This is a genomic window from Pseudomonas sp. G7(2022), assembly GCF_052660475.1.
In genome coordinates this window covers 1,895,643-1,951,200 of the sequence record NZ_CP109659.1, presented here as the reverse complement: position 1 = coordinate 1,951,200, position 55,558 = coordinate 1,895,643, and the positions used below count along the sequence as shown (strand labels likewise).

The window sequence follows — 55,558 nt, the reverse complement described above, 5'->3', positions numbered from 1 at the left end:
TGCGCCCGCGCGACGAAATCCTTCACGCCATATTGATTGATGAACTGCAACGCGCCGCCCGTCCAGGCCGCGAAGCCGATGCCGAAGATCGAACCGACGTTGGCATCCGCCGTCGAAGTCAGCACGCCCTCCTCTACGCAACGCACAGTCTCGATGGCCTGCACGAACAGCAGTCGATCACGCACATCCTTGGGCGAAATCTGCCCGTCGGCTTTCTCGAAACGGGCTTTCAGTTCGGGCCACAGATGTTTCTGCCCACCCGCCGGGTACTCATAAAAACCGCCGCCCGCTGCCTTGCCCGGCCGCTTGTATTCGTTGAGCAGCAAGTCAATCACGGCGAACGCCGGGTGCTCAATCAGCGGTTTCCCTTCTGCTTGCAGGTCTTTGGCCGTTTGCTGACGGATATGGCTCATCAGGCTGAGGGAAACTTCGTCAGAGATCGCCAGCGGCCCGATGGGCATGCCGGCCTTGCGCGCTTCGGTCTCGATCATCGGCGCGCTGACGCCTTCACCGAGCATGGCGATGCCTTCGTTGGTGAAAGTGCCGAACACCCGCGAGGTAAAGAAGCCGCGACTGTCATTGACCACAATCGGCGTTTTCTTGATTTGCAGTACGAAATCGAACCCGCGTGCGAGGGTTTCGTCGCTGGTTTGCGCACCCTTGATGATTTCCACCAGTGGCATTTTTTCCACCGGGCTGAAGAAGTGCAGGCCGATGAACTTGCTCTGATCCGGCACCGCAGCCGCCAGCCCGGTGATGGGCAAGGTCGAAGTATTGGAGGCAATCACCGCGTCGGCGCCAGCCACCTGCTGCGCCGCCGCCGAGACTTTGGCCTTGAGTTGACGATCCTCGAACACCGCCTCGATGATCAGATCGCAACCCGCCAGATCGGCATCGCTTTCGGTCGGGTGGATACGCGCCAGCACCGCTTCACGCTGCTCCGAGGACATTTGCCCGCGAGCAACTTTCTTGTCCAGCAGTGCCGCCGAATGCGCCTTGCCCTTTTGCGCGGCGGCAAGGTTGATGTCCTTGAGCACCACGTCGATCCCGGCCACAGCGCTGACATAGGCGATTCCCGCCCCCATCATCCCGGCGCCGAGCACGCCCACACGCTTCGTCGCATAAGGTGCAAAACCCTGCGGACGCGAACCGCCGGCATTGATTTCATTGAGCTGGAACCAGAACGTGCCGATGAGGTTTTTCGAGATCTGGCCGGTGGTCAACTCAGTGAAGTAACGGGTTTCGATCAGGTGCGCGGTGTCGAAATCCACCTGCGCGCCTTCCACCGCCGCGCACAAAATCTTCTCCGGTGCCGGAAGAGTGCCTTGGGTTTTGGCGCGCAGGATCGACGGCGCAATCGCCAGCATCTGTGCAACCTTCGGGTTTGACGGCGTGCCGCCGGGAATCTGATAACCCTTCACATCCCAACGCTGCACGGCCGCAGGATTGGCCAGAATCCAGGCCCGGGCCTTGGCCAGCAGCTCATCGCGATCCGCTGCCAGCTCATCAATCAGCCCCGCCTGCAACGCCTGCTGCGGACGGACTTTCTTGCCTTCGAGCAGATATGGCAGGGCTTTTTCGATGCCGAGCATACGCACCATGCGCACCACTCCACCACCGCCCGGCAACAGGCCAAGGGTCACTTCCGGCAGGCCGAGTTGCACCGACGCATCGTCCAGCGCCACTCGATGGTGGCAGGCCAGGCAGATTTCCCAGCCGCCACCGAGCGCCGCGCCGTTGATCGCCGCGACCACCGGTTTGCCGAGGGTTTCCAGGGTGCGCAACTGGCTCTTCAGGGTCAGCACCATGTCGTAGAAAGCCTTGGCTTCAGGCTTGCCGACCTTGATCAGTTCATTCAGGTCGCCGCCGGCGAAAAAGGTTTTCTTGGCCGAAGTGATGATCACCCCGGCGATGTCATCTTTTTCCGCCTGCAAACGGGCGACGCTTTCAGCCATGGCCGCGCGGTACACCGCGTTCATGGTGTTGGCGCTCTGGCCTGGCATGTCGATGGTCAAGAGGACGATGCCGTCCTGACCTTTTTCGTAACGAATGGCTTGGGTCATGACAAGGTTCCTTGGGGTCAGAGGCGTTCGATGATGGTCGCGATGCCCATGCCGCCGCCGACGCACAGCGTCGCGAGGCCATAGCGCAGGCGCCGGGCTTCCAGTTCATCGAGCAAGGTGCCAAGAATTGCGCAACCGGTGGCGCCCAGCGGATGGCCCATCGCAATCGAGCCGCCGTTGACGTTGACCTTGTCCGGGTCGACGGCCATGTCCTTGATGAATTTGAGTACCACCGAGGCAAACGCCTCGTTGACCTCGAACAGATCAATGTCTTCGACCCGCAGCCCGGCTTTGGCCAGCGCCTTGCGAGTGGCCGGCGCCGGGCCGGTGAGCATGATGGTCGGGTCGGTGCTGGTGACCGCCGTGGCGACAATCCGCGCGCGGGGTTGCAGGCCCAGTGCCCGGCCCTTGGCCTCGGAGCCGATCAACATCAGCGCCGCACCGTCGACGATCCCCGAACTGTTGCCCGGCGTGTGCACATGGTTGATTCGCTCGACATGGCTGTAGACCCGCAGCGCCGTGGCGTCGAAGCCCATCTGGCCGATCATCTCGAAGCTCGGCTTGAGTTTGCCCAGACCTTCGAGGGTCGACTCGGCGCGAATGAACTCATCGTGATCGAGCAGGATGATGCCGTTCTGGTCCTGCACCGGTACCAACGACTTGTTGAACGATCCGTCGGCACGGGCACGGGCGGCTTTCTGTTGCGAGTGCAGCGCGTAGGCATCGACGTCCTGACGACTGAAGCCTTCAAGGGTGGCGATCAGGTCGGCACCGACACCTTGAGGGGTGAAATGGCTGTGCAGGTTGGTCTGCGGATCCAGCGCCCAGGCGCCGCCGTCGCTGCCCATCGGCACGCGGGACATGGATTCGACGCCGCCGACCACCACCAGGTCTTCGAACCCGGAGCGCACTTTCATTGCCCCCAGGTTTACCGCTTCCAGGCCCGAGGCGCAGAACCGGTTGATCTGCACGCCAGCGACACTGACGTCCCAATCGGCCACCTGCACGGCGGTCTTGGCGATGTCCGAACCTTGATCGCCAATCGGCGTGACACAGCCGAGCACCACGTCATCGACCTGGCTGGTGTCCAGCGCCGTGCGCGCCTGCAACGCGGTCAGCAGCCCGGCCACCAGGTTCACCGGTTTGACGCTGTGCAGCGAACCGTCGGTCTTGCCCCTGCCACGGGGCGTGCGTAACGCGTCGAAAATCAAAGCTTGGGTCATGACGTTCTCGAACCTGTGCGGTGAGTGAAATTCGTGCCTCCACTCTTGGCCGGGGGGCTTTCGGAATCAATGACCACAGCGCTCAATGACGTTGACGCGCACGCTCAGACGGACGGTCATTCCCGGCCAGGTTAACCGGTTCAGGTCGCCAAGCTGTCTAGCAAAAGGGCGGCAAAGGAGCTGGCAATGGGCCTCATGCCTTTTTAATCGCGTTCAGCAGCAAATACATATGAAATGGATCTAAGCCAAGCGTGACGCGGGCCCTAAGGTGAACATGTACGTCGTTGTCGTCGGGTTTTGCCGAGGCAGGCGTTCTTCAACAGGAAGTGCAGCGCTTGCCATCATGGACATGCAGGCAGGCATCAGGAAATAACAATAAAGGCGGTCAAGCCATGTTCAAACAACCGAAAGTTCGTCAAGCAGGGCTCATTCTTTTCGCCACGACGCTGCTGTTGATATTGCCGAATCTGACCAAGGTCATCGGCTGATTCAAGCGGCAGGTATTGCGTATCGCCACTGAAAATGTGACTGGCCCGCTACCCGGGCCAGCGTGGCTGTGCCAACCTTTACGCACTTCCACGACATGGACGGCGATCAATTGAAAACGCTCATTCTCTTTGGGGCCATGCTGCTGAGCCTGCCCCTGTCTGCCGCACAGCTGAATCTGGAGCTGGGCGCGAACAGCCGCACCTGGCAGACCGAGGAATTGCTCAAGCATCCTCAGGTACAAACCCTCACGATCAAGAATGATGTGTCCTACAAGAAGGACATGACCTATCGCGCCATACCCGTGGCCGCATTGCTGACCGGGATCAAACCGCAAGATCACCTGCAGGCGGTGGCACTGGACGGTTTCGCCGCCGAGCTGGCCGCTGCACCGCTGCTCAACACCAAAGGTTCCCGCGCCTGGCTGGCCATCGAAGACCCGGCCCACCCATGGCCGCTGCTGTCGGAAGGCAAGCACAGCGCCGGCCCGTTCTATCTGGTGTGGACCGATCCCCAGGCCGGCAAAATCAGCCCGGAACAATGGCCGTTCGAAGTCGCCAGCATCAAGCGTATGGCGCCGGTGGCCGAGCGCTTCCCTGCCCTGCTGCCGGATCCTGCGTTGAAGGCCGACGACCCGGTGAATCAGGGGTTTGCGCTATTCCAGAAGAACTGCCTGGCCTGCCATCGCCTGAATGGCGCGGGCGATGCGCAGTTCGGGCCTGACCTGAATATTCCCTACAACCCGACCGAGTATTTCGGCGCGGACTTCCTCAAGCGCTACATCCGCGATCCGCAGAGTTTGCGTCAGTGGCCGCAGGCGAAAATGCCGGGGTTTTCCGCCGAGGTGTTGCCGGATGCGGATCTGCAGAAACTGATCGGGTATTTGCAGCACATGGCCGGGCGCAAGGTTGCGCCCGCCCAGTAAGCCAGCTACGCCGTTTACTGCTGCTGCACCGAAATGATTGGCGCGGGTGTCGGCGACACCAGCACTTTCGCGTGCATCTGCTCTGACCCGCCGCCACGGCGCATGCCCCGCACCGGGCAGGCGTCGAGGTAATCCAGCCCCACCGCCAGTTTCAGGTGTCGCTCCGGCCGCGCCAGTTCATTGGTCACGTCAAAGCTGTACCAGGCGTCATCGATCCAGGCTTCGGCCCAGGCGTGACTGGCCAGATGCTCGCAATCCTCGCTGTACAGATAACCCGACACATAACGTGACGGCACGCCCAGGCTGCGCGCGCAAGCCAGAAACGCGTGGGCATGATCCTGGCAAACACCCGCCCGGCCGGCAAACGCCTCGGCGGCGCTGGTGTCGACTTCGGTAGAGCCGGGCTTGTAAGTCATGTGCTGGTTCAAACCGTGCATCAGGTCAATCAATGCGTTGCGGTCGCGTCGTTGCTTGCAGGATTTTTCGGCGAACGCCCGCAGTGCCTCGTCAGCCTCGGTCAGCCGGGTAAAACGCAGGAACGGCAATGCCGACTGGCTCTCATGCTCCGCCTCGCGCAACTCGTCGATATCGACCTGACCACGGGCGCCGATGATGATCGCTTCATGGGGCTCGTCCATGGTCAGCACATGCAGGATGTTGCCGAACGGATCGAGCTGGGCGCGTACCGGGCGCGGCAGGTCGAGCTGCCAGCTCAGCACATGCTGACGCTCGCTGTCGTGAGGTGTCAGGCGCAGGTACTGGATGCTCGCCCGCACCTGATCTTCGTAGTGATAGGTGGTCTCGTGGCTGATGGAAAGTCTCATGCGGCCTCCAGGTAGGAACTGTGAATGGCGTTGCCCAACTGGCGCACCAGCGGGATGAACTCGGTAAGCCAGGCGTGAAGCCCTTCCTCGAGGATTTCGTGGATACCGGTGTAGCGCAGGCGTGCGTCCATTTCCGCCGCCAGCCGTTGCGCAGGACGACCGTTGGCCCCCGGCAGTTGCGCGAGAATCTGGTCGATCTCTTCCGTGCAGGCCCGCAGCGAACGCGGCACGTCGGCGCGCAACAACAGCAGCTCGGCCACATGCCGGGCGCCGGGTGCGTCGCGGTAGATCTCGGTGTAAGCCTCGAACGATGACAAGGCTCGCAACAAGGCGCTCCACTGGTAATAGGCATGGGCGGTGCCGTCGCTGACAGCTTCCGCCTGATCGCCAGCCATTTCGTAACGGGCGTCCAGCAGGCGCAAGGTGTTGTCCGCCCGCTCGATGAAGGTGCCCAAGCGAATGAAACGAAACGCGTCATTGCGCATGATGGTGCCGTAGGACGCGCCCCGAAACAGGTGCGAACGCTCCTTGATCCACTCGCAGAAACGACTCATGCCATAACGGCTGAGGCCCTGATTGGCGATCCCGCGAATCTCCAGCCAGGTGGCGTTGATGTTCTCCCACATGTCGGCGGTGATTCGCCCGCGCACCGCGTGGGCGCTGGCTCGCGCCGCGCCGAGACAGCTGTAGATGCTCGCCGGATTAGCCGCGTCGAGGGCGAAGAAGTGCAGCAATCGCTCGGCATGCAATTCGCCGTGGCGTTCCAGGTAATCGTCCAGCGTGCCGGTGATCAGCAACGGCATCGCCAGTTCGTGCAGACCGTCGCCACGGCCGTCCTGCGGCATCAGCGACAGCGAATAGCTGACATCGAGCATCCGTGCGAGGTTTTCCGCCCGCTCCAGGTAACGCGACATCCAGTACAGATCCGAGGCAGTTCTACTTAACATGGCAGGCTTCCTTCAATCCTCGACCACCCAGGTGTCCTTGGTTCCGCCGCCCTGGGATGAATTCACCACCAGAGAGCCTTCACGCAGGGCGACACGGGTCAAACCGCCGGGTACGACCCGGGTTTCACGACCGGACAATACGAACGGGCGCAGGTCGATGTGGCGCGGCGCAATGCCGTTTTCGACAAAAGTCGGACAGGTCGACAGCGACAGCGTCGGTTGCGCGATGTACGCGTGGGGCTTGGCCTTGATCCGCTCGCGGAACGCATCGATTTCCGCAGTCGTCGCCGCCGGCCCCACGAGCATTCCGTAACCGCCGGAACCCTGGGTTTCCTTGACCACCAGATCCGGAAGATTGGCCAGCACATGGGAAAGTTCAGACGGGTTGCGGCATTGCCAGGTCGGCACGTTCTTCAGGATCGGCTCTTCGCCGAGGTAGAAACGGATCATCTCGGTGACGAACGGGTACACCGATTTGTCGTCCGCCACGCCGGTGCCGATGGCATTGGCCAGCACTACATTGCCGGAGCGATATGATGACAGCAGCCCTGGTACGCCGAGCATCGAATCCGGGCGGAAGGCCAGCGGGTCGAGGAACGCGTCGTCGAGCCGGCGGTAGATCACGTCCACCGCTTTCGGGCCGTCGGTGGTGCGCATGAAGACCTTGTCGTCGCGCACGAACAGATCGGCGCCTTCGACCAGTTCCACGCCCATTTCCCGGGCCAGGAACGCATGCTCGAAAAACGCACTGTTGAAGCGGCCCGGCGTCAGCACCACGACGCTCGGGTCGTCGATCGGGCTTGAGCTTTTCAGGGTGTCGAGCAGCAGGTTCGGGTAATGGTCGATCGGGGCGATGCGCTGGGCCGCGAACAGTTCAGGGAACAGGCGCATCATCATCTTGCGGTCTTCGAGCATGTAGCTCACGCCGCTGGGCGTACGCAGGTTGTCCTCGAGTACGTAATAGGTGCCGTCGCCGTCGCGCACCAGATCGACGCCGGAGATGTGCGAATAGATATCGCGGTGCAGATCCAGCCCCTGCATCGCCAACTGATATTGCTCGTTGGCCAGCACCTGCTCGGCGGGAATGATCCCGGCCTTGATGATGCGTTGCTCGTGGTAAAGGTCGGCGAGGAACATGTTCAACGCCTTGACCCGCTGAATACAGCCGCGCTCGACGATCCGCCATTCACTGGCCGGAATGCTGCGCGGAATGGTGTCGAAGGGAATCAGACGCTCTGTCCCTTGCTCGTCCCCGTAGAGCGTGAACGTGATACCGGCACGATGGAACAGCAGATCGGCCTCGCGTCGCCGCTGGGCCAGCAGCTCGTCAGGTGTCTCGGCCAGCCAGCGGGCAAACTCCCGGTAATGCGGGCGGATCTGGCCGCCGGCATCGTACATTTCATCAAAATAGGTGCGGATCATGCCGTACTCCTTGTCACCCCGGACATACAGGCCTTCGCAAGGCCCGTGCCATCGGCATAAACGCTTTGATTTCAATCGGTTGGATATTCACGCCACACGCACCGCACCATTCCTGTGCGGCAAATGCCCCAACCTGATCGCCCCCGCTTCATTGCGACGCAGTCCCGTCGCCTATCACCAGCATAGTCAGAGTTGATTTCACTGCCCGGCGCCGGCTGCGGATAATCCGCGCATCCGCTGCAAAAACGTCGCTGACGAAGTACGCAGCCTCACTGATCCGGCTTGCCTCGGCAGCCCTCCCGACCGTAACCCTGACCGGTTCCCTCTCCTTCCGGTCTTCCCTTTCAGCCACCCCCTCAGGTGGCTTTTTTTTGCGCCGGATTCTTGTTTCAGGGTTTTGCCATGGAGCGTTCAGGAGACAGAAACGACAACGGCCGACCCGAAGGTCAGCCGTTGCTCGACGTGTTGCGAGAGTGATCAGTTCAAACGGTGCCGGTTGCGGATCTCCTGTTTCACGCCCCAGCCTTCGATAATACCGCCCAAGGGCTCGACCACTGCCGAAAAGCCCTGCTCGAAATCGCCAATGTCGTCGTAGGTTGCGTACATCACCTTGCTCAATTCCAGGGACCACGCGCCGTCGTCGCGCGCACTGACCTGGGCATTGATGGATTCACCGCGAAACTTGCCTGCCGCCCTGCGCGCCCGCTCCTCGTCCGGGAAAATGGCGTAGAACTCGATGGGATGGAATCGGGAAAAATCGAAACCGCCTTCTTTCATGCGGCGCAGAACATTGCTGCTGATGTCTTCTTGATAGGCTGTGCTCATGAATCGTCCCCCTCGCATAGATGGATAGACTTTCCGTATTCCCGCCCCGGGCCTTTGGCCTAAGTACTTCGGCAACGTGGTTGCACGCGGGAAACAAGCATGTAGCTGACAAGACCAGACCTTAGCGATCCTTTCGCTGATCTCGCTTGCAGAGTAGCCCCAAGATAGAGCCGCTGCCAAGGCCTGGTGCGTTACAGACAAGAAGATTTTCAGATGGGAGTGATGCTGCGGATTTCTATGCTGTTCTGGGTTTTCAGGCTTTTGGCGCCTGCATCGGAGGTTCGCCCTTCCAGATCGTTCAGATCCAGTGCGGCCGCGACAGGGAGGAGTCGTTCCTTGATCAAACGGGCAGCCTCATCATCGCTGGGGCATTCCGCACGCTCGAAGACTTCATCGACAATTTCACCGTGATCATCCACGAAAGTGACTTTCCACTTTTGCATTGGAGCCTCCTCGAACAAACCCGCAAATGGGCTTACATCTATCTCGACTTTTGTCAGGAATGATCGTTCAAAAGGTTTACATCCGCCGAACATGAAAAAAAAGTTATCCCATGTGGGAGCGGGCTTGCTCGCGAAAGCGGACGACCAGTCAACTCTGCGTTGAATGATAAGACGCCTTCGCGAGCAAGCCCGCTCCCACAGGGGGTTTACAGTGCTTTTAGTCGTTGCTTGGCTTGTTTACCGCTTGCAGCACGTATTGCGGCAAGGCGAAGGCGCCGATGTGGATTTCCGGGTTGTAGTAACGGGTGACGATGCCGCTGCCGATGAAGCGCTGTTGCAGAACTTCGCGGCTCAGCTTGCGGTAGGCCGGGTTGGTCGAGCCCCAGGCGAAGGTCATCGAGCCGCCGATGTAGGTCGGCACGGCCGCCTGATAGAAGTGCCAGTCCGGGAACAGACTGCGCAGGCGACCGGCGGTGGTCTTCACTTCGTCGATCTGCATGAACGGCGTGCCGTTCTGGGTCACGAGGATGCCGCCCTCGTTAAGGCAGCGGTGGCACGCCTGGTAGAAGTTTTCCGAAAACAGTACTTCACCCGGGCCGATCGGGTCGGTGGAGTCGGAAATGATCACGTCGAACTTTTCAGTGGTGGTCGCGACGAAACGCATGCCGTCGTCGATCACCAGGTTCAGGCGTGGGTCGTCGTACGCGCCTTTGGAGTGGTTCGGCAGGAATTCCTTGCACATATCGACCACGGTGCCGTCGATCTCGACCATGGTGATGTGCTCGACGCTGGCGTGCTTGGTCACTTCGCGCAGCATGCCGCCGTCGCCACCGCCGATGATCAGCACGCGCTTGGCGGTGCCGTGGGCGAGGATCGGCACGTGCGTGAGCATTTCGTGATAGATGAACTCATCGGCCTCGGTGGTCTGAATCACGCCGTCCAGCGCCATCACCCGGCCCATGCGCGGGTTCTGGAAGATCACCAGGTGCTGGTGCTCGGTGCGCACTTCGTGCAGCAGTTTTTCCATGCGAAAACGCTGGCCGTAGCCTTCGTAGAGGGTTTCCAGGTATTCGCTGGTCTTGGTGACGGTCATGGTGAAGTGCTCCGATGAATGCGCGGGCGCCAATCGTCAGGTTCGATTGCCCGGGAAAGGCGCGCATTCTACGTTGCCGAAGATGACAGGTCGAACCTCAGTTCATCGGCCCCGCGCAATCCTTGGTGCGAACGGTCAGATCCGCACATTGCCCCGCGGCCCGGCAATCGCCCAGATGATCAGGCCCAGCACCGGCAGGAGGATGATCAACAGCACCCAGAGGATTTTCATCCCGGTCTCGGCGCCGCTCTTCAGCACGTTGATGATCGCCCAGATATCGAGGGCAAGAATGATCAGGCCGATCAGGCCGTTGAACGTGGAACCCATGGTGTCGCTCCAGAATAGTGGCATGCACTTTTAGGATAGACGGTCGCGCGCAGGGTTCCCTTTTATTGCGTTCAGACGTGCACGGCGACCTTCAGGGCTTCCAGCGACGGCGCAGCGGCGATGCCGACTTCGGCACACAGTTCCAGCACTCGCGGCACATCGTTGCCGTAGACCAGCACCACTTGCAGCTCGTCGTCGAGCAACTGGCTGAAGTTCATCAGCGTGTAGCCGCCGTTTTCCTTGTTCAGGCTGCTCATCTGCACCTGGATGCGGTTGAGCGCGGTCAGCGCTTCGGTCTTGGCCAGTTGCTTGGGCTTGAGGTTGAACTCGACGCCCGGGCCGAACGAAGCAACGATCTGCGCGAACAGATCAACATAGGTGTCGGCCTGGAACAGCACGGTCTCCGGCAGACTGCCGACCACCACCCACTCACCCAGCGGAATCGGGAAAGTGTCGTCGTAGTTGATGTCCGGGTTGGCGGTCAGAAAAGCGTCTGCATCGGCGTAGGCCTGTGCCGCTTCATCCGCGACTTTCAGAATCTCGTCTTCGCCCATGCAGCCGGAGCTGATTTTGCTGATGAGTTCGGCGAGTGCGGCTTTCATGGGGCGGATCCTGTGGCGAAGGGAATTTTGAGGGCGCGAAGGATAGCGCATTCTCGCCTTCGCCACAGAGCAGGTTCCGGCCAGCGGCTTCAGCCCAGCAGTTTTTCCAGCTGCGCGGTGGTGTCCACGGCGCCCATGGTCCGGGCGGCGTCCAGGGCGGTGACGCCATTGGCATCCGTGGCTTTCGGATCGGCGCCCTGGTCGATCAAGTAGTCGACGATTTCAACCCGGTTGAACATCGCCGCCATCATCAGCGCCGTGCGGCCATCGAAGGATGCGCCTTCAATCTGCGCCCCGCCCTCGACCAGAGCCTTGACCACGGCCAGATCCCCCTTGAACGCCGCGCCGGCAATCGGGCTCTGGCCGTTGCCATTGCGTTGCTCCGGGTCGGCCTTGTGCTTGAGCAGCACTTGCACCGCGTCCACATGGCCGTAGTAACTGGCGAGCATCAGCAAGGTGTCGCCCTTGCTGTTGGTCAGGTTCACCGGCAGACCGGCAGTAATCAGGCGATCCAGCATCACCGCATCGCCCTCGCGCGCCTTGTTGAATACCTGCTCGGTGAATTCGGCAGCTTCTTCGGGGGTCATCTGGCGGCTTTGGTCGGACATGGGGCAACTCCACTTTCGGTCAATCGGAAAGCCGATAGTTTCCCGAGCGCGGCGATAGCTGTCATCCCCTTTTTTCCAAGGCTGCCGATAGCCAATATCAATAGCGGTACTTGCCTGCCCGGATGTCGGCAAGGATTTCATCCGTGACCTGCACGTAGGTTTCGGTCCCTGGCAGCCAGGCATAAATCGGATCATCGCCCGTCAGGCCGGGATCGAAACCTTCGTTTTTCAAGCGCGTCTTCTGATATTTGAAGGTACCGGTGGTTTCCATCTTCACCTTGACCCGCAAGAACAACGGCACGGCATAGGCCGGCATGCGCTGGCGGGCGAAGGCCAGCAGTTCGGCGAAATCCAGGGTCGCCAGCGACTCGGCCGGGGTGATCGCCGCCATGCCGGCGCGGCCATTGGTGTTGGGGATTTCCACGCCATAGGCCACGGCTTCGGAGATGTGCGGATGCTGGAGCAGCAGGTTCTCGACCTCGGTGGTCGAGACGTTCTCGCCCTTCCAGCGGTAGGTATCACCGAGGCGATCGACAAACTGCGCATGACCGAAACCGATGTTGCGCAGCAGGTCGCCGGTGTTGAAGAAGCGATCCCCCTTGGCAAACACGTCCTGCAGCACGACCTTGGCGGTTTTTTGCGGATCGGTGTAGCCGTCCAGCGGCGCCTTGTCGTCGATCCGTGCCAGCAACAGACCCCGCTCGCCCCGATCGACCTTGCGCATGAAGCCGTCGGCACCGCGAATCGGTTCACCGCTGTCCTGGTCATAGGCGACCAGCTCCCAGGCCATCAGCGAGAAACCGATGGTGTTGTCAAAATTGAGGATGTTGGTGAAGCCGATATTGCCGTCGCTGGCCGCGTACAGTTCACAGATGTGATCCACCGCAAACCGGGTCTTGAACTCGGCCCACGCACCGGGCCGCAAACCGTTGCCGATCATCTTGCGCACGTCATGGCGGCTGTCGTCGCTGCTGACCGGCTGATCCACCAGATAGCGGCACAACTCACCGACGTAGCCGATGGTGGTTGCGCGGTAGCGACGCACGTCGTTCCAGAACTGCCGGGCGCTGAACTTGCGGCGAATCGCGAAGCCCGACGCGCCATTGACCGCCGATCCCCAGCACACGCAAAGCCCGGTGGCGTGATACAGCGGCAAAGTGCAATAGACGATGTCGTCCGGGCGCATGTCGAGGGCGATCATGCCGAAGCTTGCCGAACTGCGCATCCAGCGTCCGTGCTTGAACACCCCGGCCTTGGGCAAGCCGGTGGTGCCGGAGGTGTAGATGTAGAAGCACGGGTCATCGAAGAAGATCTGCCGGCTGCTGGCCGGGTTGTCGACAGGTGCGTCGGCGCTGGCACTGATCAGATTGGTGTAACCCTGCGGGGCGATGCCCGGGTGACTGAAAGTGTCCTGATCCGCCACGAACCAGGTGCGGACCGGCGCAATCGTCACTTGCTCGCGCACCGCCGCGAAGGCTGGCAGCAATTCTTCCCCGACGACGATCGCCACCGGCGCCACCAGATTGATGCTGTGGATCAGCGTGTCGCGGGTCTGCGACGTGTTGAGCAGCGCGCTGACGGCGCCGACCTTGGCCAGCGCCAGAATCGTCACCAGCAGTTCCGGGCGGTTTTCGATGAACACCGCCACCACATCGCCTTTGCCGATGCCCTGCCCGATCAGGTAGTGGGCGATGCGGTTGGCCCACTGGTTGACCTGTGAATAACTCAGCACCACCTCGCCCGACAGCAGCGCGGGGCCATCGGGATTGCGCAGGGTCGCTTGTTCGAATGTCCAGCCCAGGCCACAGGTTTGGGTCGGATCCTTGACGTTGGCCACCTTCATGCCTTTCACCACCCGAGGGATGGCTTTGGCGATCATCGGCAGTTTGCGGAGCATCATGCCCCAGGTAATCGTGTCGCTAGGCGCGTGGCGCATGGCAGCTCCCGTTCGACCTTGGCGTGCAGGCCGGATTTTTATTGTCGGGCAATCGGGTGAGACAACCGGCGCTTCTCGAGCGAGGGTCGAGGCCGAAAATACGTCAGGGCTTCTCGGGCTGTACACGCGGTTTTTGCAATGTTTTGTATCCGCCAATGCTACGAGGCGAAACGTGATTGCGGCCGGAGGGAATGGTTCCATCGGATCGACCATGATCCCGCAAAATGCAGGATGCACGATGGCCATTCATGCAGATTGCACGACACCCGAAATTAACGAAATTTATAACTTATTGATTTATATGGATTTTTAAAATCGAAAATACTGGCACAATCGCTGCAACTCCCTCCGCATGCTTGCCATTCAAGTGCATACGGAGCTGAAAGACATGAACCTGATCCAAGAAAAATTTACTTCCCTGTTCTCCAACTTCGCCGTCACTACTCAGCCACGTCCCGATGGCGGAATCCTGCTGACACTGAAGAGTGCCGACGGCAAAGTATTCAAGCGTGCGTTGACCTATCAGCAATTGCACACCGGCGATCAACTGTCGTGGGCGATCAGCGCGATTCGTCGTGATCTGGCGGAACAGGCCAGCGAGCTGCCGCAAATCGGCATGCTGCAAAGTCAGCAGCGTTTTGCCCTGCCGACCTATCACTCGATGTAATCCGGGCACCGCATAAACAAACAGGCCGTGGAGCTTTCGCTTCACGGCCTGTTTGTTTATGCGTCCATTGTGTGAATTCAGAACGCTTCCGGCTCAATCCCGGTAAAGCTGTCGACGGTCACATGCCCTGCCAGCTCCCCGCCCTCACGGGCCAGCCCGCAGGTTTGCAAACCGGCGGCCTGGGCGGCGTCGAGTTCCTGAACGATGTCGGACAGGAACAGGATCTCCTGCGGCTCGACCCCGATGGCTTGCTGGATATTGCTGTACGACTGCGCTTCGCGCTTGGGCCCCGACGTGGTGTCGAAGTAGCCGCTGAACAACGGTGTCAGATCCCCTGCTTCCGAGCAGCCGAAAATCAGCTTCTGCGCCTGGATCGAACCGGACGAATACACGAACAGTTGATACCCGGCCTGATGCCAGCGCTGGAGCGCTTCGACAGCGTCCGGGTAAACATGGCCCTTCAACTGCCCGGCCTGATAACCCTGTTCCCAGACCATGCCTTGCAACGCCTTCAGCGGCGTGGCCTTGCGATCCTCGGCAATCCAGCCCAGCAGAATGTCCACGACCCGTTCAACATCGGCCTGCGGTTCGTTGCTGTCACGGCGCACAGCGTCCAGTTGTCCGGCAACGTCTGCACGTGCGGCGTTCTGGCGAACGAAGTCCGGCAGGTGTCTGGCGGCATACGGAAACAGCACGTCGAACACAAAACTCACCGCGCTGGTGGTGCCTTCGATATCGGTGAGGATGACCTTGATCGACATCGCCTCAGTCCTCCAGACGCGGGAAGCGGCCGGCGATGTCTTCGCCGGTGAAGTTGGCAACCCAGCCTTCAGGGTTGTTGAACAGCCGGATCGCCACGAAATGCGGGTTCTCGCCCATGTCGAACCAGTGTTTGGTACCCGCGGGTACCGAAATCAGGTCGTTCTTCTCGCACAGCACGGCGTAGACGTAATCGTCGATGTGCAGGGTGAACAGGCCACGACCGGCGACGAAGAAACGCACTTCATCTTCGCCATGGCGATGTTCTTCAAGGAACTTGGCACGCAACTCGGCCTTTTGCGGGTGATCGCTGTTGAGGCTGACCACATCGACTGTGATGTAACCGCATTCGGTCATCAGCTTGTCGATCTGCTCTTTATAAGCACCGATCACTTCTTCCTGGCTGGCGCCGGGCTGGATCTTCGCGGCGGCTTGCCAACGGTCGAAGCGCACGCCCTGCTCGGCCAGGGTCGAGGCGATGTCTTCGAAATGGGTCAGCACCTTGTTCGGAATCTCGGGGCTGGAAACGTGATAGACGGACAGGCTGCTCATGGGGCATTCCTCGGTATCGGCCTTGCCGTCCGGTTCTTTCAGACCGGTCGGGCACTGCATTCATCAGGCAAATGGGCTGGTTCTGGTGAAGTCAGCCTTGGCGGTTCATGACGCTGCGGGTCTTCAACTCGCATTCAAACAGAAATTCAAAGGCCTCGATCTGGCGCAACGCGTCGCTCATCTGCGCGCCCCAGGTGTAGAGACCGTGGCCGCGTATCAGATAACCCACGCAATCGGGATGGGCGTCGAGCCAAGGCTGCACCTTGGCGGCGAGGCGAGCAATGTCCTGATCGTTGTCGAAGATCGGTACTCGCACCCGGGATTCGTGGGTCGAGATGCCGCTGAAGGCTTTCTGCAGTTCGTAGTCTTCGAACTCGATGAAGTCTTCGGGCGTCAGGCGCGACAGCACCGTGGCGTTTACCGAGTGGGTGTGCAGCACGGCACCGATCTCCGGGCGCCAGCTATACAGCTGGGTGTGCAGCAGGGTTTCGGCGGACGGTTTTTTGCCCGGTTCCAGACTGTTGCCGCAAAGATCGGTGGCCAGTACATCGTCCGGCCCCAACTGACCCTTGTGCTTGCCGGACACGGTCAACAGCGCTTCGCTCGGCGACAGGCGCGTCGAATAGTTGCTGCTGGTGGCCGGCGACCAGCCGCGACCATAAAGAAAACGCCCGGCATCGACGATTTGCTGGGCAAGCTGTTCACGGGTAAGGCTCATGGCCTGTCCTCTTGCATTCGAATGGCAATGATAACGGCAGCGGCGAGCGCTGCGAGACTGGCAATACTAAAGGTCAATGTCGCACCGAGGGCATTCCAGCTGTAGCCGGAATACAACGCGCCGAGCGCGCCGCCAGTGCCGGCCAGTGCGGCATACAACGCCTGGCCCTGCCCTTGCTGGCGCGCGCCGAAGCTACGCTGCACGAACGCGATGGCTGCGGCATGAAAGCTGCCGAACGTCGCGGCGTGCAGCACCTGGGCAAACAGCAGCACCCAGAGGAATTCGGCGAACGAACCTAGCAGCAACCAGCGCAGCGCCGCCAGCAGAAAACTTGCCATCAGCACCCGGCGAAGGGAAAAACGCGCAAGGATCCGGCTCATCGCCATGAACATCAGCACTTCCGCCACCACGCCAACGGCCCAGAGCATGCCGATCACGCCACGGCTGTAACCCAATCGCTCGAGGTGCAAGGTCAGAAAGGTGTAATACGGCCCGTGACTCATCTGCATCAGCGCCACGCAAGCGTAGAACGCCAGCACCCCGGGACTGCGCAACTGCTTGAGAAAACCCTCGCCCGTCGGCCGGTTGCCCTGAGGCGGCTGCGCATTCGGCACCCACAGACTGCTGAGCACGATGCCGGCCATGATCAGCACCAGCGCCGCCGGGTAAATGTCGAGGCTGAGCCATTCGAACAATCGCCCCAGCGCCACCACGGTGATGATAAAACCGATGGAACCCCACAGCCGAATCTGGCTGTAGCGGGAGGTCTGACCTTGCAGATGCGCCAGGGTGATGACTTCAAATTGCGGCAACACCGCGTGCCAGAAGAACGCATGCAACGCCATGACCATCGCCAGCCAGGCGTAAGTCTTGCTGACGAAAATCAGCGAGAAGGTCAGCAGCGTACACACCGCGCCGAAGCGCACGATGGCCAGTCGTCTGCCGCTGTAGTCGCCGAGCCAGCCCCAGATGTTCGGCGCCACGCAGCGCATCAGCATGGGGATCGCCACCAGCTCGCCGATGCGTGCGGCGCTGAATCCAAGGTGATCGAAGTACAACGCCAGAAACGGCGCCGTCGAGCCGAGCAAGGCGAAATAGAACAGATAGAAACTGGACAGCCGCCAGTACGGGAGCGCCGCCACGGTCAGACCGCGGCGGCTTCGAGATCACCCATCAAAGCTGACCCAGCACCGGGGTGCTGACGCGCACGTCGGCGTTCTGGCCACGGTGACGCAGCAGGTGATCCATCAGCACGATGGCCATCATCGCCTCGGCAATCGGCGTGGCGCGGATGCCGACGCATGGGTCGTGACGGCCCTTGGTAATCACGTCGACCGGGTTGCCGTCGATGTCGATCGAACGGCCCGGGGTGGTGATGCTCGAGGTCGGCTTCAAGGCCAGGTGCGCGACGATCGGCTGACCCGAAGAGATTCCGCCGAGAATGCCGCCAGCGTTGTTGCTGAGGAAACCTTCCGGGGTCAGTTCGTCACGGTGCTCGGTGCCGCGCTGGGCGACGCAGGCAAAACCGGCCCCGATCTCCACGCCTTTGACGGCGTTGATGCTCATCAGCGCGTGGGCCAGTTCGGCGTCGAGGCGGTCGAAGATCGGCTCGCCCAGACCCGGCATCACACCTTCGGCAACCACGGTGATCCTGGCCCCGACCGAGTCCTGATCGCGGCGCAATTGGTCCATGTAGGCTTCCAGTTCCGGCACTTTGTCCGGGTCCGGGCTGAAGAAGGCGTTCTGCTCGACCGACTCCCAGGTCTTGAACGGGATTTCGATCGGGCCGAGCTGGCTCATGTAGCCGCGAATGACGATGCCCTGGGTCGCCAGGTATTTCTTGGCAATCGCGCCGGCCGCCACGCGCATGGCCGTTTCCCGCGCCGAGCTGCGACCGCCGCCGCGGTAATCGCGCTCGCCGTATTTATGGTGGTAGGTGTAGTCGGCATGGGCCGGACGAAACAGATCCTTGATCGCCGAGTAGTCCTTTGACTTCTGGTCGGTGTTGCGGATCAACAGGCCGATGGAGCAGCCGGTGGTGCGGCCCTCGAACACGCCGGACAGGATTTCGACTTCATCCGCTTCCTGGCGCTGGGTGGTGTGGCGGCTGGTCCCCGGCTTGCGGCGATCGAGGTCGCGTTGCAGATCCTCAAGGGAAATCTCCAGGCCCGGCGGGCAGCCGTCGACAATGGCGACCAACGCCGGACCATGGCTTTCGCCCGCGGTGGTGACAGTGAACAACTTGCCGTAGGTATTGCCGGACATGCAGGACGCTCCGTGAAATCAAACCCAAATTCATGATGCGCGCCAGTATACGCAGGCTAACCGAGTAGTTCATCCTCGAACCTTGGCGGTGTTGGTGAGTCCAACCGGCACCTTTGCAAATGATGGCGTGATGATGCTGCGAGTTTTGATCTTGAGCCTTACCCTGTTTACTGGCTTTGTCCAGGCGACCGTCCTGCAACGTCCGGTGACTCTGGACACCGGCAGCGGAGAACTTTTCGGCTCCCTGTTGCTGCCAAAGTCTGACAATCCGGTGCCGGTTGTCCTCATTATTTCTGGCTCGGGTCCTACGGATCGTGACGGAAACAACCCCGACGGCGGGCGCAACGACAGCCTCAAACGGCTGGCCTGGGTGCTGGCCAAGCACAATATCGCCAGCGTACGTTTCGACAAGCGCGGGGTGGCCGCGAGCCTGGCCGCAACGCCGGATGAGCGCAATCTGTCGGTGGACGCCTATGTGGCGGACGCCGTGGCCTGGGGCCAGAAGCTCAAGGCTGACCCGCGTTTCGGCCCGTTGATCTTGCTCGGCCACAGCGAGGGAGCACTGATCGCCAGCCTGGCCGCACCGAAAGTCGACGCCGCCGCGGTCATTTCACTGTCCGGCACCGCCCGACCGATCGATCAGGTGTTGCGCCGGCAACTGGCACGCAGCCTGCCGCCATCTTTGATGCAGCGCAGTAATGAACTGCTCGACAGCCTCAAGGCCGGTCACACCGACGACAATGTCCCGCCGCCGTTGCAGGCGATTTTCCGCCCGAGCGTGCAACCGTATCTGATTTCGCTGTTCCGACAGGACCCTTCCGCCGCCTTCGCTCAACTGAAAATGCCGGCCTTGATTGTCCAGGGCAGCAACGACATTCAGGTTCAGGTCGATGACGCCAACCTGCTCAAGGCGGCAAAACCCGATGCGACGCTGGCGTTGATCGAGGGCATGAACCACGTGATGCGCATCGTGCCCAACGACGTGAAGCGGCAAATGGCCTCCTACAAGGATCCGAATTTGCCGCTGGCGGCGGAACTGGGCACCCGGATCCTCGAATTTATTGACGGACTTCGCACCCGTTAAGCGCTTTTCGCCCTCCAGTCTTGATGAAAACGGCCGATAAGCCTTTGTCGCCAGCGTACTGGCTGGCGGCAAGCAGCTTGGACAGGATCTCGCCGTTATGACCGATACCCAGACTTCACCCGACACCACCGCTGAAAAAGACGCACCGCCAGCGGTCGAGCTGCCATGGGCGGATGTCCACGTCGAGCACCACAAGATGCTCCGCCTGGCGCCGTTGCAGACCGACCGCAACACCGGCGGGCGGCCGTTGCGCTTTGTTGAATTCGGTTACGCCGAGCGCAACAGCAAAGAACACAGCCTGATGCGCATGTCGATCAAACTGCCAGCGCAGCGTGTGCGCAAGGAACAGAACCAGCTCGACGTGTGGGTCGACCACAAGACCAAACGCGTGCATTTCGGCCCGGACAGCGGTTTGCAGATAGAGCCGCTGAACCGTGGCATCGGCCGCTTCATGGCCGCCCAGGGCATCAACTGGGCGAAAAAGCGCTGGCCCACCTACACCGTCGACGGCATGGACTTGAACAACAAGGACGCGCTGAACGAAGACACTCGCCTGCGCCGCGATCACTTTCTGCGCGTGCATGGCTTTGACGTGGTTTACGCCGACGCCCAGCATTTGAAGGGCAGCGTCAAGGAAGTCCAGGTCGGTGACCTGCTGGGCGACTGGAACAGCGAAAAGCTGCAGATCGTCGAAATTCTTGAAGCTGCGCAGATGTTGCAACAGGCCGAGCAGAATCTGGCCGAGCAGGAAGTGAAGCTGAAGAAGCAGGAAGACAAGGTCAGCAAGTTCAAGCGCGAAGACGCCGGGCTGCGCTTCACCATTACTTGTCTGGTGGCGTTTGCGGTGTTTCAGGCCGGGTTGCTGATCTGGATTGCAACGCACCGCTGAGCCAATGACCGTTCCCACCGAGGTGGGAACGATCGGTTCAGGTCAGACGCGGGAAGCGAACAGTGCCTGATGATCGCGGCACTGTTCGGCGGTCAGCATGAACACGCCATGCCCGCCGCGCTGAAATTCCAGCCAGGCGAAATCGACTTCCGGGTACAGCGCTTCGACGTGTACCTGGCTGTTGCCCACCTCGACGATCAGCAAACCCTTCTCGGTGAGATGATCCGCCGCTTCGGCGAGCATCCGGCGCACCAGATTCAAACCATCATCGCCGCAGGCCAGGCCCAGCTCCGGCTCGTGCTGGTATTCGTCCGGCATGTCGGCGAAATCTTCCGCATCGACGTAGGGCGGGTTAGACACGATCAGGTCGAAACGTTGACCCGGCAGACCATCGAAACCATCGCCCTGCACGGTGAACACCCGCTCATCGACGCCATGGCGCTCGATGTTCTGGTTCGCCACTTCCAGCGCTTCGAACGACAGGTCCGCCAGTACCACTTCGGCGTTCTGGAACTCGTAAGCGCAGGCGATGCCGATGCAGCCGGAGCCGGTGCACAGGTCGAGAATTCGCGCCGGCTCGTCGCCGATCCATGGGGCAAAACGGTTTTCGATCAGCTCGCCAATCGGTGAACGCGGGATCAGCACGCGCTCGTCGACAATGAACGACATGCCGCAGAACCAGGCCTCGCCCAGCAGGTAGGCGGTCGGAATGCGCTCTTCGATGCGACGCTTGAGCAGGCGTTGCAGGTTGACCAGTTCATCGTCTTCCAGTGCGCAGTCCAGATAGCTGTCAGCGATTTCCCAAGGCAGATGCAAGGCACCGAGCACAAGTTGCCGGGCTTCGTCCCAGGCATTGTCGGTGCCATGGCCGAAAAACAGATCCTCCCCATGGAAGCGGCTGACGGCCCAACGGATGTGGTCGCGCAGGGTACGAAGTCGGGAAGTGATCACGGGGCAGAACTCCAGAAAAAACGACTGGCGATTCTACCAGCCAAAACGCGCCACGACGACGCAGGAAAAACTCCGGGGCGACGGTAGGACTCTTCCGATTTTCCCCTCGGCTATTGAACAGATCGTGTAACTTGACAAGGCTGCAGGCCAGCAACGACGGCGCCTACAACAGTAGCGATTCACAGAACCGCTCAGCCAGAGGACAATGTCGCAAAAGCCCCACCCCAAGGAGCCCCAGAATGTCCGTTCCAAAAACGATGTTTCAACTCAGCGGTCGCGGTTACGCAGCGGCCACGTTGAGCCATGCCACCGTGGTCATCATCGATGCCCAGAAAGAGTATCTCAGCGGCCCGCTGGCCCTGAGCGGCATGGACGCGGCTGTCGCGAACATCAAACAACTGGTTGCCGCCGCCCGCGCAGCCGGCCGGCCGATCGTGCACGTGCGCCACCTCGGCACCGTCGGCGGTCTGTTCGACCCGCAAGGCGAACGCGGCGAATTCATCCCCGGTCTGGAACCCCAGGGCGATGAAACCATCATCGGCAAACTGCTGCCGAGCGCTTTCCACGGCACCGAACTCTACGATCGTCTGCAAACCATCGGCTCGCTGGATCTGATCGTCTGCGGTTTCATGAGCCACTCCAGCGTCAGCACCACTGTGCGCGCGGCGAAAAACCTGGGCTTCCGCTGCACCCTCGTCGAAGACGCCTGCGCCACCCGCGATCTGCCGTTCAAGGGCCGTGTGCTCAGTGCCGCACAGGTTCAGGAGGCGGAAATGGCGATCATGGCCGACAACTTCGCCACCCTCGCGCTGACCAATGACCTGATCTGATCGACCGCCAATGAGCGGCTCTGCCCGCCGCTCATCCGCAAAAGCCTCGCATTTGCTTCAATTACCCTAGCCTCAGGAACAACCCGGTCAACTCCCGGTCGAAGGGCCGATACCCATTGAGGAAGGTCGGAATGAAGTTATCCGATGGATTTGACGCACGCCGCTTGCGGCCCAAAGGCCAAAGCAACTGGCGTTTTCGATTCGGCGCAGCGATCGCCGCCATTCTGGCGACGTTCGGCGTGCTGTTGGCGATGGCCGGGGTTGCCAGCCTGATCGGCCACCCGCCGGCACTCGGCGACTTGAATGCGACGCCGATGGGTTCGGCGATCATTCTGGCCGTCGGCCTGTTGTTCCTGTATTTCGGCGTGGCCCTGTGGCGTCGTTGCCGGCGTCGCGCCCGGCAATCTCGGGAATTGAACATGTCCCCGCACCTGATGAAAAAACACGACTGAATCGACGGCCTGGCTTTTTGCCGGGCCGTTTTGTGTCTGTTTGGGTAAACTGGCCGCCCTTCGCGGAGGCTGATTATGCAAGACGACGATTTTTCCCTGTTCAAAAGTGCGATCCAAGGCGTCAAGCCGATCAAGCACGACCGCGCCGACACCGGCAAACCCAAGGCTGACCGCGACCGGATCGCCAAGCTGCGCCAGTCCGCCACCGTGCGCACCGAAACCACTACTGTTGATGGTCTGTCCGATCAGTTCGTGATCGACGTCGGTCCCGAAGACGAACTGATGTGGGCCCGCGACGGCGTGCAGGAAAGCCAGATGCGCAAGCTCAAGGTCGGGCAGATCCCGTTCGAAGGCAGCCTCGACCTGCACGGCATGAGCGTCGAAAAGGCCCGGGAAACCCTATGGGCGTTTCTTGCCGAAGCGACCAGATTCGAAATCCGCTGCGTGCGCGTCACCCACGGCAAGGCTGTGCGACTCGACGGCAAGCGGCCAATGATCAAGAGCCACGTCAACACCTGGCTGCGCCAGCATGCGCAAGTGCTCGGTTTCTGCTCGTGCCAGGCGAAACACGGCGGGGCCGGCGCGGTCTACGTGATGCTCAAACGCACCATGATGGAAGGCCGCGACGAATAATCCCGTCACACCGAACTTGCAGGGGCGTGTCCGCCACCGTACCCTTGCCCTTTGCGAAAATCCCCACAGGTAGTTTCATGTCCCTGGAACAGAATTACACCGCGATTCTCGGCCAACTGGGCGAGGACGTCTCCCGCGAGGGCCTGCTCGACACGCCAAAGCGTGCCGCCAAAGCCATGCAGTACCTCTGCCGCGGTTATGAACAGACGCTCGAAGAGGTCACCAACGGTGCCCTGTTCAGCTCCGACAACAGCGAAATGGTGCTGGTCAAGGACATCGAGCTCTACTCGTTGTGCGAACACCACCTGCTGCCGTTCATCGGCAAGGCCCACGTCGCGTATATCCCGAGCGGCAAGGTGCTGGGCCTGTCGAAGGTCGCGCGGATCGTCGACATGTACGCCCGCCGCCTGCAGATCCAGGAAAACCTCAGCCGCCAGATCGCCGATGCGGTCCAGCAGGTCACCGGCGCGCTGGGCGTGGCCGTGGTGATCGAGGCCAAGCACATGTGCATGATGATGCGCGGTGTGGAGAAACAGAATTCGTCGATGATCACCTCGGTGATGCTCGGTGAGTTCCGCGAAAACGCGGCGACCCGCAGCGAGTTTCTCAGTCTGATCAAGTAATTTGCGACACAAAAAAACCGGCGTTGATCGCCGGTTTTTTTTCGTCCGTGAAAAATCGGGTAAGCTGCGCGCCTTCTTCAATGTCCCTGTGAGGCTTGTAACGTGTTCGTCAAAGCGCTTCGTGTCGGCCTCGGCCAACTGATCATCTTCGTTGACTTCCTGACCCGCCCGGGCAAGAAACAGCGCCCCGCCGCTGCCCAGGCCCAGGTCGACGCTGCCGCAAAAGACCTGACCCTGTATCAGTTCCACGCCTGCCCGTTCTGCGTGAAGACCCGCCGCAGCCTGCGCCGCCTGAATGTGCCGGTGGCGCTGAAGGATGCGAAAAACAACGAGCAGGATCGCCAGACCCTGCTGGAACAGGGCGGCAAGATCAAGGTGCCGTGCCTGCGCATCGAAGAGAACGGCCAGACCACCTGGATGTATGAGTCCAACACCATCATCGAATACCTGAACAAGCGGTTCGCCGCAGTCTGAACCCAAAAAAACCGGCCTGATGGCCGGTTTTTTCATGCCGCCTGCGCGGCCTGGGCCTGGCGCACCACCGCCGCCAGACGCTTGAGCCCTTCGTCCAGTCGTGCCGGATCGATGTGACTGAAGTTCAGGCGCAGATGACCGGGATTGCGATCCGGCTCGGGGAAGAACGGTTCGCCCGGCATGAACGCCACATCGTTGGCCAGTGCGGTGTTCAGCAGCGTGCGGGTGTCCAGCGGCTGTTTCAGGGTCAGCCAGAAAAACAGCCCGCCCTGCGGCGTGTTCCAGTCCGCCAGATCGGCGAAATGGATTTCCAGCGCCGCTTGAAAGGCATCTCTGCGCTGACGGTAAAAGCCGCGCAGTTCACTCAAGTGTTGCTGATATTTCTCGCTGCCGATCCACTGCAATGCCTGCCACTGACCAATGCGGTTGGTGTGCAGATCCGCCGACTGCTTGAGTTTGAGCAGATGCGGAAACAGATCCGGGCTCGCGATCAGGTAGCCGACGCGCAGACCCGGCAGCAGGGTTTTCGATACGGTGCCGGTGTAGATCCAGCTGGATTTCTTCAGACGTCCGGCAATCGGTTGGGCGCTGCCGCCGTCGAAGGTCAGTTCGCGGTAAGGCTCGTCTTCGATCAGGGTCACGCCGAACTCGTCGAGCAATGCCGCAACAGCTTCGCGCCTGGCTTCGCTGTAGCGCACGGCGGACGGGTTCTGGAAGGTCGGGATCAGGTAGATGAACGCTGGGCGGTGCTGCTCCAGACGCTGACGCAATTGCGCAAGGTTCGGACCGTCAGCCTCCATCGGCACGGTCAGGCAATCGGCGCCGAACAGCTGGAAGATCTGCAGGGCCGCCAGATAGGTCGGCGCTTCGAGCAGGATTTCCGTGCCCTTGTCGATGTACAACTTGGCCGCCAGATCGAGAGTTTGCTGGGAACCACTGACCACCAGCACCTGACTCGCCTCACATGGCAAACCCAGCGCCCTCGCCTCTGCCGCCAGGGCTTCGCGCAACGCAGGTTCTCCTTCGCTCATGCCGTATTGGCCCAGAGACAGCGGCATGTCGGTCCAGTCGACCTTCGGCAACATCGCTTCAGCCGGCAAACCGCCGGCGAAGGACATCACTTCCGGGCGCTGGGCCGCTGCAAGGATTTCACGGATCAGAGAACTTTTGAGACGCGAGACACGTTCGGAAAAAGCCATGGAAGTCACCGCTAGCAAGGCATGAGAAAAATGAGTCAAACTTGTTGACTGAAATTACGACACTCTCACTGGAAGCGTCAACATGCTTGACCTTAAAAACTGCAGCAGCCAACAGCAAGCCATGGAAGCGTTCTTCTTCGGCTATCAGGCGTTCACTGCCAAGGCCGACGAAATGCTCGAGCGTCGTGGCCTGTCCCGAGTGCATCAGCGCATCGTGTTTTTTATCGCCCGCTATCCCAATCTGAGCGTCAAGGAGCTGCTCGCGCTGCTCGGCGTGAGCAAACAGGCGCTGAACATGCCGTTGCGGCAATTGCAGGAAATGCACCTGGTGGACAGCGTGGCGTCCGAGACTGACAAGCGTAAGCGTCTGCTGGAACTGACTATCGAAGGTGCGAAGTTTGAACAGGCGCTGCGTCGCGAGCAGGTGAAATTACTTGAGCGGGTGTTTGCCGAGGCCGGCGAAACCGCGGTGAATGGCTGGCTGGCGGTGAATATGGCGCTGGGAAAAAACCAGACAACTCTCGACTGAACGCCCTGCCCTCTTCGCTGGCAAGCCAGCGAAGAGGGCCCCTGCAAGCGATATATCCCTATCGGCAAAACTTTCGTCAACAAAACCAAAAACATTATTTGCTTTATTTGTATACAAAAGCATAATCCACTGCGTGCGAGTTCCTGACTGCATGGTCAACAAATTCGCGTATGCCTCAAAGGGCCGCTGCCACCCCCTCATAGGGTCCGGCTCTGGAAATAACAATAAAACTCTTGAGGAGTACTCGCTGTGGAAAGCCGCAAATCCGAAGCATCGACGCTGGAACTCTCGCCGCCGTTACGCAATGGCCTGCTTGAGCGCCTCTTTAAACTCAGCTTGCATGGCACCACGGTGAAGACCGAGCTGATCGCCGGTCTGACAACCTTCATCACCATGGCCTACATCATTTTCGTCAACCCGAACATCATGGCCGATGCCGGGATCGATCACGGTGCAGCCTTCGTCGCCACCTGTATCGCCGCCGCGCTGGGTTGCCTGCTGATGGGTCTCTACGCCAACTGGCCGGTAGGCCTGGCGCCGGGCATGGGCCTCAACGCATTCTTCACCTACACCGTGGTCGGCACCATGGGTTACAACTGGGAAACCGCCCTCGGTGCGGTGTTCGTTTCGGGCGTGCTGTTCATGATCCTGACCTTTTCGCGGATTCGCGAATGGCTGCTTAACAGCATCCCGGTCAGCCTGCGCTTTGCGATGGGTGCCGGTGTTGGCCTGTTCCTCGGGCTGATCGGCCTGAAAACTGCTGGCATCGTCGTCGATAGCCCGGCCACCCTGATCAAACTCGGCTCGCTGCGTGAACCCGGCCCGCTGCTCGCCGCCATCTGCTTCCTGATGATCGCGATCCTCAGCTACCACAGGGTATTCGGCGCAATCCTCATCAGCATTATTACCGTGACCCTGGCCGGCTGGGGCCTGGGCATCGTGCACTACTCAGGCATCATGTCGACTCCGCCAAGCCTGGCGCCGACCTTCATGGCCATGAACGTTGCCGGCGTGTTCAACGTCAGCATGATCAGCGTGGTGCTCGCCTTCCTCTTTGTGCACATGTTCGACACCGCCGGCACCCTGATGGGCGTCGCCCAGCGTGCCAATCTAGTGGGGGCTGACGGCCGCATCGAAAACCTCTCTCGCGCCATGAAAGCAGACTCCGCCTCCAGCGTATTTGGTGCGGTCGTCGGTGTACCGCCGGTCACCAGCTACGTGGAAAGTGCCGCGGGTGTAGCCGCTGGTGGTCGGACTGGTCTTACCGCAGTGACCGTCGGTGTGCTATTTATAGCCGCGATGTTCTTCGCACCGCTGGCAGGCATGATTCCCGCCTATGCCACCGCTGGCGCGCTGATCTATGTAGCGATGCTGATGATGGGCGGCATGGCGCACATCGAATGGGACGAAGCGACCGACAGCATTCCGGCCATCGTTACCGCGATCATGATGCCACTGACCTTCTCGGTCGCCGACGGCATCGCGCTGGGCTTCATTACCTATGTCGCGCTGAAGGCCGGCACCGGTAAATACAAAGAGATTTCCGTCAGTCTGTGGGTGCTCTGCGCGATCTTCATCGCCAAGTTCATCTTCCTGTAAGCGACACGCGGTTCACGCTTCAAAACAGCCTCACCCTGCCGGGTGGGGCTTTTGCACATTCTTGATAACGATAAAAGGGAGAACGTGATGAGTCTGGAAACCTGGCTGCTGTTCAGCGGCGCTGCGCTGGTGGTGATCCTGATTCCGGGGCCACTGTCGTTGCTGATGATCAGCAACAGTCTGAATTACGGTCTGCGCCGCTCATACCCGGCCTTCCTGGGTGGCGTAAGCGCGTCGATATGCCTGCTCAGCGCTTCGGCCCTGGGACTGGGCGCCCTGTTGCTGGCATCGGAAAAACTCTTCAGCGCGCTGAAAATCGTCGGTGCGCTGTATCTGTTCTACCTCGCCTGGCAGAGCTGGCAGCAATCGCGTCAACCATCAGTCGGGGCCCAGGTTCCACACTCAGCGCCGGCTCCGCGCTTTCGCGCACTGTTCGGGCGAGCCTTTGTACTGGGCGCCAGCAATCCAAAAGATATCCTGTTCTTCGCCGCGTTTCTGCCGCAGTTCCTCAGCACCGAACAACCGTTTGTGCCACAACTGCTGGTGATGATTGTGACCTGGACGCTGCTCGACCTGCTCTGCAAGCTGACCTACGGCCTCGGCGCCCACGGTGCGGCACGCTACCTGCGCAGCGGCAAGGGCCAGAGCTGGTTCAACCGTATCAGTGCCGGATTGTTTGGTGGCGCAGGTGCGGCCTCATTGCTGAGCAGTCACTAAGTTCGTCGAGAACGGGTGATGCCCGGCAACATTTCACCTCACGAATAGATATATGTACCGCACTTCGCAGCGTTGATTCACCGAACATCCGGCCTCTTCTGGCCAGACCAACGTGAATCGACCTTGCGAGTGAAATACCCATGAGCCCCAAACGCCCGATAAAACCCGGTGCATCAACCACCTCCCCCGACACGCCCTTCAACCTTCCCGACGTCGGGCCTCCGGCACTCCACAGGCTGCCGCTGAACATCGCTCCCCATGGCGAAGAGCGAGTACCTGTCGATCCCCCCGGGACCGCTGTTCAATCATCTTCCTCCCGACCTGTACCTTTGGAGATCGTCGACCTTCCGGCCGAGACCCACATCACCCCTGTCGTGGTCCATGCACCGATCGAACACTATTTTCTCCCCCCCAATCAGCTATCCAGGCTTCCGGCGCCGAATGAGCTTTCCGGCATTCGGGAACTCGGGACGCAAAGGCATTTCGTGGATCTTCAGGAAGGGGGGACCGTGTTGCTGGGCATTGATGCGGAGAATCATTTCCGGGCCAGATTGAACAGCGACTACAGACCTTCCGGTCCACGAGTCGAACGGGTGGAAGGCACCCTCACCTGGCGCGTGAAACCCATCGACGAGGGCGCCAGCGGCAGCGATTCCAGATTAACGCTCAAGCGGCTGCGAAGCACGGATGATGATCCGCAAGAGGTTGTCGCGCCCAAACGTTCTTCCACCTCGACGGGTAATGAATGGTCCGACCCCTGGAAAAAATGGGATGCGCCACCCCGGGATACATCCATCGGCGGCATTGAAGTCGATGGCATCCGGTTTCTGCTTGTGCCGCACGGTAGCGACCCGGATCACCCGATCGTTTACATCAAGAATCCGGAACACTGGATGTATGACTTCGACTACATGGAACGCATCCTCGGCACCGACCTGATGCAGCAACCCAGAGGTGCGATCCGTGTTCCGCCCGCCAATCAGTGGGAGGTCGATCCGAACCTGCCCTTTCAACACCCGCTGACGCAGTACATCGCCACTTATTTTCCGCTGTTGTCGTATACCTCGGTGAACAAGGTGGCCAGACATCAATTCGGCCTGGCCAACGATGGGGATATGGCAACCGGCGTGGGTTTGACTCGCCTCAGGCAAACGTTCAACGATTGGAAACGCGGTAACAGCACGCCCCATCCGTCACTGGCCGATCCATTACTGATGCTGCCGACGCTGGCAACATCCAGCGCTATGCCAGGGCTCGGCCGCACCCTGGAATTGCCAACCCTGACCCCGGAAGGCCCTCTGCAGCGGCTTGACTTCGCCCTGACAAGGCAAGAGTGGGATTATTTCAAAGCGACGCAGTCAGGCGTTGACCTCAAGCGGCTCATGGCCAATATCCTGAATCGCCAGGGCTATGATGTCTTCACGCCAACGCCTTCAACTTCCTTTCCAGCCTTGGTATTTCGCCGGGAGAATCATCCCTTTGTCTTTTTCATCAGCCTGCATCGCGTCAGGGGCAAGAAAATTCATCAACCTCTGAATTCCGCTCCTGATGCCAGCGAAGCCCGGTTGAACACCCAGGTCGGATACCCGGCTTTGCAGGAAATGCTCCAGGCACACGCTGAAAACAGACTGGTGTGGCTCAAGGGTGGCTCTCAGATTCATGCTTCGCAACCGGACAGCATTTTCATCGTCAGGGATGATGAGTCGAGGCTCGGAACGCTTGCCGACCTGTAATCAGGGATGCTTTTGGCAAGACGAAAAAAAGCCCGCAGTGTGAGCGGGCGAAAGACCAAAGAAGCTATATGCGCAGTCGCTTCCCGGCAGGGGCAGCAGCTTGGGGGTCAGCTGCCCCGGTAGGTGGAATAGCTGTAAGGCGAGATCAGCAACGGTACGTGGTAGTGATCCTGTTCGGCAGAGATGCCGAACCGCAGCACCACCACGTCCAGGAATGCCGGCTCCGGCAACTGGACGCCACGGGCGCGGTAGTAATCGCCGGCGTGGAACTGGACCTGATAGACACCGGTACGGTAGTCATCGCCTTGCAGCAGCGGCGCGTCGACCCGGCCATCGCTGTTGGTAAGCGCACTGGCAACCAATTCCAGGTGCGAACCTTCAACGCGGTACAGCTCGATCTTGATCGAGCTGCCCGGGCAACCGTGTGCAGCGTCCAAAACGTGTGTTGTCAAACGTCCCATTGATTCTGCGCGCCTGCCTGCGTGGAGCAGTCAGACTTCGCGCCTCCCGAAGTCAGTTGAAAAGGAGACCGCACCGTTTCGGAGCACGAAAAGCTGCGGCGAGCGATTGATTAAGACACTTTTCAAAAAAATTGTACACAATAAAAACGACATTTTTCCTTCCACCGCCGCCATCCTTGAATTTCCCGGTGGTTTGCCCTTCAACCTTGCATTCATTGAACCCTCCATCCACTAGCTGACTGGTCAGGCAGGTTTCTTGCAGGTTCACGCCATTAACAGCAAAAGATGACGGCCGGTGAAAAATGCGAAAATTCAGGCTTACAAATTGAGAATAAAGTTGTATACAATCAGCCCATCGCTGTGACGCCAGCCTGCCATCCAAACTTCAGGGCGCCACACAATCTGTCAACGAATAAGAAGGAAGACTGCAGTGAGCGCTGACTACCCACGCGACCTGATCGGTTACGGCAGTAACCCTCCTCACCCACACTGGCCGGGCAATGCCCGGATCGCCCTGTCGTTCGTACTCAATTACGAAGAAGGCGGCGAGCGCAACATCCTGCACGGCGACAAAGAATCGGAAGCCTTCCTCTCGGAAATGGTCGCCGCCCAGCCTCTGCAAGGCGCGCGCAACATGAGCATGGAATCGCTTTACGAGTATGGCAGCCGTGCCGGCGTCTGGCGGATTCTGAAACTGTTCAAGGAATTCGACATTCCGCTGACCATCTTCGCCGTGGCCATGGCCGCCCAGCGCCACCCGGACGTGATCCGCGCGATGGTCGAGGCCGGTCACGAGATCTGCAGCCACGGCTACCGCTGGATCGACTACCAGTACATGGACGAAGCGCAGGAACGCGAGCACATGCTCGAAGCGATCCGCATCCTCACCGAACTCACCGGCGAGCGCCCGCTGGGCTGGTACACCGGTCGCACCGGCCCGAACACCCGTCGTCTGGTGATGGAAGAAGGCGGTTTCCTCTACGACTGCGACACCTACGACGACGACCTGCCCTACTGGGAACCGAACAACCCGACCGGCAAGCCGCACCTGGTGATTCCTTACACCCTGGACACCAACGACATGCGCTTCACCCAGGTCCAGGGTTTCAACAAGGGCGACGACTTCTTCGAATACCTCAAAGATGCGTTCGACGTGCTCTACGCCGAAGGCGCCGAAGCACCGAAGATGCTGTCGATCGGCCTGCACTGCCGCCTGATCGGCCGTCCGGCGCGCCTGGCGTCGCTCAAGCGCTTTATCGAATACGCTAAAAGTCATGAGCAGGTGTGGTTCAGCCGCCGCGTCGACATCGCACGTCACTGGCACGAAACCCACCCGTACCAAGGGGCTGCCAAATGAGCACCTTTCAAACCCTGCAACCGTCGACCCTGAGCCGCGACGCCTTCGTCAAAGCTTTCGCCGACATCTACGAACATTCGCCATGGGTGGCCGAGAAGGCCTTCGACCTGGGCCAGGACGCCTCGATCGATCAGATCGAAACCCTGCACCAGCGCATGAGCGACATCCTGTTGAGCGCCGATCACGCCAGTCAGCTGGCACTGATCAACGCTCACCCGGACCTGGCCGGCAAAGCTGCCGTCCAGGGCGAGTTGACCGAAGCCAGCACCCATGAACAGGCTGGCGCCGGTATTCACCAATGCACGGCCGAAGAGTTCCAGCGCTTCACCGAGCTGAACGACGCCTACAAGGCCAAGTTCAAGTTTCCCTTCATCATGGCGGTAAAAGGCAGCAACCGGCATCAGATCCTCGCGGCGTTCGAAACGCGCATTCACAACCCGGTCGACACCGAGTTCAAATGTGCGCTGGCGGAGATCAACAAGATCGCCCTGTTCCGATTACTGACTCTCTAGCGAGCCTGGCCCGAGAAACCTCTAGAACGCTTGTGTTTCCCAGGGCCCTGCAAGCATCCCAAGCCACTTATTTAAAGGCAGACAAGAAGAATGAAAGCTTACGCCGTACCTTTCGAGAAGTTCGTCAACCTGGCCGATGCCCGTCTGGGCACCAAAATCATCTCGGTCACCGATGACTGGTTTGCAGACGCCAATCGTCTGTTTCAGCCGACCCCGGCCGTGTGGAAGGAGGGCGTGTTCGATGACAACGGCAAGTGGATGGACGGCTGGGAATCGCGCCGCAAGCGCTTCGAAGGCTACGACAGCGCGGTGATCCGCCTGGGCGTACCGGGTTCGATCAAAGGCGTGGACATCGACACTTCATTCTTCACCGGCAACTTCCCGCCATCGGCCTCGCTGGAAGCCTGCTTCCTGGCGTCGGGCGAGCCGGACGAAAACACCCAGTGGACTGAAGTGCTGTCGGCCGTCGAGCTGCAAGGCAACAGCCACCACTACCACGAAATCAACAACGACAAGGCGTTCAGCCACCTGCGCTTCAACATCTACCCGGATGGCGGCGTTGCCCGTCTGCGCGTGTACGGCATTCCGTTCCGCGACTGGTCGGCAGTTGGCGACAACGAGCAAGTCGACCTGGCTGCAGCCCTCAACGGTGGCCGCGCCCTCGCCTGCTCCGACGAACACTTCGGCCGCATGAGCAACATCCTCAACCCGGGCCGTGGCATCAACATGGGCGACGGCTGGGAAACCGCACGTCGTCGCACGCCAGGCAATGACTGGGTGATCGTCGCACTGGGCCACCCGGGCGAGATCGAAAAAATCATCGTCGACACCCTGCACTTCAAGGGCAACTACCCGGACACCTGCTCGATCCAGGGCGCGTTCGTCAAGGGCGGCACCGACAGCCAGATCGAAACCCAGTCGCTGTTCTGGCGCGAACTGCTGCCGAGCCAGAAGCTGGAAATGCACGCCGAACACACCTTCGTCGAGCAGATCAAGGCGCTGGGCCCGATCACCCACATCCGTCTGAACGTGTTCCCGGATGGTGGTGTGAGCCGCCTGCGCGTATTGGGCAAGGTCGCTAAATAAGCGCTGAACCCGATCGCCAGCAGGCTGGCTCCCACAAGGGAATGTATCCCAGATGTGGGAGCTGGCCTGCCAGCGATAGCAACAGAACCAACAACACAGAATTCGGATAAGAAGAACAGCATGCGCACACTGACGATTGAACCGCTGACCAAAGAAGCCTTCGCCCCTTTCGGTGACGTAATCGAAACCGACGGCAGCGATCACTTCATGATCAACAACGGTTCGACCATGCGCTTCCACAAACTGGCGACGGTCGAAACCGCGACGCCTGAGGACAACGCGATCATCAGCATCTTCCGCGCCGACGCGCAGGACATGCCGCTGACCGTCAGCATGCTGGAACGCCATCCGCTGGGCAGCCAGGCTTTCATTCCGCTGCTCGGCAACCCCTTTCTGATCGTGGTCGCGCCACTTGGCGATGTACCTGTATCAGGCTTGGTCCGCGCCTTCGTCACCAACGGCAGGCAGGGCATCAATTACCATCGCGGCGTCTGGCACCACCCGGTGCTGACGATCGAAAAGCGGGATGACTTCCTGGTGGTTGATCGCAGTGGCACAGGCAACAACTGCGATGAGCATTTTTTCAAAGAGGATGAGCGTTTGATCCTCGCCCCCCACCAATAAGAGAAGGTCTGATCACTCGACAACAAGAGTGACAGGCGAGAGGTAAAGACTGTGGAAGCACATCTGTTGGAATGGCTGAACCTGAGCGTGCGCTGGGTTCACATGATCACTGGCGTGGCCTGGATCGGCGCGTCGTTCTACTTCGTCTGGCTGGAGAACAACCTCAACCGCGTCAACCCGAAAACCGGTCTTGCCGGTGATCTGTGGGCGATCCACGGCGGCGGTATCTATCACCTGGAAAAATACAAACTGGCCCCTCCGTCGATGCCGGAGAACCTGCACTGGTTCAAATGGGAAGCCTATTTCACCTGGATGTCGGGGATCGCGCTCCTTTGCGTGGTGTTCTACTCCAACCCCGTGCTCTACCTCGTGGCACCCGGCAGCGGCCTGACCGGCCCTGAAGGCGTGGCTATCGGCATCGGTTCGCTGATCGCCGGCTGGTTCATCTACGACTTCCTCTGCGATTCGCCCCTCGGCAAGAAACCCGCCCTGCTCGGCTTCATCCTGTTCGTGCTGATCATCGGCGCGGCGTATGGCTTCAGCAAGGTGTTCAGCGGTCGTGGTGCGTACCTGCACGTCGGCGCGATCATCGGCACCATCATGGTCGGCAACGTGTTCCGCATCATCATGCCGGCCCAGCGCGCACTGGTGGCCGCGATTGCCGAGAACCGCACGCCGGATCCGGCGCTGCCGGCCAAAGGCCTGCTGCGTTCGCGTCACAACAACTACTTCACCCTGCCGGTGCTGTTCATCATGATCAGCAACCACTTCCCGAGCACTTACGGCAGCCAGTACAACTGGCTGATCCTGGCCGGGATCGCCGTGTTGGCGGTGTTGGTGCGTCACTACTTCAACACCCGTCACGACAGCCACAAGTTTGCCTGGACCCTGCCGGTGGCAGCGGTGGGCATGATCAGTCTGGCGTACGTCACCGGCCCGGCGCCGATGTCGACCGCTCCGGACGTGGCCAAGGCGCCTGCGAAAATCGAGTACCAGCCGTTGCCGGAAACGGCGCTGGGTGGTGGCGCGAAACCGGCTGAAGCTGCACAACCGGCAGCCTCTGCCGCCCCTGCTGCCGCTCCGGCTCAGGCGTCCAACACCGGTCCTGCGTTCGACAAGGTGCACAACGTGATCCAGGAACGCTGCGCGGTCTGCCATTCGGCCAAACCGACCAGCCCGCTGTTCAGCGCGGCACCGGCCGGTGTGATGTTCGACACCCCCGAGCAGATCCGCCAGAACGCGGCGCGGATCCAGGCGCAAGCCATCACCACGCAGATCATGCCACTGGGCAACATCACGCAGATGACCCAGCAGGAACGTGACCTGATCGGTGCATGGATCGCCCAGGGAGCCCGGACCAACTAAGCAATAAAAGCATCGCGGGCAAGCCCGCTCCCACAGGGATTCACACAATCCCGTGGGAGCTGGCTTGCCTGCGATTAGCCGCAACGCGGTTTACCTGATGCAAAAGGACAGCTGTGAGCAACCCGGCAGCTGTTCAATCACAAGAATAAAAAAGATCCGAGGTGTTGCATGTCCGAGCTGTCCAAAGCGCGCATCCCCGACGCACCCGCCATTCAGCGTTTGCCCCTTTTGCAACTGATCCTGGTCGGTTTGCAACATGTACTGCTGATGTACGGCGGCGCCATCGCGGTACCGCTGATCATTGGACAGGCCGCTGGCCTGAGTCGTGAAGAAATCGCCTTCCTGATCAACGCCGACCTGCTGGTCGCCGGCATCGCCACCATTGTGCAGTCCCTGGGGATCGGCCCGATGGGCATTCGCATGCCGGTGATGATGGGCGCCAGTTTCGCCGCCGTCGGCAGCATGGTCGCCATGGCCGGCATGCCCGGCATCGGTCTGCAGGGAATCTTCGGCGCCACCATCGCCGCCGGGTTCTTCGGCATGATCATCGCGCCGTTCATGTCCAAAGTTGTGCGCTTCTTCCCGCCCCTGGTGACCGGCACGGTCATCACCTCGATCGGTTTGTCACTGTTCCCCGTGGCCGTGAACTGGGCCGGTGGCGGCGCTGGCGCCGCTCAATTCGGTTCACCGATTTACCTGGCCATCGCCGCACTGGTGCTGGCCACCATTCTGTTGATCCACCGCTTCATGCGCGGTTTCTGGGTCAATATTTCCGTGCTGATCGGCATGTGCCTGGGCTACGTGCTCTGCGGCGCCATCGGCATGGTCGACCTGAGCGGCATGGCCAGTGCGCCATGGGTTCAGTTCGTCACCCCGCTGCATTTCGGCATGCCGAAGTTCGAACTGGCACCGATCCTGTCGATGTGCCTGGTGGTGGTGATCATCTTTGTCGAGTCCACCGGGATGTTCCTCGCGCTGGGCAAGATCACCGGCCAGGAAGTCTGTCCGCGCATGCTGCGCCGGGGCTTGCTGTGTGATGCCGGCGCGTCGTTCTTCGCCGGATTCTTCAACACCTTCACCCACTCCTCCTTCGCGCAGAACATTGGCTTGGTGCAGATGACCGGTGTGCGCTGCCGTTCGGTGACCATCGTCGCCGGCGGTTTGCTGATCGTCCTGAGCCTGCTGCCGAAAGCGGCGTTCCTGGTGGCGTCGATTCCACCGGCAGTACTCGGCGGTGCGGCGATTGCGATGTTCGGCATGGTCGCGGCTACCGGTATCAAGATCCTGCAGGAAGCCGACATTGGTGACCGTCGCAATCAATTGCTGGTAGCCGTGAGCATCGGCATGGGCCTGATCCCGGTAGTGCGTCCGGAGTTCTTCGCCCACCTGCCGTTGTGGATGAGTCCGATCACCCACAGCGGGATCGCCATGGCCACCCTCAGCGCTCTGACGCTGAACCTGTTGTTCAACATTCTCGGCGGCACCGAACGCGCCGCGATCAACGACTGCCACGCACACCAACATTAACAGCGACACAAAAATCCCCTTGTGGGAGCGGGCTTGCTCGCGAAAGGGTCATGTCAGTCACCATCACTGTTGAATGAGCCTCCGCTTTCGCGAGCAAGCCCGCTCCCACAGGGTAAGCAACGCCCTGCCTCAAACAATAAAAACAAGAGGGAGCAACAGATGATCCGGACTCAAACCAACGTGTTGTTGAGCGGCGGCCTGCTGGCCGCCTCGCAAGCCATGGCCGGCGATTTATTGCTGTGGCAGACGAACAGCCTGAGCTACCTCTACGGCAAGAACTTCGCGATCAACCCGTCGATCCAGCAGACGGTGACGTTCGAGCACGCCGACAAGTGGAAGTACGGCGACAACTTCCTGTTCGTCGACAAGATCTTCTACAACGACCAGGAAGACCGCAACAAAGGCCCCCACGCCTTCTACGGCGAATTCAGCCCGCGCCTGTCGTTCGGCAAGATCTTCGACAAGAAGCTGGAGTTCGGCCCGATCAAGGACCTGCTGCTGGCGATGACCTACGAATACGGCGAAGGCGAGAGCGAGGCCTATCTGATCGGCCCCGGTTTCGACCTGAAAGTGCCGGGCTTCAACTATTTCACCCTGAATTTCTACCGCCGCCAGACCGAAGGCCCGCGCCCGGGCGATGGTGTCTGGCAGATCACCCCGGGCTGGTCCTACAGCATTCCCGTGGGCAATTCCGATTTGTTGATCGATGGCTACCTCGACTGGGTGGTCGACAACGACAAGAACTCGCGCGGCACCTATCACGCCAACCTGCACATCAACCCACAGATCAAATACGACCTGGGCAAAGCCCTCGGCTGGAGCCAGAAGCAGGTGTACGTCGGCACCGAATACAGCTACTGGAAGAACAAATACGGCGTCGAAAGCACCCACCGTTTAGACACCAACCAAAACACCGCCAGCCTGCTGGTGAAGGTGCACTTCTAAAATGACCCGCAACCGTGCCCCCTACCTGTCGTCGGTGCTCTGTTGCGGGGCACTTGAGACCTGGCCGTTGAGTCAGTATTCTCCGCGGCCTCCTGAATTCGGTCTAAAAAAAAGCCCGGATTTAATTCCTGACCAACGAGCCAACTTATCCCGGCCGCAGTCAGTACCGAGGCATCCCGAAAACACGCTCAGTCGACTGTTTTTCAGCAGCCGACGGGCGTTTTTTTGCTTTTCGAAAAGCCTTGGCTCAGCTCTTGCTAACAGCATTAAAGCTGACCGGATGGATGATTTTTGCAACAACGAAAAAAGGCGCCACACCAGAGCGCCGACTCAAAAAAATAAACGTGGAACACCTACTTTGGGAGCAACCGAATGAAACGTATGAGCACCAGCCTGATGCTTGCGGGAACCATGCTGGCGGGGGGCCAGGCCATGGCCGACGGCCTGCTGCAATGGCAGAACAACAGCCTGACCTACCTCTATGGCAAGGATTTCCAGGTCAACCCGCGCATTCAGCAGACCGTCACCTTCGAACACGCCGATGCCTGGAAGTACGGCGACAACTTCCTGTTCGTCGACAAGATCTTCTACAACGGCAAGGATGACGGCGGTGTCGGCTCGAACACTTACTACGGCGAAATCAGCCCGCGTCTGTCGTTCGGCAAGATATTCGACCAGAAACTGGCTTTCGGTCCGGTCACCGACGTGTTGCTGGCCATGACTTACGAGTTCGGTGAGGGTGATACCGAGTCGTACCTGATCGGTCCAGGCTTTGACCTGGCGATCCCGGGCTTCGACTACTTCCAGCTGAACTTCTATCAGCGCCACACCGAAGGCTCCCGCGCCGGAGACAACGTCTGGCAGATCACCCCGGTCTGGTCCTATACGATTCCGGTCGGCGACTCGAACATCCTGATCGACGGGTTCATGGACTGGGTGGTCGACAACGACTCCAACTCCAAAGGCGATTACCACGCCAACCTGCACTTCAACCCACAGGTCAAATACGACCTGGGCAAGGCGCTGAGCATTGGCGAGAAGCAGTTGTATGTGGGTGTTGAGTACGACTACTGGTCGGACAAGTACGGGATCAAGGACAGCCAGTATTTCAAGACCGATCAGAGCACCACGAGCTTCCTGGTGAAGTTCCACTTCTGATCCTGGTGTCAATGGCGTCTGAAGGGACGCCTTCGCGAGCAAGCCCGCTCCCACATTGGTTTGTGAACGACACAAAACCAATGTGGGAGCGGGCTTGCTCGCGAATGGCCGGCACCACAAATCTCAAGCGGGAGCCAACGCCGCGGTTATCCCCAAAAACCGGCACAGCTCATCGCGCTTGGCCAAGGCATCGCGTCGCCCAAGGTCGATCAGTTCGCTGCAATACCCGGCCTCGAACAGCAAGTAACTCAATACCCCTGCCCCACTGGTCTTGGTCGCCCCCGGACCGCGCAAGAACAGCCGCAACGCCGCTGGCAGCTCCTGTCGATGCCGCGCCGCGATTTCATCGATCGGCTGGCTCGGCGAAATCACCAGAACGTCCACCGGCGCTACGCCCAGCGCGCGGGTCGGCGTTCCGTCGGGCATCAGGTGACTGAACTGGTTCAGACGCTGAAGCAGCTCGATATCGCTTTCCAGGCTGTCAATGAAGGTACTGTTGAGCATGTGCCCGCCGATCTGCGCCAGTGTCGGCTGCTTTCCCGTGTAAGTGCGCTCAAGCGGATGTGCCGGATCGAACCCCCGAGGGTTGCCGCTGACGCCCACCACCAGCACCCGGCTCGCACCCAGATGCAGTGCCGGGCTGATCGGCGCCGATTGCCGCACCGCGCCATCGCCGAAATATTCATCGCCAATCTTCACTGGCGCGAACAACAGCGGGATCGCCGAACTGGCCAGCAAGTGTTCCACCGACAACTGCGTCGGCACACCGATGCGCCGGTGACGCAGCCAGGAATCGATGGTCCCGCCGCCCTGATAGAAGGTCACCGCCTGCCCCGACTCGTAGCCGAACGCTGTTACCGCCACCGCGTGCAATTGCTTGCGCGCGATGGACTCGGCGATGCCGGGCATGTGCAGTTTTTCATTGAGCAGATGGCGCAGCGGCGAACTGTTGAGCAGTGCTACCGGCACTTGCCTGCCCATGCCCAACAGGCTGTGGCTGACAAAACGACTGGCCTGGTGGATCACCCCCGGCCAGTCGCTGCGCAACACGCGATGGCTGCGAAAGCCTTGCCAGAACAGCGTCAGACGCTCGATGGCCGCGCGAAAATCGGTCGCACCGCTGGCCAGGCTGACCGCGTTGATCGCCCCGGCCGATGTGCCGACGATCACCGGGAACGGATTGTCCGCGCCCAGCGGCAGCAGTTCGGCAATTGCCGCCAGCACCCCCACCTGATACGCCGCCCGAGCCCCGCCGCCGGAAAGAATCAAACCTGTGACCGGTTCAGCTGGGCTCATCGCAACGCTCCGTGGTGCTTATGGGATGGGGTGAATCAACGACGTTTGGCGTACAGCTTAGGCTCGCCCGGCGGACGGCTCTTGAAACGCCGGTGCGCCCACAGGTATTGCTCCGGGCAATCGCGTAGCACACCTTCCACCCACTGGTTGATGCGGATGCAGTCGGCTTCTTCGGTTTCGCCCGGAAACCCTTCCAGCGGCGGATGGATCACCAGACGATAGCCGCTGCCGTCCGCCAGACGCTCCTGGGTGAACGGCACCACCAGGGCCTTGCCCAGCCGGGCGAACTTGCTGGTGGCGGTGACGGTTGCGGCCTGAATGCCGAACAACGGCACGAAGATGCTTTGCTTGGCGCCGTAGTCCTGATCCGGCGCGTACCAGATCGCACGCCCGGAACGCAGCAGCTTGAGCATGCCGCGGACATCGTCGCGCTCCACCGCCAGCGAATCGAGATTGTGCCGCTCACGGCCCTGACGCTGAACGAAGTCGAACAACGGGTTCTTGTGCTCGCGGTACATACCATCGATGGTGTGCTGCTGGCCGAGCAGCGCCGCGCCGATTTCCAGTGTCGTGAAATGCACTGCCATCAGAATCACGCCCTTGCCTTCGCGCTGGGCCTTTTGCAGGTGCTCGAGGCCTTCGACATGGGCCAGTTTCGCCAGACGCTGACGGGACCACCACCAGCTCATCGCCATTTCAAAGAACGCGATGCCGGTGGAGGCGAAGTTTTCCTTGAGCAGGCGTTTGCGCTCGGCGGCGGATTTTTCCGGGAAACACAGTTCCAGATTGCGCTTGGCGATACGCCGCCGGTCGCTTGCGAAGCGATACATCAGGGCACCGAGAAAACGACCGATGGCCAGCAATGCCGGATAGGGCAACTGCACCGTCAGCCACAACAGCCCCAGGCCGCACCAGAGCGGCCAGAAGCGTGGAGCAAGAAATGCTTTTCGAAAACGCGGGCGATCCATTAAAGCTTCCGTAAATAAGTGGCCGCGCATTCTACATCGTTCAGCCCGGCTTGCGGCTGGCGGGCGTTCTCGTTATAAGTCTCGGCACTTTTAGTGACAAGCCGTTGTATGCCGACATGAGCCAAAACGAATCGCCAGACCAAGATCCCGTGTTCCAGCTGAAGGGCAGCATGCTCGCCATTACCGTGCTGGAATTGGCCCGCAACGACCTCGACAGCCTCGATCGGCAACTGGCCGCCAAAGTCGCCCAGGCACCGAATTTCTTCAGCAACGCACCGCTGGTTCTGGCGCTGGACAAACTGCCGCCAAGTGAAGGCGCTGTCGACCTGCCGGGACTGATGCGCGTGTGCCGCCAGCACGGCCTGCGCACCCTGGCGATCCGCGCCAGCCGCATCGAAGACATCGCCGCCGCCATCGCCATCGACATCCCGGTACTGCCGCCGTCCGGCGCCCGTGAGCGACCGCTGGAAACCGCTGAGCCTGTTGCTCCGAAGAAGCCGGAAAAGCCGCCGGAGCCGACCGTCAAACCGACCCGCATCATCACTACGCCAGTACGTGGTGGCCAACAGATCTATGCCCAAGGTGGCGATCTGGTGGTGGTGTCGTCGGTCAGCCCGGGGGCGGAACTTCTCGCCGATGGCAACATCCATGTATACGGCCCGATGCGCGGTCGTGCGCTGGCCGGGGTCAAGGGCGACACCAAGGCGCGGATTTTCTGTCAGCAATTGAGCGCTGAACTGATCTCCATCGCAGGCCACTACAAGGTTTCCGAGGACCTGCGTCGCGATCCGATGTGGGGTTCGGGTGTACAGGTCAGCCTGTCGGGCGACGTGTTGAACATCATTCGGCTTTAACGGATACTGCCGCATTTTCCAAGCATCTCTAAAACGTAGCGAAAACGGCTCAAACGAAGTAGGAAAAAGGCCAAAAGCCAAATTCCAGCCAAGGCTGTCCGACTGCAGTAGTTTTCAAGAGATGTTTTTCAGGGGCTGAACAGTCCTTCTTCCTTAGGGGTGAAACACCTTGGCCAAGATTCTCGTGGTTACATCCGGCAAGGGTGGTGTGGGTAAGACCACCACCAGCGCCGCTATCGGTACCGGCCTCGCTCTGCGCGGCCACAAAACAGTGATCGTCGACTTCGACGTGGGCTTGCGAAACCTTGACCTGATCATGGGTTGCGAGCGCCGCGTGGTGTATGACTTCGTCAACGTGGTCAACGGCGAAGCCAACCTGCAGCAGGCCCTGATCAAAGACAAGCGCCTGGAAAACCTCTATGTGCTGGCCGCCAGCCAGACCCGCGACAAAGACGCGCTGACCGTCGAAGGCGTGGAAAAAGTCCTGATGGAGCTCAAGGAACAATTCGAGTTCGTGGTCTGCGACTCCCCGGCGGGCATCGAGAAAGGCGCCCACCTGGCCATGTACTTCGCTGACGAAGCGATCGTCGTGACCAACCCGGAAGTGTCTTCGGTACGTGACTCGGACCGCATGCTCGGCCTGCTGGCCAGCAAATCCCGTCGCGCCGAACGTGGCGAAGACCCGATCAAGGAACACCTGCTGATCACCCGCTACCACCCGGAGCGCGTTGAAAAGGGCGAAATGCTCGGCGTCGAAGACGTCAAGGAAATCCTCTCGGTGACCCTGCTGGGCGTGATCCCGGAATCCCAGGCGGTGCTCAAGGCTTCCAACCAGGGCGTCCCGGTCATCCTCGACGACCAGAGCGATGCCGGCCAGGCCTACAGCGATACCGTCGACCGCCTGCTGGGCAAAGACAAAGCACACCGGTTCCTCGATGTCGAGAAGAAGGGATTCTTCGAGCGCCTGTTTGGAGGTAGGTAATGAACCTTTTTGACTTCTTTCGTGCCAACAAAAAGCCAAGCACTGCCTCGGTAGCGAAAGAGCGTCTACAGATCATCGTGGCGCATGAGCGCGGCCAGCGCAGCACGCCGGATTACCTGCCAGCCTTGCAGAAGGAACTGGTGGACGTGATCCGCAAGTACGTCAACATCGGCAACGACGACGTACATGTTGCACTGGAAAGCCAGGGCAGTTGCTCGATTCTGGAACTCAACATCACCCTGCCAGATCGCTGAGTCGATCCGGCAGGAACGACAACGGCTCAGGGCCCTTCCGACACCGGAAGGGCCCTGAGCCGCCGTTGGCATTTGTTACGAGGCTGTTTTAATGCCGCTGTCCAACATCCGCATCATCCATCAGGACGCCGCCGTGCTGGTGGTCGACAAACCGACCCTGCTGCTCTCGGTGCCCGGACGCGCCGACGACAACAAGGACTGCCTGATCACCCGCCTGCAGGAAAACGGCTACCCGGAAGCACGCATCGTCCATCGTCTGGACTGGGAAACGTCGGGTATCATCCTGCTGGCCCGCGACGCGGACACCCACCGCGAACTGTCGCGGCAGTTTCACGACCGCGAAACCGAAAAGGCCTACACCGCCCTGGCCTGGGGTCAGCCGGAACTGGACAGCGGCAGCATCGATCTGCCGTTGCGCTACGACCCGCCGACCAAACCGCGCCACGTGGTCGATCACGAACATGGCAAACACGCCCTGACCTTCTGGCGCGTGCTGGAGCGTTGCGGCGACTGGTGCCGCGTCGAACTGACGCCAATCACCGGCCGTTCGCACCAGTTGCGCGTGCACATGCTGTCCATCGGTCATCCACTGCTCGGCGACGGGCTCTACGCTCACCCCCAAGCCCTCGCGGCCTGGCCACGCCTGTGCCTGCACGCCAGCATGCTCAGCTTCACCCACCCACAGTCCGGCGAACGCTTGCGCTTCGAATGCCCGGCTCCGTTTTAAGCACTGCCTGACTGGCAGTCGCCTGTTTTAAAGGATTTTGTTCCGGATGAGTTGTACTGATTCCCTGGCAACACCCGTCAAGAAGACCCGTCACCAACTGCTTTACCTGATTTACGGCAACCAGGATGTTTACCGGCGCGAAGCCAAGTTCAGCATCCTGACCGCCCTCTCCCAGGCCAGGACCGGCAAACGCCCGGCGATCAGGATCCTCACTGACCGGCCGCAGGACTATGAAGGCTGGCCGGTCGATACCGTGCTGCTCGACGAACCGACACTGACTCGCTGGCAGGGCCACAACGGCTATCACCACCGACGCAAGGCCTGCGCCATCGCCGCCGGCCTGCAACTGGCCGAAAAGACCTTGTTCGTCGACACCGACACCCTGTTCACCAGCGACCCCAATCGCCTGTTCCCGCACATCACTGCGCAGCAGTCGGTGATGGATCGCTTCGAATACGACTGGAAAGATGTCTTCGAGCGCGACGACTACCTGAAGCTCGGTCGCGATCTCGGTGCCCATGGCATCACCCCGGAAAACGGCTTCAAGCTCTACAACAGCGGGCTGTGTGGCGTGACCGACAGCGACGGGGCATTGTTCGAGCAGTCGATCCGCCTGATCGACGAATGGACGGCAGACGGTTTCCAGATCCATACCATCGAACAAGTCGCGCTGTCGTTCGCCATGCGCAAACGGCCGGTGGTCGAGGCCCGCAAATACGTCTATCACTACTTCGCGGAAAAACGCTTTTTCCACGCGATGCAGGCGTTCTTCTTTGCCCAGCACGGCGAGCAGTTCAGTCAGCGGCTGGTGGATCTGTGCAAGGACGTGCCGCGGGTCAAGCCGTTCCCGTCCGCGTGGCAGCGTCTGAAAATCAAATGGAAGCTGCGCAACCAGAGCGGCACCCTGCGCAAGGTCGGTCGCGATCTGCTGTACGGCAGCGCAGCACCGGATCATCCGTACTACACCGCCTGCCGCCATGAATGGTGGGAATGTGCCTCGCGGGAGATTCTTCGCTGGGACAAGAGCCGTCAGAAAAAGCTCCTGAACCAGAGCAACTGGCCGCAACAACTGCCCCGCCCTGAAAAGCCTGAAGACGAAAAAGTCATCATGAGCTACCTGAAAAAACGCGTGGCCACCGCTCGCTGACGCGAGCGGCACATGTCATGTCCCAAGCATCAGGCCGATGCGTTAAACTCCCGCCCATTGCTGTCTGGAGCTTCTTATGCGCGAAGAGTTGAACCAAGGCCTGATCGACTTCCTCAAGGCCTCCCCTACCCCGTTCCACGCCACCGCCAGCCTTGTTCAACGCCTGGAGGCCGCCGGTTATGTACGCCTCGACGAGCGTGAGACCTGGCACACCGAAGCCAATGGCCGTTACTACGTCACCCGTAACGACTCCTCGATCGTCGCGATCAAGATGGGCCGCAACTCCCCGCTGCACGACGGCATCCGTCTGGTCGGCGCCCACACCGACAGCCCGTGCCTGCGGGTCAAGCCGCAACCTGAACTGCAACGTCAGGGTTTCTGGCAACTCGGTGTCGAAGTCTACGGCGGCGCGCTGCTGGCGCCGTGGTTCGACCGCGACCTGTCTCTGGCCGGTCGCGTCACCTTCCGTCGCGACGGCAAGGTCGAGAGCCAATTGATCGACTTCAAGGCCCCGATCGCGATCATTCCCAACCTGGCGATTCACCTCAACCGTGAAGCCAACCAGGGCTGGGCCATTAACGCCCAGACCGAACTGCCGCCGATTCTCGCGCAGTTCGCCGGTGACGAACGTGTGGACTTTCGCGCAGTGCTCACCGATCAACTGGCCCGCGAACACGGGTTGAATGCCGACGTAGTGCTCGATTACGAGCTGAGTTTCTACGACACCCAGAGCGCAGCGGTCATCGGCCTGCACGGTGATTTCATCGCTGGCGCCCGACTCGACAACTTGTTGTCCTGCTATGCCGGTCTGCAAGCCCTGCTGACCGCCGACACCGAAGAAACCTGCGTGCTGGTGTGCAACGATCACGAAGAAGTCGGCTCCTGCTCCGCCTGCGGCGCCGACGGCCCGATGCTGGAACAGACCCTGCGCCGTCTGCTGCCGGAAGGTGACGAGTTCGTTCGCACCATTCAGAAATCCCTGCTGGTCTCGGCCGACAACGCCCACGGCGTACACCCGAACTACGCCGAGAAACACGACGCCAACCACGGCCCGAAACTCAACGCCGGCCCGGTGATCAAGGTCAACAGCAACCAGCGCTACGCCACCAACAGCGAAACCGCCGGTTTCTTCCGTCACCTGTGCATGGCCGAAGAAGTGCCGGTACAAAGCTTCGTGGTGCGCAGCGACATGGGCTGCGGCTCGACCATCGGCCCGATCACCGCCAGTCATCTGGGCGTGCGCACCGTCGACATCGGCCTGCCGACCTTCGCCATGCACTCGATCCGCGAACTGTGCGGCAGCCATGACCTGGCCCATCTGGTGAAAGTGCTGAGCGCCTTCTACGCCAGTCGAGAACTGCCGTAACCAACGGGAGATCGCAGCCTCACGCTGCGATCTCCTGCCCTGCGAAACCGGCTCATTTCTGATACACATCACCACCGGTCGGCAAAAAGCGACCTAGACTTAAATCATCCTCTTCGACAAGGCTGTCGCCATGATCTCGATGTCTGCGTTCCACTCCATGCTCATTCCGATCCTGTCCGGAATGATTCTGCTGGCGATCGGTTTCAACTTCCGCGACAAGAACGCCGGAGTATTCGCCATGTGGATCGGCATGCTGATGATCCTGGCCACCGTGGTCTACAAGATCCTGGCCAAACTCAACGAATAAATCCGCGCCCGGCTCGCATTGATTCTGGCGGACTCGTACACTCGCCCGATCCGCCCCTTGCGAGGTTGACCGCCTAGTGTTCGCTCGTTTCTTTGCCCTGCCCTGCCTCTTCCTTGTCTGCCTGATGACGCTCCTGCCGTCGGCGCCTGCCCAGGCGGTGAGTCTGCCCGGCCTGCTCAATGGTTCGAACAAGGCGCAACCTGAAGCCCAGGAACCGCTTGGCCAATCCCTCGACGAAGTCATCAAGTCCCTGGAAAACGATCAGCAGCGCAGCCAATTGCTGAGCGACCTGAAAAAACTGCGCGACGCCACGAAAAAAGCCCAGGCCACCCCGGAAGAAGGCGTGCTGGGCCTGATCGGCGGCACCCTGGCCAATTTCGAAAAACAGTTCACCGGCAGCGACAGCCCGCTCAATCGCTGGTCCACCGAATTCGAACTGGCCAAGGATGAACTGTCCGCACTGATGATGCCGGCCAGTGAATGGCTGCCGATCATCTTCGGCTTCGCCGTGATCCTGATGGTCTGGAGCCTGCTGGCCGCCGCGCTGATCTGGCTCGGTCACCGGGTGCGCATGCGTTTCGGCCTGACCGAAGAACTGCCGCAACACCCCCGGGCCCTCGACATGCTGCGCTTCGCCCTGCGCAAGCTCGGGCCCTGGATGATCGCGCTGGTCATCACGGTTTACATGAGCTACGCATTGCCATCGTCCCTGGGCAAAAGCCTGGCGATGGTCCTGGCCTACGCACTGGTGGTCGGCACCTGTTTCTCGGCGATCTGCGTGATCGCCTTTTCCGTACTCGACGGCCCGCACCGCCACCGCGCGTTGTACATACTGCGCCATCAGGCGTTCCGCCCGCTGTGGCTGATCGGTAGCTTCGCCGCATTCGGCGAAGCACTGAACGATCCGCGCCTGGTGGCGGGTCTGGGTGTACACCTGGCTCACACCGCCGCCACCGTCACCAATGTGCTGGCGGCGCTCTCGACCGGCCTGTTCATCCTGCGCTTTCGCCGCCCCATCGCCCACCTGATCCGCAACCAGCCCCTGTCCCGCCGCCTGACCCGCCGCGCCCTCAGCGACACCATCGAAATCCTCGGCACTTTCTGGTACGTGCCGGCGCTGGTGTTGGTGGGCATTTCCCTGTTCGCCACCTTCGTCTCCGCCGGCGACACCAGCACGGCCTTGCGCCAGTCGCTGATCTGCACCGTGCTGCTGGTGTTGTGCATGGTGATCAACGGCCTCGTCCGCCGCCACGCCCTCAAACCCCAACGCGGGCCGAAACGCCACGCGCTGTATTCCGAGCGCCTGAAAAGCTTCTTCTACACCCTCGCCCATTTACTGGTGTGGCTGGCCTTCATCGAACTGGGCCTGAGGGTCTGGGGCATGTCGTTGATCGGCTTCACCGAAGGCGAAGGCCACGACATCAGCGTAAAACTGTTCAGTCTGATCGGCACACTGATCTTCGCCTGGCTGATCTGGATCCTCAGCGACACCGCCGTCCACCACGCCCTCACCCGCTCACGCAAAGGCCTGGCCAACGCCCGCGCGCAAACCATGATGCCGCTGATCCGCAACGTGCTGTTCGTGGCGATCTTCATCATCGCCCTGATCGTCGCGCTGGCGAACATGGGTATGAACGTCACGCCCCTGCTGGCCGGTGCCGGCGTGATCGGCCTGGCCATCGGCTTCGGCGCCCAGTCGCTGGTGGCCGACCTGATCACCGGCCTGTTCATCATCATCGAAGACTCCCTGGCCATCGACGACTACGTCGACGTCGGCGGGCACCTGGGCACCGTCGAAGGCCTGACCATCCGCACCGTACGCCTGCGGGACATCGACGGCATCGTCCACACCATCCCGTTCAGCGAAATCAAAAGCATCAAAAACTACTCCCGGGAATTCGGCTACGCGATCTTCCGCGTGGCCGTGCCGTTCAACATGAACATCGACGAAGCCATCAAACTGATGCGCGAAGTCGGCCAGAAAATGCGCACCGACCCGCTGCAGCGACGCAACATCTGGTCGCCACTGGAGATCCAGGGCGTGGAAAGTTTTGAATCGGGAAACGCGATATTGCGCGCACGGTTCAAGACCGCACCGATCAAACAGTGGGAAGTTTCACGGGCGTTCAATCTGTCGCTGAAACGGCATCTGGATGAGGCCGGGCTGGATCTGGCGACACCGAGGATGAATGTTCAGGTGATTACCGCAGGCGGTGGTGGCCAGACTCAGGAATAGGCCAACCTCCACGCCTCCCCCGACTCAAAACGATGAGCGTTAGCTCAAGTACCGCTTTTGACGTTCCGGCCCCATCGGAAGGCTGAGTGGAGGGATTCATCCGGGGGTGGGAGCGCAGCGACCGTGCGGCGCAGCCGCATGCATCGAGAGGAGGTGCAGCGAAGCAAACCGTAGGCGATGCCCCCGGATGAATCCCGGAGCGAAGGAACACCGAGCCTAGGCGAGGTGCCGAACGCCGGGGCCTAGACCTTTTGGTTACTTTTGGGGCGTTTGCCAAAAGTGACCCGCCGTAAGGGCGGAACCATAAGCCGCAGCACCCGAAAAAAACGGATATTCACACAGAGCGATCAAACAACATCAACCCCAACATGAATCGCATCATGCCGCCAAAACTCCAGATCACAATCAATCAACCGCCCAGCCTGATCATAATTGACCCGGGCAATCCTCAACCCCGGACTCCCCACCGAAACCCGTAAGGCCGCCGCCGCATCCACCGACAACGACGTAGGCACAATCTCGAACCGCACCCGCCCATAGTGCAAATCGTAATGCCGCGCATAAAGCTCGGTAATCGACTGATTCAAATCAAACTCCAGAATCCCCGGGAAAAACTGCGGATTCAGATAATGCTCCACATACAACACCAGCCGCCCATCGATCCGCCGCGACCGGCAAATCTGAATCACGCTCGACAACGCCGGCAACTGTAACCACGCACAGACCGCCGCTGACGCCGGTTGCAGCCGCGCCGAAATCACCTCGGTCGACGGCACCCGCCCCTGCGCACTGACCATCGCGTGAAAGTGACTGCGCTGCATCAGGTTGTAGGCCAGACGCGGCGGCGACACGAACCAGCCCCGACGTTCCTCGCGATAAATCTGGCCTTGCGCCTCCAGTTGCAACAACGCTTCACGCACCGTAATCCGCGTCGTGCCGAACAACTCGCTGAGCTTGCGCTCCGCCGGCAGCTTGCTCCCCGCCGCGAGCAAGCCATGGTCGAGTTGTTCCTGAAGGATCTGGCCAATGGCTGTCACCGCTTTTGTTGCCTCATCGCGCATCAACGTTACCTATCTGGACTAGACCAGCACTGTTTCGGGGCAAAAACCGCACAGCTATTGCGCCGTTTGGTCGTGTTGCAAGCCTAGGCAGTGCAGATGACCGAGAGATGACAAAACTACCGAACGGTCGCCCTGACAACTTGCAATACATCGGCCAAGTCCCTTGCCCACCGGGACTTTGCGGGTGGTCTACGCTTACCGGGCAGCCGTCGATACCGGCGGAATAAAACGCGGATCGGGTATCCGCCGACATCAAAGTGTCATCCAGCCCCCCTACATTGGCTCAGGTATTGCTGACCTAGACCAACACAAACCGCAATCGCAGCGTTGAACACGACCAAGGAGCTTCGGAATGAAACAGCTTTTCCTGGCAACACTGTTAGGCTCGACCATTGCCATGTGCACCGCCGCCATGGCGGCTGACGATCTGAAAACCCTCGAAGCCGCTGCGAAAGCGGAAGGCGCCGTCAACAGCGTCGGCATGCCCGATGACTGGGCCAACTGGAAAGGCACCTGGGAAGACCTGGCCAAGAAATACGGCCTGAAACACATCGATACCGATATGAGTTCGGCCCAGGAAATCGCCAAGTTCGCGGCTGAAAAAGATAACGCCACTGCCGACATCGGCGACGTCGGCGCGGCTTTCGGCCCGATTGCAGTCAAGCAAGGCGTGGTGCAGCCGTACAAGCCGACCACCTGGGACCAAGTGCCGGACTGGGCCAAGGACAAGGACGGCAACTGGGCACTGGCCTACACCGGCACCATCGCCTTCATCGTCAACAAGAAACTGCTGCACGGCTCCGAAGTGCCGACCAAATGGGCTGACCTCAAGGGCGGCAAGTACAAGGTCTCCATCGGTGACGTGAGCACTGCCGCGCAAGCTGCCAACGGCGTACTCGCCGCTGCGCTGGCCAACGGCGGCGACGAGAAAAATCTCCAGCCTGCCCTGCTGCTGTTCGCAGACATCGCCAAGCAGGGTCGCCTGTCGATGGCCAACCCGACCATCGCCACCATGGAAAAAGGCGAGATCGAAGTCGGCGTGGTCTGGGATTTCAACGGCCTGAGCTACAAGGCCAAGATGGCCAACCCGGATGACTACGTGGTGCTGATCCCGTCCGACGGCTCGGTGATTTCCGGCTACACCACCATCATCAACAAATACGCGAAGAACCCGAACGCCGCCAAGCTGACCCGCGAATACATCTTCAGCGACGCCGGCCAGACCAACCTCGCCCGCGGCAACGCCCGCCCGATCCGCGCCGAGCACCTGACATTGCCGGAAGACGTGAAAGCCAAGCTGCTGCCGAACGAGCAGTACAAGAAGGTCACGCCGATCAAGGACGCCGATGCGTGGGAAAAAACCTCCAAGGCCCTGCCGCAGGAGTGGAACGAAAAAGTCATCGTAGAAATGAAGTAAAGCGGCTGATCACCCTTTTGTGATCTGTTGAAGATCCAAATGTGGGAGCGGGCTTGCTCGCGAAGGCGTCTTGTCAGTCGACATCAATGTTGAATGATCTACCGCTTTCGCGAGCAAGCCCGCTCCCACAAGGGATTGAGTTGATTTCGAGATATTTGAACTTCGCGGAGTTTTTGCCCCTATGAAGCAAACCGTCATCCTTGTCGTGCTCGACGGCCTCAACTACGAGGTCGCGTGTCACGCCATGGGGCATCTGCAGGCTTACGTTGGCGCAGGACGCGCCGCGCTCTACCAGTTGGAGTGCGAGCTGCCGGCCCTGTCCCGACCGCTTTACGAATGCATCCTCACGGGCGTACCGCCGATCGACAGCGGCATCGTCCACAACAACGTCTCGCGCCTGTCCAGTCAGCGCAGCATCTATCACTACGCCCGCGATGCCGGTCTGAAAACCGCTGCCGCGGCTTACCACTGGGTCAGCGAGCTGTACAACCGCTCGCCGTTCGTGGCCGCCAGAGATCGTCATACCGACGACCCGGCGCTACCGATCCAGCACGGCCACTTCTACTGGAACGATCACTATCCGGACTCGCACCTGTTCGCCGACGCCGAAAACCTGCGCCTGCGCCATGCTCCGGACTTTCTGCTGATCCATCCGATGAACATCGACGACGCCGGGCACAAGCACGGCCTCGACACCCCGCAATACCGCAACAGTGCCCGCAGCGCCGACATCATCCTCGCCGACTACCTGCAAGGCTGGCTCGACGCCGGCTGCCAGGTGCTGGTGACCGCCGACCATGGCATGAACAACGACCGCTCGCACAACGGCCTGCTGCCGGAAGAACGCCAGGTACCGCTGTTCGTGTTCGGTGATGCCTTCAGCCTGAACAGCGAAGCTTCACCGAAGCAGACCGACATCTGCGGCACGGTCTGCGAGCTGCTCGGCGTACCTCACGACAAACCTGTGTGCCGGGAGTTGCTCAAGTGAACTCAATGATTCGCGGCAAATGGCTGGCCGCCCTGTGCCTGGTGCCTTTCGCGCTGTTCTTTATCGTGTTCGAAATTGCCCCGCTGATCTGGGTGATGATCAACAGCCTGCAATCGGAAGAATTCGGCTGGGGATTCGCCAACTTCAGCAAGATCTTCAATTCGAAGTTCTATCTGCAGGCGATCCAGTACAGCCTCGAAATCAGCTTCTGGTCGAGCGTATTCGGCATCATCATCGCGGTGCTGGGCGCCTACTCCCTGCGCCGGGTCGATTCGAAGCTGCGCAACTTCGTCAACGCCTTCGCCAACATGACCAGCAATTTCGCCGGCGTGCCTCTGGCCTTTGCGTTCATCATCCTGCTCGGCTTCAACGGCAGCATCACGATCATGCTGAAGCAGGCCGGAATCATTCAGGATTTCAACCTGTACTCGAAAACCGGGCTGATCATCCTTTACACCTACTTCCAGATTCCCCTCGGCGTGCTGCTGCTGTACCCGGCATTCGACGCCCTGCGTGAAGACTGGCGGGAATCCGCAGCGCTGCTCGGCGCCGACGGCTGGCAGTTCTGGCGTCACATCGGCCTGCCGGTGCTGACCCCGGCCCTGCTCGGCACCTTCGTGATCCTGCTGGCCAACGCCCTCGGCGCCTACGCCACTGTCTACGCGCTGACCACCGGCAACTTCAACGTGCTGCCGATCCGGATCGCAGCGATGGTGTCGGGCGACATTTCCCTCGATCCGAACCTGGCCAGCGCCCTGGCCGTGGTGCTGGTGGCGCTGATGACCCTGGTGACCGTCGTGCATCAACTGCTGTTGAAGAGGAGCTACCATGTCTCGCGCTGAATCCGGCCCGGCCGGCGTCTACCACCGCGTCGTGGTCTATCTGCTGTTTGCCATTCTGCTGCTGCCGTTGCTGGGCACCTTGATCTACTCGATCGCCAGCAGTTGGTCGGCCACCATCCTGCCCAGCGGCTTCACCTTCAAGTGGTACATCCAGTTGTGGAGCGACCCGCGCTTCCTGCATGCCTTCGGCCAGTCGCTGCTGGTGTGCGTCGGGGCGTTGATTCTGTCGGTGGTGCTGATCCTGCCGCTGCTGTTCGTGGTGCATTACCACTTTCCGAAACTCGATGCGCTGATGAACATCCTGATCCTGCTGCCTTTCGCGGTGCCGCCGGTGGTGTCGTCGGTGGGGCTGTTACAGCTCTACGGTTCCGGGCCGTTCGCGATGGTCGGCACACCCTGGATCCTTATCGGTTGCTACTTCACCGTGGCGTTGCCGTTCATGTACCGGGCGATCACCAACAACCTGCAAGCGATCAACCTGCGCGACCTGATGGACGCCGCCCAACTGCTCGGCGCCAGTACCTTTCAGGCAGCATTCCTGGTGGTGTTGCCGAACTTGCGCAAGGGCCTGATGGTCGCGTTGCTGTTGTCGTTCTCGTTCCTGTTCGGTGAGTTCGTGTTCGCCAATATCCTGGTCGGCACCCGTTACGAAACCCTGCAGGTCTACCTCAACAACATGCGCAACAGCAGCGGTCACTTCACCAGTGCCTTGGTGATTTCCTACTTCTTTTTCGTGCTGGTCCTGACCTGGGTCGCCAACATCTTGAACAAGGACAAAAGCGAATGAGCTATGTCAGCGTCCAACACCTTCAGAAAAACTACGCCGGCACCACGGTGTTCAGCGACATCAACTGCGAAATCCGGAAAGGTGAATTCGTCACCCTGCTCGGCCCGTCCGGTTGCGGCAAATCCACCCTGTTGCGTTGCATCGCCGGCCTGACGCCGGTGGATGGCGGCAAGATACTGCTCGATGGCGTCGACATCGTGCCGCTCACCCCGCAAAAGCGCGGGATCGGCATGGTGTTCCAGAGCTATGCGCTGTTTCCCAACATGACCGTGGAGCAGAACGTCGCCTTTGGTCTGCGCATGCAGAAGATCAACCCGGACGACAGCCACAAGCGCGTCGCCGAAGCATTGAAACTGGTTGAACTTAATGACTTCGCCAGTCGTTATCCGCATCAACTCTCCGGTGGTCAGTGCCAACGTGTCGCCCTCGCCCGCTCGCTGGTGACGCGTCCGCGCCTGTTGCTGCTGGATGAGCCGCTGTCGGCTCTTGATGCGCGGATTCGCAAACATCTGCGTGAACAGATCCGTCAGATCCAGCGTGAACTCGGCCTGACCACGATTTTCGTCACACACGATCAGGAAGAAGCACTGACCATGTCTGACCGGATTTTCCTGATGAACCAGGGAAAAATCGTACAAAGCGGCGATGCCGAAACCCTCTACACAGCACCGGTCGACGTGTTTGCCGCCGGCTTCATCGGCAACTACAACCTGCTCGATGCCGAGAGTGCCTCGAAGCTGTTGCAGCGGCCGGTCAACCATCGCATCGCGATTCGTCCGGAGGCCATCGAACTGAGCCTGAACGGCGAACTCGATGCACAGATTCGCAGCCACAGCCTGCTGGGCAACGTGATCCGCTACCGCGTCGAAGCCCGGGGCGTGGAACTGGTGGTG

At 60.4% G+C, this 55,558-nt stretch carries 59 protein-coding genes (2 of these 59 only partly in view); 36 read left to right on the top strand and 23 right to left on the bottom strand.

All coding sequences use genetic code 11. The annotated features are described in order from the left end of the window. Positions 1-2,063, bottom strand: partial view of a 3-hydroxyacyl-CoA dehydrogenase NAD-binding domain-containing protein gene (locus NE357_RS08900; RefSeq protein WP_169429536.1) — the 5' portion only. It extends 82 nt beyond the left edge of the window; 2,063 of the gene's 2,145 nt are visible here — the first part of the coding sequence; it begins with the start codon at positions 2,061-2,063; its stop codon lies off the left edge, out of view. A 17-nt stretch (positions 2,064-2,080) separates the two neighbouring features. Next, complete coding sequence (locus tag NE357_RS08895) at positions 2,081-3,286, bottom strand: acetyl-CoA C-acetyltransferase (protein WP_169429535.1); 1,206 nt, start codon at positions 3,284-3,286, stop codon at positions 2,081-2,083. Between the two features lie 583 nt (positions 3,287-3,869). On the opposite strand from NE357_RS08895, the gene NE357_RS08890 reads away from it, so the two are divergent. Then, complete coding sequence (locus NE357_RS08890) at positions 3,870-4,697, top strand: c-type cytochrome (RefSeq protein ID WP_169432610.1); 828 nt, start codon at positions 3,870-3,872, stop codon at positions 4,695-4,697. Between the two features lie 14 nt (positions 4,698-4,711). Here the strand turns inward: NE357_RS08890 and NE357_RS08885 are convergent, their stop codons facing one another. From NE357_RS08885 to NE357_RS08840, 10 genes are all read right to left on the bottom strand, one after another. After that, on the bottom strand, positions 4,712-5,521 hold the full coding sequence (locus NE357_RS08885; RefSeq protein WP_085710657.1) for a transglutaminase family protein: 810 nt from the start codon (positions 5,519-5,521) through the stop codon (positions 4,712-4,714). Beyond that, positions 5,518-6,468, bottom strand: a complete 951-nt coding sequence (locus NE357_RS08880; RefSeq protein WP_096822958.1) for an alpha-E domain-containing protein — start codon at positions 6,466-6,468, stop codon at positions 5,518-5,520. The genes NE357_RS08885 and NE357_RS08880 overlap by 4 nt, the downstream gene beginning before the upstream one ends. A gap of 12 nt (positions 6,469-6,480) precedes the next feature. After that, positions 6,481-7,890 carry a circularly permuted type 2 ATP-grasp protein gene (locus NE357_RS08875; RefSeq protein ID WP_169429534.1) on the bottom strand — a complete coding sequence of 470 codons (1,410 nt, stop codon included), beginning with the start codon at positions 7,888-7,890 and terminating at the stop codon, positions 6,481-6,483. 477 nt (positions 7,891-8,367) lie between these two features. Continuing rightward, positions 8,368-8,715, bottom strand: a complete 348-nt coding sequence (locus NE357_RS08870; RefSeq protein WP_169429533.1) for a ribonuclease E inhibitor RraB — start codon at positions 8,713-8,715, stop codon at positions 8,368-8,370. 209 nt (positions 8,716-8,924) lie between these two features. Continuing rightward, the gene (locus tag NE357_RS08865; RefSeq protein ID WP_085710655.1) at positions 8,925-9,158 is read right to left on the bottom strand and encodes a hypothetical protein; all 234 of its coding nucleotides are present in this window, start codon (positions 9,156-9,158) and stop codon (positions 8,925-8,927) included. Between the two features lie 217 nt (positions 9,159-9,375). Further along, on the bottom strand, positions 9,376-10,251 hold the full coding sequence (gene speE / locus NE357_RS08860; RefSeq protein ID WP_085608797.1) for a polyamine aminopropyltransferase: 876 nt from the start codon (positions 10,249-10,251) through the stop codon (positions 9,376-9,378). 135 nt (positions 10,252-10,386) lie between these two features. Next, positions 10,387-10,578, bottom strand: coding sequence for a PLDc N-terminal domain-containing protein (locus NE357_RS08855; protein ID WP_003223221.1), 192 nt, complete (start codon positions 10,576-10,578; stop codon positions 10,387-10,389). A 71-nt stretch (positions 10,579-10,649) separates the two neighbouring features. Then, positions 10,650-11,180 carry a hypothetical protein gene (locus tag NE357_RS08850; protein ID WP_011333215.1) on the bottom strand — a complete coding sequence of 177 codons (531 nt, stop codon included), beginning with the start codon at positions 11,178-11,180 and terminating at the stop codon, positions 10,650-10,652. An 89-nt stretch (positions 11,181-11,269) separates the two neighbouring features. Continuing rightward, the gene (locus NE357_RS08845; protein WP_169429532.1) at positions 11,270-11,788 is read right to left on the bottom strand and encodes an ankyrin repeat domain-containing protein; all 519 of its coding nucleotides are present in this window, start codon (positions 11,786-11,788) and stop codon (positions 11,270-11,272) included. A gap of 97 nt (positions 11,789-11,885) precedes the next feature. Next, positions 11,886-13,724 (bottom strand): long-chain-acyl-CoA synthetase, encoded by a 1,839-nt coding sequence (locus tag NE357_RS08840; RefSeq protein WP_169429531.1) that lies wholly within the window; start codon positions 13,722-13,724, stop codon positions 11,886-11,888. On the opposite strand from NE357_RS08840, the gene NE357_RS08835 reads away from it, so the two are divergent. Next, positions 13,723-14,037 (top strand): hypothetical protein, encoded by a 315-nt coding sequence (locus NE357_RS08835; RefSeq protein ID WP_169429530.1) that lies wholly within the window; start codon positions 13,723-13,725, stop codon positions 14,035-14,037. The genes NE357_RS08840 and NE357_RS08835 overlap by 2 nt on opposite strands. Positions 14,038-14,112: 75 nt before the next feature. Further along, positions 14,113-14,391 carry a DUF3509 domain-containing protein gene (locus NE357_RS08830; protein WP_039769924.1) on the top strand — a complete coding sequence of 93 codons (279 nt, stop codon included), beginning with the start codon at positions 14,113-14,115 and terminating at the stop codon, positions 14,389-14,391. Positions 14,392-14,468: 77 nt separating this feature from the next. Here the strand turns inward: NE357_RS08830 and mtnC are convergent, their stop codons facing one another. The 5 genes from mtnC to aroC all read right to left on the bottom strand — a co-directional run bounded on the left by mtnC (position 14,469) and on the right by aroC (position 18,685). After that, entirely contained in the window at positions 14,469-15,152 is a 684-nt protein-coding gene (gene mtnC, locus NE357_RS08825) for an acireductone synthase (protein WP_169429529.1), read from the bottom strand. Between the two features lie 4 nt (positions 15,153-15,156). Next, a complete protein-coding gene (locus NE357_RS08820) occupies positions 15,157-15,702 on the bottom strand; it encodes a 1,2-dihydroxy-3-keto-5-methylthiopentene dioxygenase (protein WP_169429528.1) in 546 nt (181 codons plus the stop codon). 91 nt (positions 15,703-15,793) lie between these two features. Then, the gene (locus NE357_RS08815) at positions 15,794-16,420 is read right to left on the bottom strand and encodes a methylthioribulose 1-phosphate dehydratase (RefSeq protein ID WP_169429527.1); all 627 of its coding nucleotides are present in this window, start codon (positions 16,418-16,420) and stop codon (positions 15,794-15,796) included. Continuing rightward, positions 16,417-17,562, bottom strand: a complete 1,146-nt coding sequence (locus NE357_RS08810) for an MFS transporter (RefSeq protein WP_169429526.1) — start codon at positions 17,560-17,562, stop codon at positions 16,417-16,419. Before NE357_RS08810 ends, NE357_RS08815 begins: the two co-directional genes overlap by 4 nt. A 31-nt stretch (positions 17,563-17,593) precedes the next feature. Continuing rightward, entirely contained in the window at positions 17,594-18,685 is a 1,092-nt protein-coding gene (gene aroC, locus NE357_RS08805) for a chorismate synthase (RefSeq protein ID WP_169429525.1), read from the bottom strand. A 130-nt stretch (positions 18,686-18,815) separates the two neighbouring features. Here aroC and NE357_RS08800 point away from each other — a divergent pair, with 130 nt between their 5' ends. Beyond that, positions 18,816-19,769: an alpha/beta hydrolase gene (locus tag NE357_RS08800; protein ID WP_169429524.1), complete on the top strand. Its 954-nt coding sequence runs from the start codon at positions 18,816-18,818 to the stop codon at positions 19,767-19,769. Positions 19,770-19,866: 97 nt separating this feature from the next. Continuing rightward, positions 19,867-20,658, top strand: a complete 792-nt coding sequence (locus NE357_RS08795; RefSeq protein ID WP_096822947.1) for a hypothetical protein — start codon at positions 19,867-19,869, stop codon at positions 20,656-20,658. A 42-nt stretch (positions 20,659-20,700) separates the two neighbouring features. On the opposite strand, the gene prmB is transcribed toward NE357_RS08795, so the two are convergent. Then, complete coding sequence (gene prmB, locus NE357_RS08790) at positions 20,701-21,609, bottom strand: 50S ribosomal protein L3 N(5)-glutamine methyltransferase (RefSeq protein ID WP_085710643.1); 909 nt, start codon at positions 21,607-21,609, stop codon at positions 20,701-20,703. A 239-nt stretch (positions 21,610-21,848) separates the two neighbouring features. Here prmB and NE357_RS08785 point away from each other — a divergent pair, with 239 nt between their 5' ends. From NE357_RS08785 to NE357_RS08765, 5 genes are all read left to right on the top strand, one after another. Then, positions 21,849-22,439, top strand: a complete 591-nt coding sequence (locus tag NE357_RS08785) for a cysteine hydrolase family protein (RefSeq protein ID WP_169429523.1) — start codon at positions 21,849-21,851, stop codon at positions 22,437-22,439. A 131-nt stretch (positions 22,440-22,570) separates the two neighbouring features. Further along, the gene (locus NE357_RS08780) at positions 22,571-22,891 is read left to right on the top strand and encodes a hypothetical protein (RefSeq protein WP_169429522.1); all 321 of its coding nucleotides are present in this window, start codon (positions 22,571-22,573) and stop codon (positions 22,889-22,891) included. Positions 22,892-22,966: 75 nt separating this feature from the next. Next, positions 22,967-23,524, top strand: a complete 558-nt coding sequence (locus NE357_RS08775; protein ID WP_169429521.1) for a Smr/MutS family protein — start codon at positions 22,967-22,969, stop codon at positions 23,522-23,524. Positions 23,525-23,601: 77 nt separating this feature from the next. After that, positions 23,602-24,147 (top strand): GTP cyclohydrolase I FolE, encoded by a 546-nt coding sequence (gene folE, locus NE357_RS08770; RefSeq protein ID WP_003204506.1) that lies wholly within the window; start codon positions 23,602-23,604, stop codon positions 24,145-24,147. Between the two features lie 102 nt (positions 24,148-24,249). Further along, on the top strand, positions 24,250-24,621 hold the full coding sequence (locus NE357_RS08765) for a glutathione S-transferase N-terminal domain-containing protein (RefSeq protein ID WP_007960011.1): 372 nt from the start codon (positions 24,250-24,252) through the stop codon (positions 24,619-24,621). A gap of 32 nt (positions 24,622-24,653) precedes the next feature. On the opposite strand, the gene NE357_RS08760 is transcribed toward NE357_RS08765, so the two are convergent. Further along, the gene (locus NE357_RS08760; RefSeq protein WP_169429520.1) at positions 24,654-25,820 is read right to left on the bottom strand and encodes an aminotransferase-like domain-containing protein; all 1,167 of its coding nucleotides are present in this window, start codon (positions 25,818-25,820) and stop codon (positions 24,654-24,656) included. An 82-nt stretch (positions 25,821-25,902) separates the two neighbouring features. Here NE357_RS08760 and NE357_RS08755 point away from each other — a divergent pair, with 82 nt between their 5' ends. The 4 genes from NE357_RS08755 (at position 25,903) to NE357_RS08740 (ending at position 30,398) form a co-directional block, all read left to right on the top strand. Next, positions 25,903-26,349 (top strand): MarR family winged helix-turn-helix transcriptional regulator, encoded by a 447-nt coding sequence (locus NE357_RS08755; RefSeq protein WP_169429519.1) that lies wholly within the window; start codon positions 25,903-25,905, stop codon positions 26,347-26,349. Between the two features lie 249 nt (positions 26,350-26,598). After that, positions 26,599-27,948 carry an NCS2 family permease gene (locus tag NE357_RS08750; RefSeq protein ID WP_114881997.1) on the top strand — a complete coding sequence of 450 codons (1,350 nt, stop codon included), beginning with the start codon at positions 26,599-26,601 and terminating at the stop codon, positions 27,946-27,948. Between the two features lie 87 nt (positions 27,949-28,035). Next, the gene (locus NE357_RS08745; RefSeq protein ID WP_169429518.1) at positions 28,036-28,665 is read left to right on the top strand and encodes a LysE family translocator; all 630 of its coding nucleotides are present in this window, start codon (positions 28,036-28,038) and stop codon (positions 28,663-28,665) included. A 140-nt stretch (positions 28,666-28,805) separates the two neighbouring features. Then, a complete protein-coding gene (locus NE357_RS08740) occupies positions 28,806-30,398 on the top strand; it encodes a hypothetical protein (RefSeq protein WP_169429517.1) in 1,593 nt (530 codons plus the stop codon). 107 nt (positions 30,399-30,505) lie between these two features. Here NE357_RS08740 and uraH read toward each other — a convergent pair whose 3' ends face one another. Beyond that, entirely contained in the window at positions 30,506-30,859 is a 354-nt protein-coding gene (uraH, locus tag NE357_RS08735; protein WP_169429516.1) for a hydroxyisourate hydrolase, read from the bottom strand. 430 nt (positions 30,860-31,289) lie between these two features. On the opposite strand from uraH, the gene puuE reads away from it, so the two are divergent. From puuE to NE357_RS08690, 9 genes are all read left to right on the top strand, one after another. After that, positions 31,290-32,216, top strand: a complete 927-nt coding sequence (gene puuE, locus NE357_RS08730) for an allantoinase PuuE (RefSeq protein WP_039769896.1) — start codon at positions 31,290-31,292, stop codon at positions 32,214-32,216. Next, the gene (gene uraD / locus NE357_RS08725; protein WP_064594598.1) at positions 32,213-32,728 is read left to right on the top strand and encodes a 2-oxo-4-hydroxy-4-carboxy-5-ureidoimidazoline decarboxylase; all 516 of its coding nucleotides are present in this window, start codon (positions 32,213-32,215) and stop codon (positions 32,726-32,728) included. Before puuE ends, uraD begins: the two co-directional genes overlap by 4 nt. Positions 32,729-32,818: 90 nt before the next feature. Then, the gene (gene alc / locus NE357_RS08720) at positions 32,819-33,814 is read left to right on the top strand and encodes an allantoicase (protein WP_169429515.1); all 996 of its coding nucleotides are present in this window, start codon (positions 32,819-32,821) and stop codon (positions 33,812-33,814) included. A gap of 120 nt (positions 33,815-33,934) precedes the next feature. Continuing rightward, positions 33,935-34,438: an ureidoglycolate lyase gene (locus tag NE357_RS08715; protein ID WP_027613342.1), complete on the top strand. Its 504-nt coding sequence runs from the start codon at positions 33,935-33,937 to the stop codon at positions 34,436-34,438. 51 nt (positions 34,439-34,489) lie between these two features. Further along, positions 34,490-35,803 (top strand): urate hydroxylase PuuD, encoded by a 1,314-nt coding sequence (locus NE357_RS08710; protein ID WP_169429514.1) that lies wholly within the window; start codon positions 34,490-34,492, stop codon positions 35,801-35,803. A 168-nt stretch (positions 35,804-35,971) separates the two neighbouring features. Next, a complete protein-coding gene (locus NE357_RS08705; protein ID WP_169429513.1) occupies positions 35,972-37,330 on the top strand; it encodes a nucleobase:cation symporter-2 family protein in 1,359 nt (452 codons plus the stop codon). Between the two features lie 159 nt (positions 37,331-37,489). Further along, the gene (locus tag NE357_RS08700) at positions 37,490-38,275 is read left to right on the top strand and encodes an outer membrane protein OmpK (RefSeq protein WP_169429512.1); all 786 of its coding nucleotides are present in this window, start codon (positions 37,490-37,492) and stop codon (positions 38,273-38,275) included. 1 nt (position 38,276) lies between these two features. Further along, positions 38,277-38,651 carry a hypothetical protein gene (locus NE357_RS08695; protein WP_169429511.1) on the top strand — a complete coding sequence of 125 codons (375 nt, stop codon included), beginning with the start codon at positions 38,277-38,279 and terminating at the stop codon, positions 38,649-38,651. Beyond that, positions 38,648-39,433, top strand: a complete 786-nt coding sequence (locus NE357_RS08690) for an outer membrane protein OmpK (RefSeq protein ID WP_169429510.1) — start codon at positions 38,648-38,650, stop codon at positions 39,431-39,433. The genes NE357_RS08695 and NE357_RS08690 overlap by 4 nt, the downstream gene beginning before the upstream one ends. A gap of 123 nt (positions 39,434-39,556) precedes the next feature. On the opposite strand, the gene NE357_RS08685 is transcribed toward NE357_RS08690, so the two are convergent. Both NE357_RS08685 and NE357_RS08680 read right to left on the bottom strand, forming a co-directional pair. Then, complete coding sequence (locus tag NE357_RS08685) at positions 39,557-40,729, bottom strand: patatin-like phospholipase family protein (RefSeq protein WP_169429509.1); 1,173 nt, start codon at positions 40,727-40,729, stop codon at positions 39,557-39,559. Positions 40,730-40,764: 35 nt separating this feature from the next. After that, positions 40,765-41,697, bottom strand: coding sequence for a lipid A biosynthesis lauroyl acyltransferase (locus tag NE357_RS08680; protein ID WP_169429508.1), 933 nt, complete (start codon positions 41,695-41,697; stop codon positions 40,765-40,767). 116 nt (positions 41,698-41,813) lie between these two features. Between NE357_RS08680 and minC the strand changes: the two genes are divergently transcribed. The 8 genes from minC (at position 41,814) to NE357_RS08640 (ending at position 49,570) form a co-directional block, all read left to right on the top strand. Further along, entirely contained in the window at positions 41,814-42,551 is a 738-nt protein-coding gene (minC, locus tag NE357_RS08675; RefSeq protein WP_169429507.1) for a septum site-determining protein MinC, read from the top strand. Positions 42,552-42,720: 169 nt separating this feature from the next. Further along, positions 42,721-43,533 carry a septum site-determining protein MinD gene (minD, locus tag NE357_RS08670; protein WP_096822931.1) on the top strand — a complete coding sequence of 271 codons (813 nt, stop codon included), beginning with the start codon at positions 42,721-42,723 and terminating at the stop codon, positions 43,531-43,533. Beyond that, positions 43,533-43,787 carry a cell division topological specificity factor MinE gene (minE, locus tag NE357_RS08665; RefSeq protein ID WP_003223146.1) on the top strand — a complete coding sequence of 85 codons (255 nt, stop codon included), beginning with the start codon at positions 43,533-43,535 and terminating at the stop codon, positions 43,785-43,787. The genes minD and minE overlap by 1 nt, the downstream gene beginning before the upstream one ends. 91 nt (positions 43,788-43,878) lie before the next feature. Then, positions 43,879-44,514: an RluA family pseudouridine synthase gene (locus tag NE357_RS08660; RefSeq protein ID WP_169429506.1), complete on the top strand. Its 636-nt coding sequence runs from the start codon at positions 43,879-43,881 to the stop codon at positions 44,512-44,514. 46 nt (positions 44,515-44,560) lie between these two features. After that, positions 44,561-45,661, top strand: coding sequence for a hypothetical protein (locus tag NE357_RS08655; protein WP_169429505.1), 1,101 nt, complete (start codon positions 44,561-44,563; stop codon positions 45,659-45,661). A gap of 76 nt (positions 45,662-45,737) precedes the next feature. After that, complete coding sequence (locus NE357_RS08650) at positions 45,738-47,027, top strand: M18 family aminopeptidase (RefSeq protein WP_007960074.1); 1,290 nt, start codon at positions 45,738-45,740, stop codon at positions 47,025-47,027. A 130-nt stretch (positions 47,028-47,157) separates the two neighbouring features. Next, positions 47,158-47,334, top strand: coding sequence for a hypothetical protein (locus NE357_RS08645; RefSeq protein WP_169429504.1), 177 nt, complete (start codon positions 47,158-47,160; stop codon positions 47,332-47,334). 76 nt (positions 47,335-47,410) lie between these two features. Further along, positions 47,411-49,570 (top strand): mechanosensitive ion channel family protein, encoded by a 2,160-nt coding sequence (locus tag NE357_RS08640; protein ID WP_169429503.1) that lies wholly within the window; start codon positions 47,411-47,413, stop codon positions 49,568-49,570. A gap of 347 nt (positions 49,571-49,917) precedes the next feature. Here the strand turns inward: NE357_RS08640 and NE357_RS08635 are convergent, their stop codons facing one another. Continuing rightward, positions 49,918-50,631, bottom strand: coding sequence for a UTRA domain-containing protein (locus NE357_RS08635; RefSeq protein WP_085701120.1), 714 nt, complete (start codon positions 50,629-50,631; stop codon positions 49,918-49,920). A 352-nt stretch (positions 50,632-50,983) separates the two neighbouring features. On the opposite strand from NE357_RS08635, the gene NE357_RS08630 reads away from it, so the two are divergent. The 5 genes from NE357_RS08630 to NE357_RS08610 all read left to right on the top strand — a co-directional run. Continuing rightward, positions 50,984-52,048, top strand: coding sequence for an ABC transporter substrate-binding protein (locus tag NE357_RS08630; protein WP_169429502.1), 1,065 nt, complete (start codon positions 50,984-50,986; stop codon positions 52,046-52,048). A 181-nt stretch (positions 52,049-52,229) separates the two neighbouring features. Then, entirely contained in the window at positions 52,230-53,036 is an 807-nt protein-coding gene (locus tag NE357_RS08625) for an alkaline phosphatase family protein (RefSeq protein ID WP_169429501.1), read from the top strand. A gap of 5 nt (positions 53,037-53,041) precedes the next feature. Then, positions 53,042-53,878 carry an ABC transporter permease gene (locus tag NE357_RS08620; protein ID WP_169432609.1) on the top strand — a complete coding sequence of 279 codons (837 nt, stop codon included), beginning with the start codon at positions 53,042-53,044 and terminating at the stop codon, positions 53,876-53,878. After that, positions 53,865-54,665 carry an ABC transporter permease gene (locus NE357_RS08615; RefSeq protein ID WP_169429500.1) on the top strand — a complete coding sequence of 267 codons (801 nt, stop codon included), beginning with the start codon at positions 53,865-53,867 and terminating at the stop codon, positions 54,663-54,665. Before NE357_RS08620 ends, NE357_RS08615 begins: the two co-directional genes overlap by 14 nt. Further along, on the top strand, positions 54,662-55,558 hold the 5' portion of the coding sequence (locus NE357_RS08610) for an ABC transporter ATP-binding protein (protein ID WP_169429499.1). Its footprint extends 93 nt past the window's final position; only the first 897 of its 990 coding nucleotides appear in the window; it begins with the start codon at positions 54,662-54,664; its stop codon lies beyond the right edge, outside the window. The genes NE357_RS08615 and NE357_RS08610 overlap by 4 nt, the downstream gene beginning before the upstream one ends.

Excerpts from the sequence above, each read along its gene's own strand:
- NE357_RS08895 (WP_169429535.1), bottom strand. The coding sequence starts at position 3,286 with ATGACCCAAGCTTTGATTTTCGACGCGTTACGCACGCCCCGTGGCAGG.
- NE357_RS08890 (WP_169432610.1), top strand. The coding sequence starts at position 3,870 with ATGGACGGCGATCAATTGAAAACGCTCATTCTCTTTGGGGCCATGCTG.
- NE357_RS08885 (WP_085710657.1), bottom strand. The coding sequence starts at position 5,521 with ATGAGACTTTCCATCAGCCACGAGACCACCTATCACTACGAAGATCAG.
- NE357_RS08880 (WP_096822958.1), bottom strand. The coding sequence starts at position 6,468 with ATGTTAAGTAGAACTGCCTCGGATCTGTACTGGATGTCGCGTTACCTG.
- NE357_RS08875 (WP_169429534.1), bottom strand. The coding sequence starts at position 7,890 with ATGATCCGCACCTATTTTGATGAAATGTACGATGCCGGCGGCCAGATC.
- NE357_RS08870 (WP_169429533.1), bottom strand. The coding sequence starts at position 8,715 with ATGAGCACAGCCTATCAAGAAGACATCAGCAGCAATGTTCTGCGCCGC.
- NE357_RS08865 (WP_085710655.1), bottom strand. The coding sequence starts at position 9,158 with ATGCAAAAGTGGAAAGTCACTTTCGTGGATGATCACGGTGAAATTGTC.
- speE (WP_085608797.1), bottom strand. The coding sequence starts at position 10,251 with ATGACCGTCACCAAGACCAGCGAATACCTGGAAACCCTCTACGAAGGC.
- NE357_RS08855 (WP_003223221.1), bottom strand. The coding sequence starts at position 10,578 with ATGGGTTCCACGTTCAACGGCCTGATCGGCCTGATCATTCTTGCCCTC.
- NE357_RS08850 (WP_011333215.1), bottom strand. The coding sequence starts at position 11,180 with ATGAAAGCCGCACTCGCCGAACTCATCAGCAAAATCAGCTCCGGCTGC.
- NE357_RS08845 (WP_169429532.1), bottom strand. The coding sequence starts at position 11,788 with ATGTCCGACCAAAGCCGCCAGATGACCCCCGAAGAAGCTGCCGAATTC.
- NE357_RS08835 (WP_169429530.1), top strand. The coding sequence starts at position 13,723 with ATGGCAGCTCCCGTTCGACCTTGGCGTGCAGGCCGGATTTTTATTGTC.
- NE357_RS08840 (WP_169429531.1), bottom strand. The coding sequence starts at position 13,724 with ATGCGCCACGCGCCTAGCGACACGATTACCTGGGGCATGATGCTCCGC.
- NE357_RS08830 (WP_039769924.1), top strand. The coding sequence starts at position 14,113 with ATGAACCTGATCCAAGAAAAATTTACTTCCCTGTTCTCCAACTTCGCC.
- mtnC (WP_169429529.1), bottom strand. The coding sequence starts at position 15,152 with ATGTCGATCAAGGTCATCCTCACCGATATCGAAGGCACCACCAGCGCG.
- NE357_RS08820 (WP_169429528.1), bottom strand. The coding sequence starts at position 15,702 with ATGAGCAGCCTGTCCGTCTATCACGTTTCCAGCCCCGAGATTCCGAAC.
- NE357_RS08815 (WP_169429527.1), bottom strand. The coding sequence starts at position 16,420 with ATGAGCCTTACCCGTGAACAGCTTGCCCAGCAAATCGTCGATGCCGGG.
- aroC (WP_169429525.1), bottom strand. The coding sequence starts at position 18,685 with ATGTCCGGCAATACCTACGGCAAGTTGTTCACTGTCACCACCGCGGGC.
- NE357_RS08800 (WP_169429524.1), top strand. The coding sequence starts at position 18,816 with ATGATGCTGCGAGTTTTGATCTTGAGCCTTACCCTGTTTACTGGCTTT.
- NE357_RS08795 (WP_096822947.1), top strand. The coding sequence starts at position 19,867 with ATGACCGATACCCAGACTTCACCCGACACCACCGCTGAAAAAGACGCA.
- NE357_RS08785 (WP_169429523.1), top strand. The coding sequence starts at position 21,849 with ATGTCCGTTCCAAAAACGATGTTTCAACTCAGCGGTCGCGGTTACGCA.
- NE357_RS08780 (WP_169429522.1), top strand. The coding sequence starts at position 22,571 with ATGAAGTTATCCGATGGATTTGACGCACGCCGCTTGCGGCCCAAAGGC.
- NE357_RS08775 (WP_169429521.1), top strand. The coding sequence starts at position 22,967 with ATGCAAGACGACGATTTTTCCCTGTTCAAAAGTGCGATCCAAGGCGTC.
- folE (WP_003204506.1), top strand. The coding sequence starts at position 23,602 with ATGTCCCTGGAACAGAATTACACCGCGATTCTCGGCCAACTGGGCGAG.
- NE357_RS08760 (WP_169429520.1), bottom strand. The coding sequence starts at position 25,820 with ATGGCTTTTTCCGAACGTGTCTCGCGTCTCAAAAGTTCTCTGATCCGT.
- NE357_RS08755 (WP_169429519.1), top strand. The coding sequence starts at position 25,903 with ATGCTTGACCTTAAAAACTGCAGCAGCCAACAGCAAGCCATGGAAGCG.
- NE357_RS08745 (WP_169429518.1), top strand. The coding sequence starts at position 28,036 with ATGAGTCTGGAAACCTGGCTGCTGTTCAGCGGCGCTGCGCTGGTGGTG.
- NE357_RS08740 (WP_169429517.1), top strand. The coding sequence starts at position 28,806 with ATGAGCCCCAAACGCCCGATAAAACCCGGTGCATCAACCACCTCCCCC.
- uraH (WP_169429516.1), bottom strand. The coding sequence starts at position 30,859 with ATGGGACGTTTGACAACACACGTTTTGGACGCTGCACACGGTTGCCCG.
- uraD (WP_064594598.1), top strand. The coding sequence starts at position 32,213 with ATGAGCACCTTTCAAACCCTGCAACCGTCGACCCTGAGCCGCGACGCC.
- alc (WP_169429515.1), top strand. The coding sequence starts at position 32,819 with ATGAAAGCTTACGCCGTACCTTTCGAGAAGTTCGTCAACCTGGCCGAT.
- NE357_RS08715 (WP_027613342.1), top strand. The coding sequence starts at position 33,935 with ATGCGCACACTGACGATTGAACCGCTGACCAAAGAAGCCTTCGCCCCT.
- NE357_RS08705 (WP_169429513.1), top strand. The coding sequence starts at position 35,972 with ATGTCCGAGCTGTCCAAAGCGCGCATCCCCGACGCACCCGCCATTCAG.
- NE357_RS08700 (WP_169429512.1), top strand. The coding sequence starts at position 37,490 with ATGATCCGGACTCAAACCAACGTGTTGTTGAGCGGCGGCCTGCTGGCC.
- NE357_RS08695 (WP_169429511.1), top strand. The coding sequence starts at position 38,277 with ATGACCCGCAACCGTGCCCCCTACCTGTCGTCGGTGCTCTGTTGCGGG.
- NE357_RS08690 (WP_169429510.1), top strand. The coding sequence starts at position 38,648 with ATGAAACGTATGAGCACCAGCCTGATGCTTGCGGGAACCATGCTGGCG.
- NE357_RS08685 (WP_169429509.1), bottom strand. The coding sequence starts at position 40,729 with ATGAGCCCAGCTGAACCGGTCACAGGTTTGATTCTTTCCGGCGGCGGG.
- NE357_RS08680 (WP_169429508.1), bottom strand. The coding sequence starts at position 41,697 with ATGGATCGCCCGCGTTTTCGAAAAGCATTTCTTGCTCCACGCTTCTGG.
- minC (WP_169429507.1), top strand. The coding sequence starts at position 41,814 with ATGAGCCAAAACGAATCGCCAGACCAAGATCCCGTGTTCCAGCTGAAG.
- minE (WP_003223146.1), top strand. The coding sequence starts at position 43,533 with ATGAACCTTTTTGACTTCTTTCGTGCCAACAAAAAGCCAAGCACTGCC.
- NE357_RS08660 (WP_169429506.1), top strand. The coding sequence starts at position 43,879 with ATGCCGCTGTCCAACATCCGCATCATCCATCAGGACGCCGCCGTGCTG.
- NE357_RS08655 (WP_169429505.1), top strand. The coding sequence starts at position 44,561 with ATGAGTTGTACTGATTCCCTGGCAACACCCGTCAAGAAGACCCGTCAC.
- NE357_RS08650 (WP_007960074.1), top strand. The coding sequence starts at position 45,738 with ATGCGCGAAGAGTTGAACCAAGGCCTGATCGACTTCCTCAAGGCCTCC.
- NE357_RS08645 (WP_169429504.1), top strand. The coding sequence starts at position 47,158 with ATGATCTCGATGTCTGCGTTCCACTCCATGCTCATTCCGATCCTGTCC.
- NE357_RS08635 (WP_085701120.1), bottom strand. The coding sequence starts at position 50,631 with ATGCGCGATGAGGCAACAAAAGCGGTGACAGCCATTGGCCAGATCCTT.
- NE357_RS08630 (WP_169429502.1), top strand. The coding sequence starts at position 50,984 with ATGAAACAGCTTTTCCTGGCAACACTGTTAGGCTCGACCATTGCCATG.
- NE357_RS08625 (WP_169429501.1), top strand. The coding sequence starts at position 52,230 with ATGAAGCAAACCGTCATCCTTGTCGTGCTCGACGGCCTCAACTACGAG.
- NE357_RS08620 (WP_169432609.1), top strand. The coding sequence starts at position 53,042 with ATGATTCGCGGCAAATGGCTGGCCGCCCTGTGCCTGGTGCCTTTCGCG.
- NE357_RS08615 (WP_169429500.1), top strand. The coding sequence starts at position 53,865 with ATGTCTCGCGCTGAATCCGGCCCGGCCGGCGTCTACCACCGCGTCGTG.